The 57,671-nt window shown below is 70.8% G+C and carries 44 protein-coding genes (1 of these 44 running past the window's edge); 11 read left to right on the top strand and 33 right to left on the bottom strand.

Annotation, left to right across the window (positions count from 1 at the left end; all coding sequences use genetic code 11):
* A protein-coding gene (bioA, locus tag ABE488_RS13895; protein WP_346448987.1) for an adenosylmethionine--8-amino-7-oxononanoate transaminase crosses the window boundary here: on the top strand, positions 1–472 show its 3' end. It extends 956 nt beyond the left edge of the window; only the last 472 of its 1,428 coding nucleotides appear in the window; its start codon lies beyond the left edge, outside the window; the stop codon is at positions 470–472.
* Positions 463–1,197, top strand: coding sequence for a 16S rRNA (uracil(1498)-N(3))-methyltransferase (locus ABE488_RS13890; RefSeq protein ID WP_346448985.1), 735 nt, complete (start codon positions 463–465; stop codon positions 1,195–1,197). Before bioA ends, ABE488_RS13890 begins: the two co-directional genes overlap by 10 nt.
* A 37-nt stretch (positions 1,198–1,234) precedes the next feature.
* Here the strand turns inward: ABE488_RS13890 and ABE488_RS13885 are convergent, their stop codons facing one another.
* From ABE488_RS13885 to ABE488_RS13855, 7 genes are read right to left on the bottom strand one after another with little or no spacing between them, the layout of a single operon-like run.
* Positions 1,235–1,702, bottom strand: coding sequence for a chemotaxis protein CheW (locus tag ABE488_RS13885; RefSeq protein WP_346448984.1), 468 nt, complete (start codon positions 1,700–1,702; stop codon positions 1,235–1,237).
* Positions 1,699–3,009 carry a chemotaxis protein CheB gene (locus ABE488_RS13880; protein WP_346448982.1) on the bottom strand — a complete coding sequence of 437 codons (1,311 nt, stop codon included), beginning with the start codon at positions 3,007–3,009 and terminating at the stop codon, positions 1,699–1,701. Before ABE488_RS13880 ends, ABE488_RS13885 begins: the two co-directional genes overlap by 4 nt.
* Positions 3,002–8,407 carry an Hpt domain-containing protein gene (locus tag ABE488_RS13875; RefSeq protein WP_346448980.1) on the bottom strand — a complete coding sequence of 1,802 codons (5,406 nt, stop codon included), beginning with the start codon at positions 8,405–8,407 and terminating at the stop codon, positions 3,002–3,004. Before ABE488_RS13875 ends, ABE488_RS13880 begins: the two co-directional genes overlap by 8 nt.
* Positions 8,408–8,426: 19 nt before the next feature.
* The gene (locus ABE488_RS13870) at positions 8,427–10,448 is read right to left on the bottom strand and encodes a methyl-accepting chemotaxis protein (protein WP_346443024.1); all 2,022 of its coding nucleotides are present in this window, start codon (positions 10,446–10,448) and stop codon (positions 8,427–8,429) included.
* A gap of 36 nt (positions 10,449–10,484) precedes the next feature.
* The gene (locus tag ABE488_RS13865; RefSeq protein ID WP_346443025.1) at positions 10,485–11,048 is read right to left on the bottom strand and encodes a chemotaxis protein CheW; all 564 of its coding nucleotides are present in this window, start codon (positions 11,046–11,048) and stop codon (positions 10,485–10,487) included.
* Positions 11,045–11,410, bottom strand: coding sequence for a response regulator (locus ABE488_RS13860; protein WP_346448978.1), 366 nt, complete (start codon positions 11,408–11,410; stop codon positions 11,045–11,047). The genes ABE488_RS13865 and ABE488_RS13860 overlap by 4 nt, the downstream gene beginning before the upstream one ends.
* Before the next feature lie 10 nt (positions 11,411–11,420).
* A complete protein-coding gene (locus ABE488_RS13855; RefSeq protein ID WP_346443028.1) occupies positions 11,421–11,825 on the bottom strand; it encodes a response regulator in 405 nt (134 codons plus the stop codon).
* Positions 11,826–11,984: 159 nt separating this feature from the next.
* On the opposite strand from ABE488_RS13855, the gene gshB reads away from it, so the two are divergent.
* Positions 11,985–12,926 (top strand): glutathione synthase, encoded by a 942-nt coding sequence (gene gshB, locus ABE488_RS13850; protein WP_346448977.1) that lies wholly within the window; start codon positions 11,985–11,987, stop codon positions 12,924–12,926.
* A gap of 59 nt (positions 12,927–12,985) precedes the next feature.
* The gene (locus ABE488_RS13845) at positions 12,986–13,855 is read left to right on the top strand and encodes an energy transducer TonB (protein WP_346448975.1); all 870 of its coding nucleotides are present in this window, start codon (positions 12,986–12,988) and stop codon (positions 13,853–13,855) included.
* A gap of 105 nt (positions 13,856–13,960) precedes the next feature.
* On the opposite strand, the gene ABE488_RS13840 is transcribed toward ABE488_RS13845, so the two are convergent.
* The 6 genes from ABE488_RS13840 to mrcB all read right to left on the bottom strand — a co-directional run bounded on the left by ABE488_RS13840 (position 13,961) and on the right by mrcB (position 21,272).
* Positions 13,961–14,764, bottom strand: a complete 804-nt coding sequence (locus ABE488_RS13840; RefSeq protein ID WP_346448973.1) for a class I SAM-dependent methyltransferase — start codon at positions 14,762–14,764, stop codon at positions 13,961–13,963.
* Positions 14,761–15,408, bottom strand: a complete 648-nt coding sequence (lepB, locus tag ABE488_RS13835) for a signal peptidase I (protein ID WP_346448971.1) — start codon at positions 15,406–15,408, stop codon at positions 14,761–14,763. The genes ABE488_RS13840 and lepB overlap by 4 nt, the downstream gene beginning before the upstream one ends.
* A 62-nt stretch (positions 15,409–15,470) precedes the next feature.
* A complete protein-coding gene (gene tsaB, locus ABE488_RS13830; protein ID WP_346448970.1) occupies positions 15,471–16,175 on the bottom strand; it encodes a tRNA (adenosine(37)-N6)-threonylcarbamoyltransferase complex dimerization subunit type 1 TsaB in 705 nt (234 codons plus the stop codon).
* On the bottom strand, positions 16,172–18,247 hold the full coding sequence (locus ABE488_RS13825) for an ATP-dependent DNA helicase (RefSeq protein WP_346448968.1): 2,076 nt from the start codon (positions 18,245–18,247) through the stop codon (positions 16,172–16,174). The genes tsaB and ABE488_RS13825 overlap by 4 nt, the downstream gene beginning before the upstream one ends.
* 20 nt (positions 18,248–18,267) lie before the next feature.
* Complete coding sequence (locus tag ABE488_RS13820; protein ID WP_346448966.1) at positions 18,268–18,795, bottom strand: hypothetical protein; 528 nt, start codon at positions 18,793–18,795, stop codon at positions 18,268–18,270.
* Positions 18,792–21,272: a penicillin-binding protein 1B gene (gene mrcB / locus ABE488_RS13815; RefSeq protein WP_346448964.1), complete on the bottom strand. Its 2,481-nt coding sequence runs from the start codon at positions 21,270–21,272 to the stop codon at positions 18,792–18,794. Before mrcB ends, ABE488_RS13820 begins: the two co-directional genes overlap by 4 nt.
* 122 nt (positions 21,273–21,394) lie before the next feature.
* Between mrcB and ABE488_RS13810 the strand changes: the two genes are divergently transcribed.
* Positions 21,395–23,512 (top strand): glycosyltransferase, encoded by a 2,118-nt coding sequence (locus tag ABE488_RS13810; protein ID WP_346448962.1) that lies wholly within the window; start codon positions 21,395–21,397, stop codon positions 23,510–23,512.
* On the opposite strand, the gene ABE488_RS13805 is transcribed toward ABE488_RS13810, so the two are convergent.
* Both ABE488_RS13805 and ABE488_RS13800 read right to left on the bottom strand, forming a co-directional pair.
* The gene (locus tag ABE488_RS13805; protein WP_346448960.1) at positions 23,513–25,066 is read right to left on the bottom strand and encodes a hypothetical protein; all 1,554 of its coding nucleotides are present in this window, start codon (positions 25,064–25,066) and stop codon (positions 23,513–23,515) included.
* Between the two features lie 46 nt (positions 25,067–25,112).
* Positions 25,113–27,269 carry a bifunctional (p)ppGpp synthetase/guanosine-3',5'-bis(diphosphate) 3'-pyrophosphohydrolase gene (locus tag ABE488_RS13800; RefSeq protein WP_346448958.1) on the bottom strand — a complete coding sequence of 719 codons (2,157 nt, stop codon included), beginning with the start codon at positions 27,267–27,269 and terminating at the stop codon, positions 25,113–25,115.
* A 64-nt stretch (positions 27,270–27,333) separates the two neighbouring features.
* On the opposite strand from ABE488_RS13800, the gene ABE488_RS13795 reads away from it, so the two are divergent.
* The 3 genes from ABE488_RS13795 (at position 27,334) to ABE488_RS13785 (ending at position 28,966) form a co-directional block, all read left to right on the top strand.
* Positions 27,334–27,864, top strand: a complete 531-nt coding sequence (locus ABE488_RS13795) for a hypothetical protein (RefSeq protein ID WP_346448957.1) — start codon at positions 27,334–27,336, stop codon at positions 27,862–27,864.
* 286 nt (positions 27,865–28,150) lie between these two features.
* A complete protein-coding gene (locus ABE488_RS13790; protein WP_346448955.1) occupies positions 28,151–28,552 on the top strand; it encodes a transposase in 402 nt (133 codons plus the stop codon).
* Between the two features lie 183 nt (positions 28,553–28,735).
* Positions 28,736–28,966, top strand: a complete 231-nt coding sequence (locus tag ABE488_RS13785) for a hypothetical protein (protein ID WP_346448953.1) — start codon at positions 28,736–28,738, stop codon at positions 28,964–28,966.
* A gap of 34 nt (positions 28,967–29,000) precedes the next feature.
* On the opposite strand, the gene hrpA is transcribed toward ABE488_RS13785, so the two are convergent.
* Positions 29,001–33,128 (bottom strand): ATP-dependent RNA helicase HrpA, encoded by a 4,128-nt coding sequence (hrpA, locus tag ABE488_RS13780; RefSeq protein ID WP_346448951.1) that lies wholly within the window; start codon positions 33,126–33,128, stop codon positions 29,001–29,003.
* A gap of 89 nt (positions 33,129–33,217) precedes the next feature.
* Here hrpA and ABE488_RS13775 point away from each other — a divergent pair, with 89 nt between their 5' ends.
* A complete protein-coding gene (locus ABE488_RS13775; protein ID WP_346443054.1) occupies positions 33,218–33,790 on the top strand; it encodes a Dps family protein in 573 nt (190 codons plus the stop codon).
* Between the two features lie 619 nt (positions 33,791–34,409).
* Here the strand turns inward: ABE488_RS13775 and ABE488_RS13770 are convergent.
* From ABE488_RS13770 to ABE488_RS13715, 12 genes are all read right to left on the bottom strand, one after another.
* A complete protein-coding gene (locus tag ABE488_RS13770; RefSeq protein ID WP_346448949.1) occupies positions 34,410–35,783 on the bottom strand; it encodes a dicarboxylate/amino acid:cation symporter in 1,374 nt (457 codons plus the stop codon).
* A 47-nt stretch (positions 35,784–35,830) separates the two neighbouring features.
* Positions 35,831–37,489, bottom strand: coding sequence for a BatD family protein (locus ABE488_RS13765; RefSeq protein WP_346448948.1), 1,659 nt, complete (start codon positions 37,487–37,489; stop codon positions 35,831–35,833).
* Between the two features lie 8 nt (positions 37,490–37,497).
* Entirely contained in the window at positions 37,498–39,261 is a 1,764-nt protein-coding gene (locus ABE488_RS13760) for a VWA domain-containing protein (protein WP_346448946.1), read from the bottom strand.
* On the bottom strand, positions 39,258–40,277 hold the full coding sequence (locus ABE488_RS13755) for a VWA domain-containing protein (RefSeq protein WP_346443062.1): 1,020 nt from the start codon (positions 40,275–40,277) through the stop codon (positions 39,258–39,260). Before ABE488_RS13755 ends, ABE488_RS13760 begins: the two co-directional genes overlap by 4 nt.
* Entirely contained in the window at positions 40,274–40,732 is a 459-nt protein-coding gene (locus ABE488_RS13750) for a DUF4381 family protein (protein ID WP_346448945.1), read from the bottom strand. The genes ABE488_RS13755 and ABE488_RS13750 overlap by 4 nt, the downstream gene beginning before the upstream one ends.
* Before the next feature lies 1 nt (position 40,733).
* Positions 40,734–41,651, bottom strand: a complete 918-nt coding sequence (locus ABE488_RS13745; protein ID WP_346448943.1) for a DUF58 domain-containing protein — start codon at positions 41,649–41,651, stop codon at positions 40,734–40,736.
* Positions 41,652–41,688: 37 nt separating this feature from the next.
* Entirely contained in the window at positions 41,689–42,681 is a 993-nt protein-coding gene (locus ABE488_RS13740) for a MoxR family ATPase (protein WP_346443068.1), read from the bottom strand.
* 151 nt (positions 42,682–42,832) lie between these two features.
* Positions 42,833–44,647, bottom strand: a complete 1,815-nt coding sequence (pilQ, locus tag ABE488_RS13735; RefSeq protein ID WP_346448941.1) for a type IV pilus secretin PilQ — start codon at positions 44,645–44,647, stop codon at positions 42,833–42,835.
* 94 nt (positions 44,648–44,741) lie between these two features.
* Complete coding sequence (locus ABE488_RS13730; RefSeq protein WP_346443095.1) at positions 44,742–45,263, bottom strand: pilus assembly protein PilP; 522 nt, start codon at positions 45,261–45,263, stop codon at positions 44,742–44,744.
* A gap of 20 nt (positions 45,264–45,283) precedes the next feature.
* Positions 45,284–45,958 carry a type 4a pilus biogenesis protein PilO gene (gene pilO, locus ABE488_RS13725; RefSeq protein ID WP_346443072.1) on the bottom strand — a complete coding sequence of 225 codons (675 nt, stop codon included), beginning with the start codon at positions 45,956–45,958 and terminating at the stop codon, positions 45,284–45,286.
* On the bottom strand, positions 45,955–46,560 hold the full coding sequence (locus ABE488_RS13720; RefSeq protein WP_346448939.1) for a PilN domain-containing protein: 606 nt from the start codon (positions 46,558–46,560) through the stop codon (positions 45,955–45,957). Before ABE488_RS13720 ends, pilO begins: the two co-directional genes overlap by 4 nt.
* A complete protein-coding gene (locus ABE488_RS13715; protein WP_346443076.1) occupies positions 46,560–47,618 on the bottom strand; it encodes a pilus assembly protein PilM in 1,059 nt (352 codons plus the stop codon). The genes ABE488_RS13720 and ABE488_RS13715 overlap by 1 nt, the downstream gene beginning before the upstream one ends.
* A 165-nt stretch (positions 47,619–47,783) precedes the next feature.
* Here ABE488_RS13715 and ABE488_RS13710 point away from each other — a divergent pair, with 165 nt between their 5' ends.
* Both ABE488_RS13710 and ABE488_RS13705 read left to right on the top strand, forming a co-directional pair.
* Entirely contained in the window at positions 47,784–50,345 is a 2,562-nt protein-coding gene (locus tag ABE488_RS13710) for a penicillin-binding protein 1A (protein ID WP_346448937.1), read from the top strand.
* A 108-nt stretch (positions 50,346–50,453) separates the two neighbouring features.
* On the top strand, positions 50,454–51,095 hold the full coding sequence (locus ABE488_RS13705) for a hypothetical protein (RefSeq protein ID WP_346448935.1): 642 nt from the start codon (positions 50,454–50,456) through the stop codon (positions 51,093–51,095).
* A 531-nt stretch (positions 51,096–51,626) separates the two neighbouring features.
* On the opposite strand, the gene ABE488_RS13700 is transcribed toward ABE488_RS13705, so the two are convergent.
* The 5 genes from ABE488_RS13700 to ABE488_RS13680 form a co-directional block, all read right to left on the bottom strand.
* On the bottom strand, positions 51,627–52,919 hold the full coding sequence (locus tag ABE488_RS13700) for a citrate synthase (protein WP_183427563.1): 1,293 nt from the start codon (positions 52,917–52,919) through the stop codon (positions 51,627–51,629).
* Between the two features lie 245 nt (positions 52,920–53,164).
* Complete coding sequence (locus tag ABE488_RS13695; protein WP_183427564.1) at positions 53,165–53,416, bottom strand: type B 50S ribosomal protein L31; 252 nt, start codon at positions 53,414–53,416, stop codon at positions 53,165–53,167.
* A gap of 92 nt (positions 53,417–53,508) precedes the next feature.
* On the bottom strand, positions 53,509–54,447 hold the full coding sequence (locus tag ABE488_RS13690; protein WP_346448933.1) for a nucleoside hydrolase: 939 nt from the start codon (positions 54,445–54,447) through the stop codon (positions 53,509–53,511).
* A gap of 54 nt (positions 54,448–54,501) precedes the next feature.
* Positions 54,502–55,314, bottom strand: a complete 813-nt coding sequence (locus ABE488_RS13685; protein WP_346448932.1) for an OmpA family protein — start codon at positions 55,312–55,314, stop codon at positions 54,502–54,504.
* A 62-nt stretch (positions 55,315–55,376) separates the two neighbouring features.
* On the bottom strand, positions 55,377–57,671 hold a 2,295-nt coding region (locus tag ABE488_RS13680; RefSeq protein WP_346448930.1), incomplete at its 5' end, for a YadA-like family protein.

Below are 57,671 nucleotides of genomic sequence, written 5' to 3'. Positions count from 1 at the left end.
GACGGTGCTCACGACCCAGGCGCTGTACGACGGTTTCCTGGACGCCTCGCGCGAGCGCGCGTTCCTGCACTCGCACAGCTACACCGGCAATCCGCTGGCCTGCGCCGCGGCCCTGGCCTCGCTCGACATCTTCACTGCCGACGACACGCTGGCGCGCAACCGACACACCGCCACGCGCATGGCCGCGCTGGCCGCGCAGGTCGGCGCACACCGGCATGTCGCCGACACCCGCCAGACCGGCATGGTCGTCGCGTTCGAACTCACGCGCGACGGCGACCGCGCGACGCCGTTCGACCCGGCGCTGCGCGTCGGCCTGCGCGCCTACCGCCATGCGGTCGAGCGCGGCGTGCTGCTGCGCCCGCTGGGTGACATCCTGTACTGGATGCCGCCCTATTGCATCGACGAAGACCAGTTGCAACTGCTCGCGCAGGTCACCGCCGAGGCGATCGAGGTGGCGACATCGTGCGCGTGATCCGGGCCTTCGTCGACCTGCCGTTGCGCGAGGGCGAGACGATCGCACTGCCCGAGGACGCCGCCGCGCACCTGGTCCGCGTGCTGCGCCTGCGCGAGGGCGAGCGCTGCGTGTTGTTCAACGGCGACGGGTGCGACCACGAGGCAGAACTGACCCGAGCCGACAAGCGCGGCGCGGCCGCGCGGATCGGCGCCGGCCGCCCCGTCGCGCTCGAATCGCCGCTGCGTATCGTGCTGCTGCAGGGCATCGCCCGCGGCGAGAAAATGGACTGGATCCTGCAGAAGGCCACCGAACTGGGCGTGGCCGCGATCATGCCGGTCTCGAGCGAACGCAGCGAGGTCCGGCTCGACGCCGAGCGCGCCGGCAAGCGGCACGCGCACTGGCGCAGCGTCGTGGTCTCGGCCTGCGAGCAGAGCTGGCGCGCGCACGTGCCCGAGGTCGCTGCGCCGCAATCGCTGGCCGCGGCACTGGCCGCGCTGTCGCCCGGCACGGGCCGCTGGCTGCTCGATCCCGAAGCGACCGCGGGCCTTGCGACGATGCCCGCGCCGACGGGCGAGCTGGTGCTCGCGATCGGCCCGGAGGGCGGCTGGTCGGCCAACGACCGCGCCGCGCTTGTCGCCGCCGGTTTCGGTGGGCTGCGCCTGGGCCCCCGGATCCTGCGCACCGAGACCGCCGGCATGGCCGCGATCGCCGCGCTGCAGGCGCGGTTCGGCGATCTGGGATGACCCCAGGCCGGGGCTGCCGGCCCGGGACCGGCCTGCCCTAGCCCACGACCTCGCGCACTGCGCGCTCGAGCGCATCCAGGTCCGGGATCTGCGCGACCTCCTCGCCCAGGCGCACATGGGCACGGATCGCGAACGGCAACGGCGCGGTGTCGTGCGCGCCATCGGGTTGGCGCAATTGCGCGGCCGAGACCGTGACCAGGCGCGGGAAGCCTTGGGTCGAGAGTGCGAGATACGGCAGGTGCGGATCGCCGCCGAGCGCCTTGAGCACGACCACCTTGTTGCCAAGCCCGGCCGTGTCATCACCCTGGCCCGACAGCGTCGCGAAGGCGACCAGCGGCAACCGCCAGCCGCGCCAGCGCAGCCGCCCAGGCAGCCACGCCGGCGCGCCGGCGATGGGATCGGGCACCGAGTACGACAGCACCTCGGAGATCGTCGCGTTGGGCAGCAGCAGTTGCGTCGTCCCGGTCCGGATCAGCACGCACCGGATCTCGGCCGTCGTGCTCACAGCGACCAGCCCTCGTGCTGGGGCGCGCCGGCGCCGGGCATCCAGCGTTCGATCACCCAGGCGGCGAGCGTCGGCGGGGTCCCGGTCTGATGGCCGCGCGCATTCAACGCCTGGGCAGCGGTGGGGTCGTAGCACCCCGCGCCGTCCTGCCCGACGACCAGCGCGCCCTGCCAGGCGGGCGCCGTGGCCAGCGGCACGAGCGCGGGATCGGCCCCGCTGAGCAGCAGCCACGCACTGTCGGCGGCTGGCATGGCTTGCGTGATCGCGGCGGGATCGCCGCCGGTGGCGAAGCGCACGTGCCCGCCTGTGCGCTGCGGCTGCAGATCCGGCGGCAGCACGTACACCGCGCCCGGCGCGATCGCCATGCCGGGTTCGGCCAGGTGCACCGGCATCGCGGCCACACGCGCCATCTGCCGAACCAGTTGGTCGTAGCGCCCGCTCTCCAGGTGCAGCCGCACCAGGATCGGCCGCGGGAAGTCTTCGGGCAGCGCACCCAACAGTTGCCGCACCGCATCCGGACTGCCGAGCCCGCCGTCCATCAGGACCAGCCCACGCTCCGGACCGTGGCCATAGCTGTCGGCGTCGGCCAGCGCCAGGCCGGCGATCCGTTGCTCGAGATCGGCCAGATCGTGCGCAGGCGGTATCGGCGGTGGCGGTCCGGACTCGTCGGCAAGCCCACGGAACGACGGCAGCAGGTCGATGTCCGCCGATGGCACGCCCAGAACGTCGTGGTCCTGGTCGCGCTCGGCCGCGTCGGCGGCTGCGGCCACCGGGGCGCTGTCCGCAGTGGCAGGGGGCATCGGCGCTGCGTCGGCACGATCGTCACTGCCGTCGAAACCGAAATCGAGCTCGAAGGGCGCATGCGGCGGGTCGTCGTACTCGGCTGCGACCGGATCGAAGGCGTAGGCCGCATTGCCGGACGACGCATTCGACGCATCGCCTGTCTGCGCGGCATCGGCATCGGACCCTCGGTCCTCGCGCAGCCGCAGCTTGGCGCCCAGCTGCCGCACCCAATGCGCGGCGGCGTCGCCACTGCGCTCGAGTACCCGGTCAGCGTCCTCGAACACGACCATGCGTCCGGACCGTGCCAACACCGGCGCCAGGGCCTCGATCGCGTCGGCGATCACCGGCTCCAGCGCGACCACGATCGCGGCCGGGGCGAGCGCGTCCACTTGCTCGGCGTCCGCCCTCAGCGGGTCGATCTGTACGGCCGCGTCCGCGCCGGCCTCCACCACAGCCGCCGCAAGCCGGTCGCAGACCGGGCCGGGCCGGGCCAGCACCACCACACGCAAGGCAGGGTCACGCATCGTCGGGCTCCAGTCCCAGCAAGGCCTGGACATGCCGCAGGAGCTCCGTCTCCTGATACGGCTTGCCGAGGTAGCGATCGACGCCAATCTCCAGCGCACGCTCGCGGTGTTTGTCGCCGCTGCGGGAGGTGATCATCATGATCGGCAACGCGCGCAGCCGAGGGTCGGCCTTCATCCGCATCGCCAGTTCGTAGCCATCCATGCGCGGCATCTCGATATCCAACAGCACCAGATCGGGAATCCGTTCGTCCATGCGCTCGAGCGCGTCGATGCCATCCTTCGCGGTCGCCACCGCCAGGCCCTGCCGCTCCAGCGCGCGGCAGGTGACCTTGCGCATCGTGATCGAATCGTCGACGACCAGCACCAGCGGGACACGACGGGCCTGCACGGGCGACGGCGCCGCAGCGATGGCCGCTTCGGGCTGCGCCGCCTGCCGACGCACCAGTGGCGCGATATCCAGAATCACCACCACGCGACCGTCGCCCATGATCGTCGCGCCGAAGATGCCCGGGATTGACGTGAGCTGGGGCCCGACCGGCTTCACCACGATTTCGCGGTTGCCCAGGATCTCGTCCACCGCGACCGCCGCGCGCAGCTCGCCGGCGCGGATCAGCAGCAAGGGCATCTGCAGGTGGCCTTCGGCACGCGCAGGCGCCTGTCCGACCAGCCGGCCCAGGTCGTGGAGCGCGTAGTCCTCGTCGCCGTACCGGTAGTCACGGCCCGCGCGCAGCGCGTCGCGCGCGATGCGGCCGACGCCGCGCACCGAGGCGATCGGCACCGCGAAGGTGGTCTCCCCGATACGCACGAACGCGGCCTGGGTCACGGCCAGCGTCTGCGGCAACCGCAACACGAACGTGCTGCCCACGCCGTCCCGCGATTGGATGTCGACGCTGCCGCCGAGCTGGCGGACCTCGCTGGCGACCACGTCCAGGCCGACGCCGCGCCCGGCCACGTGGCTGAGCGCGCTGGCGGTCGTGAAGCCGGGCTGCAGGATCAGCGCGTCCAGGTCGCGCTCGGCGATCTGCGCATCCGGCGTCAGCAGGCCGCGCTCGTGCGCGCGGCGGCGGATCGCCGCGCGGTCCAGTCCAGTGCCGTCGTCGGCCACCTCCAGCACGATCTCCGCGCCCTCGCGGCGCAGTGCGATGCGGATCGCGCCCACCTCGGGCTTGCCCGCCTGTTGGCGTGCCTGCGGCGTTTCCAGTCCATGCGCGACGGCGTTGCGCAACAGGTGCTCGAGCGGCGGGCCCATGCGCTCGAGCACATTGCGATCGATCTCGCCGTGGGCGCCGGCCAGGTGCAGGTCCACTTGCTTGCCGGTGTCCTGGGCGGCCTGCCTGACGACGCGCCGCAGGCGCGGCACGATGCCGTCGAAGGGCACCATGCGCGTCCGCATCAGGCCTTCCTGCAGATCCGAGCTCACGCGCGACTGCTGCTGCAGCAGCGATTCGTAATGTCGGGTCTGCTCGTCGAGGGTGTGCTGCAGGCTGTCGAGATCGGCGGCCGTTTCGCCGAGTGCGCGCGAAAGCTGCTGCAGGGTCGAGAAGCGGTCGAGCTCGAGAGGATCGAACGCGATGTCGCCGCTGTCGCCTTCGCGCCGATAGCGGGCGACGATCTGGGCCTCGGTCTCGATGTCGAGCCGTCGCAACTGGTCGCGCAGGCGGTCGTTGGTCTGCCCAAGTTCGAGCATCGCGCCGCGGAAGGTTCCCAACTGCTGCTCGAGGCGCGCGCGGTAGATCGCGACCTCGCCGGCGTAGGTGACCAGGCGGTCGAGCAGCCCGGCCCGGATGCGCACCTGCTCCTGCGAGCCGCGTGTGGCGTCGTCGTCGCCGTCGACCGAGAGCGCCAGCGCAGGCAGCGGCGCTGACAACGGCATCAGCGCAGCGTCGCTGTGCATCCCATCGAGCGGTCCGGACGCATCCGCGGCGCTGCGGGCGGTCACCGTGAACGCGTCGACCAGGGCCGGCGAAGGTCCGATGGCGCGGCGTTCGCCGGCGCGCACAAGCATCGCGTGCAACCGGTCGAAGCCTTGCTCGAGCAGCGCGAGATCGTCCCGATGCATCGGCCGGTGTTGCTCGGCAAGGGTCTCGAGCAGCGTCTCCATCGCATGCCCGAGGTCGCCGATGGGCATGAGCCCGGCCATGCGGGCGCCGCCCTTGAGCGTGTGCAGGTCGCGTTGCAGGCCCGCGATCGCAGGCAAGGCGCCCGGATCGTCGCGCAACAGCGCCAGCAGGCCATCGGCATCGTCGAGCAGGTCGATGCCTTCCTCGACGAAGGTGTCGATCAGCTCGGGATCCAGGCCGATCAGGTCCAGCGGGCCTTCGGGATCGTGATCCGAAGCGCCCTCGCCCTCATCTTTCCGCTCAGCATCGACATCGACATGGGCGCCGGCGCCGGCGTCGGCGTCGGCGTCGGCGTCGGCGTCGACAGCAGTCTGCGTCCACGATGTCGCCGTGTCCGGGGCATCGCCTGCGGGCACCACAGGCGAGCACGCGTGCACATCTGCGAGGTCGTTGCGATCGCGTGCATCCGACGTCGCGACGCCGACGTCGGCCTGCGGAGGCGCGACGTCGATCTGGCTCGTTGCGACAGCCGCCTGTCGCAGCGCCCTCGCAGCGTAGCGATGGCGCTCATCGGCAAGGACCTCGGCATCGATCGCAGCTTGGCGCTGCCGCGCCGACGCCCGTTCGGGCTGGCGTCGCGCGCTGTCGAGATGCTCGATCGCCGGGGGGGCCGCGTCCGCCTGCTCGACATCGGCATCGGCCGCGATGTCCGTATAGAGATCGAGATCGGAGTGCGCGCGCGCCTGCCCTTCGGCAGCGACGTCATCGACGCTCAGCGGCGCGGCATCCGAGGGCGCCGATGCCTGAGGCGCGTCTTCGCCCTCGCCATCGTCGCGCTGAGCCTGCTCGACATCGGCCTGCTCGACATCGGCCTGCTCGAAACGCGCGCCATCGAGCAGTGTGGCCGCCGCGTCGTCCCCCTCGTCCAACATGGGCGCGTCCTCGATCGGCGCATCGAAGTCGGCGATCTCGTAGCCGGCGACCGGCGACGCATCGAGGCGGTCGCGGACGACGCCCAGGCGTGCCGCCAGGGCCGGCAACACGGCGATCCGAGGATCGTCGTCGTGCAGGCGCGTCAGCGTCTCGCGCAGCGCCCCGCGCAACGCGTCGATCGCGTCGACCGCTTCGGGATCGGGCACCGACGGCGTGGCGACCAGCCGCCGGGCATAGTCCTCGGCCGGCGCCAACAACGCGCCGACCGCCGGGACCTCGGCCATCGCGAACGCGCCGTGCATCGTATGCAGCGCGCGCAGCAGCCGCTCGACGTCGAAGGCGTCTCCGGCACGGGCCGCGTCGATCCAGGCATCGACGGTCAGCAGGTGCTCGTTGGCCTCGGCATCGAGAATCTCGAGCAGCAGCGCGTCGATGCGTGCCGGCACGGTGGCGACGGCCTCCACAGCGGGCGGTGCCTCAACGGTGCGCACGGCATCGGCCGCGGCCATCGGCGCTGGCGGCGAGATGCCCGCGTCCCCCGCCGCGATCTCGGCGACTCGGGCGGCAACCGCATCCACGTCGAGCAGCAACGGGGCCTGGTCGCGCAGCGCCGCGTCCAGTGCCGGCAGTGCCTGCGCGGCCACGTCGACCGCTGCCACGACGGCCTGCCCCCCCGGATGCAGGCCGTCGATCACGCGATTGAGCAGCGATTCGACGCGCCAGGCGAACTCGCCCAGCTCGACCGCGCCGACCAACCGGCCGTTGCCCTTGAGCGTGTGGAAAACGCGTCGCACCTGCCGCAGCCGCTCCGGATCGCCGGGCTGGCGCCGCCACTGGGGCAACAATGCCTCGAGATGGGCGATCTCGTCGGCGAGTTCTTCCAGGAAGATCTCCCGGATCTCATCATCGATGTCGTTGCCGACGGCCGCGAAGCCACCCCGCGGCGGCGCCTGCGCCGCACCTGCCGGCACCCACGCACCGTCGCCGGTCTGGGTGTCATCGGTCGAGGGATGGCTGCCGTCGCCATGGGCGGCGAGGCCCTGGTTCTCGTCCGCCTCCCGCGCCCCAGGCGCGGTGCCGGGCAGCGGCCAGTATCCCAGCGTCTGCAGGCGGCTGCGGGCGACCTCGAGGAACCGGTCGCGATCGGGACGTTGCGCGTCCACCCCCTGCAGGAAAGACTCCAGGCTCGCCACCGCATCGGCGAAGGCGTCCAGTGGCCCCGGCGCAGGTGCCTGCGCCCCCGCCAGCAGTTCGCGGTCGACGTACAGGCGCACGCCCTCCAGGCAGGCGGCCGCCTGCGGCTGGTCCAGCATCGCCAGCGCACCGGCCACCTCGACCAGCAGATCCGGCACCGCCAACAGCGTCGTGCGATCCCATTGCCGGTCGACGAAGACGACCAGTGCTTCGCGCGCTTCGCCGAACGCCGCGATCGCCTCGCCGATCGCCACTGTCCGGGCACGCTGCGCCTCGGCGGCGAGCGCGGCGTCGGTCGCCACCGCATCGCCCAGTTGCGCGACCTGCATGTCGAGCGTGGCATCGACGTAGAGCAGCGCCCCGGCGATGTCGAGCAGCGCGGCTTCGTCGGCCGGCATCGCGCCGTCGACGATCGCATCCAGCGCCTCGCGCTGCTGCACGACCACCGCGCAGGCGTCGTCGAGCCCGACCATGCCCAGCGTGTCGGCCACCGTAGCCAGCAGAGCCGACTGCGGCCGCAACGCGGCGGGATCGCGCACGCCGGTGCGCAGATGCAGGTCGAGCGCATCCTTGACCTGCAGCAATTCGTCCTTGACCGCTTCGGTCACGGTACTGAGCAAGGCGCGGTTGCGCCCGGCCAGGCTGCTGCGAGCATGGTCGAGTTCGGCGTCGCTGGGACGCGCGTCGCCCGGGCCGAATGCCTCGCGCAGCGCAGCGAGCGTGTCGGCCGAGACCGGGGCCTCGTCCTCGCCCTCGGCATCGGGCGCGTCGACCGCCCCGACATCGAAGAACAGGCGCTCGTGCAGCGCGGGCATGCCACGCGCGGCGCGCAGATCGTTGAGCAGCGGCAGCAATACGATCGGGATGTCGCGATGCCCTCCCTGCAGCCGTTCGAGATAGTCAGGCAGCAACAACAGGCCGCGCAGCAAGGCCGAGGCCGCCGCGTCGCGATCCCCGACCTCGCCCCGGCGCAAGGCCTCGACCAGCCGCTCCATTTCCTCAACCACGAGCGCAGGCGCCTGCAATTCGACCATCCGCAGCGTGCCGGTCGCCTGGCGCAGCCCGGCGGCGCAGTGGTGCAAACGCGTGCCGTCGTCGGGCGCTTCGACGAAGCGCTCCAGTTCCATCCGTGCCTGGCGCAGCACCTCATCGAGCTCGGGCTTGATCCAGCCCAGCATCGTGTGGTCGATGGCCTCGCGCAGCCCGCTCATGCGTCGGTCCGTGTCCGGCTCAGGTCGGCAGCTTGAAGTCGGCGACCGAACGGCGCAGGTCGGCGGCGAGCTGGGCGAGGTTGCCGATCGAATCGGCGGTCTGGCTGGCGCCGCGCGAGGTCTGCGCGGTGATCGACTGGATCGTGTGCATGGCCTCGGTGATGTTGGTCGCGGCCGAAGACTGCTGCTGCGCCGCCGAGGAGATGCCCTCGATGAGGTCGGCCAGGCTCGTCGACACGCTTTCGATCTCGCCCAGCGCGGTGCCGGCGTCCTCGGCCAGCCGCGCACCGGCGACGACCTCGGAGGTCGTCTGCTCCATCGAGGTGACCGCCTCGTTGGTGTCGGACTGGATCGTCTGCACCAGCGTTTCGATACGCCGCGTGGCGCCGGTGGCGCGTTCGGCCAGTCGCTGCACTTCGTCGGCGACCACCGCAAAGCCGCGTCCCGCCTCGCCGGCCGAGGCGGCCTGGATCGCAGCATTGAGCGCCAGGATGTTGGTCTGCTCGGAAATGTCGCTGATCAGCTCGACGATCGAGCCGATCTCCTGCGAGCTCTCGCCCAGGCGCTTGATGCGCTTGGAGGTCTCCTGGATCTGGTCGCGGATCGAATCCATGCCCGCGATCGTCTCGCGCACCACGCCGGCTCCCTTGGTCGCAATGCGCACCGAGCGCTGGGCGACGTCGGCCGATTCGGACGAATTGCGCGAGACCTGGTCGATGCTGACGGCGATCTCGTTGATGCGATCGGAGGCCGAATTGATCTCGTGGGCCTGATGCTCGGCGGCGTCGGCCAAGTGCATCGCGGTGGCGCGTGTTTCCTGCGCGCTCGAGGCGACTTGCACCGAGGTGTCGTTGATGGTCTGCACCAGGCTGCGCAACTGCTCGATCGCGTTGTTGATCGAATCGGCGATCGCGCCGGTGATGTCTTCGGTGACCGAGGCCTTGACGGTCAGGTCGCCCTCGGCGAGCGCGCCCATCTCGTCGAGCAGGCGCATGATCGCTTCCTGGTTGCGGTTGTTGAGCTCCAGCGAGGTCTCGTAGCGCCGCCGCTGGGCGCGATTGAGCTCGGTCACCAGGCCGGCGATCGCGGCCAGCGCCAACAGGCCGGCGACGATGCTGACCCACACGTTGCCGAGCAGGCTGCGGTCCTGCAGCGAGCCGAAGGCGGTGAAGGCGTTGAACAGCGCCTCACTGTCGCCCAGCAGCCGGTCGGAGCCGGCCACCAGCTCACCGGCCGCGGCCTGCGCCTGGAACAGCGGCTCGCTGCTGGCCAGGATCGCCTCCAGGTCGGTGCGCATCTGCGTCCAGGCCTCGTCGGCGCGTGCCAGCGCCGCAAGCGCGTTGCCGTTGGTCAGCGCCTGCAACTCGCGTGTCGGGTCACCTTCGCGCAGGCCGGTCATGACCTGCTGGAAGTCCTCGACGTTCCGGCGCAAGCCCTGGCCGGCCACCGCGGCGACACTGCCGCCGGCCTGCACCTCGGTCACCCGGCGCGCCATGTCGCCGGCGATCACCACCTGGCGCAGCGCCATGTACACCTGCGACGACGGCGAGCCGCTGCTCGACATCGCCCGCACCAGTTCGTCGAGCAGCGCCTGCAACTGCGGCACGCGCTGGCTGAAACGCTCGGCGTGGCCGGCAAACGCAGTGACCGCCGCTTCGCCTTCGGCCAGCCGCGCCGCACTCTCGCCCAGCGGATCCCAGGTCGCGGCGACCTTGCGGATCGGGCCGGACACGCCCGCAGTGCTGCCGTAGCGCTCCTCGAGCTGGCGGATGTCGCGCTCGATCTGCGCCCGGGTGGCGTTGAACGCCGCGAACGCGACCGCATTGCCGCGCGCCGCTTCCGACCCCTGATTGGCCAGCCGCTGGCTGTCCACGCGCAGGTTCGAGGCCGAGAGGCTGGCACTGCCGAGCTGCGCGGCGCGCCAGGTGCCGTAGCCGGTGTTGAGGACCAGGACCGTGCCGGCGACGATCATCATCACGACCCAGAAGTTCGTGCCGAGAATGCGCCGTTTGCCTGCGCTGGGATCGACCACTGTGCTCATGCGTTGCGTTTCCTGATCGTAGTGCGCGCCGCGGCGTCAGGCCGCGGCATGTCTGAACTCGGGCGTGCGGGCCAGGCGATCGAGGCTGAAGACGCCCCAGACCGTACCGGCTTGCGCGTAGGCGCGCTCGACGAAGTGCGCATAGCGCCCGCTGGCGATACGGTCGGGCGGCACCTGGTCCTGTTCCAGGAAGCTGCGCTGGCCCAACAGGGCGTCGATCGTCACCGCGACGTCGCCCCCGGGCTGGCGGACCAGCAGCATCCGCTGACCGTCCTGCCGCGCACTGGGCTCGCCTTCCAAAAACTGCCGCAGATCGACGATCGGCAGCAGTGCGCCGCGCACGTTGCCCACCCCGAGCATCCAGGGCTGGGCGCCGGGAACGGGCGTGACCGGCGGCATTGCCAGGATCTCGACGACTTCGTCGAAGGCCGAGGCCAACAGCCGGCGACCGACCCGATAGCCCACACCGCGCCACAGGCCAGGCGCGTCCAGTTGTTCGGGCAGCCCGACGACGTGCGCCAGGCTGCGCCGCTCATAGTCGGCCAGCAGTGCGAACGGCCCCGGCGCCGGTGCCGCGAGATCGGGCGCCGAGGCGTTCACCCGCCCAGGACCTGGCGGATCTGCGCGATCAACGCCGCTTCGGTCGGCGGCTTGACCAGATAGCCCTTCGCCCCCTGGCGCAGGCCCCACATGCGGTCGGTCTCCATGCCCTTGGTGCTGAGGATGACCACCGGGATGGCCGCGGTCTGCGGATCGCGCACCAACGCACGGGTGGCCTGGAAGCCGCTCATGCCCGGCAGCACGACGTCCATCAGCACCAAGTCGGGCCGCTCGCTGCGACACAACGCGATGCCGTCCTCGGCATTGGCCGCCGCGAGCACTTCGTAGCCATGCCGCTCCAGCCACTGGGTCAACACCGCGGTGTCGGTGGGCGAGTCCTCGATCAACAGGATGCGGGCCATGCCTTTCCCCTCAGGCGTCGACGTGGTGACGGATCGCATCGAGCAATTCCTCGCGCGTGAACGGCTTGGTGACGTATTCGTCGGCACCGACGATCCGGCCACGCGCCTTGTCGAACAACCCGTCCTTGGACGAGAGCATGATGACCGGGGTCGTGCCGAAGCGGCGGTTGTTCTTGATCAGCGCGCAGGTCTGGTAGCCGTCGAGCCTGGGCATCATCACATCGACGAAGATGACCTGCGGTGCGTGCTCGACGATCTTGGCCAGGGCCTCGAAGCCGTCGACCGCGGTCACCACCTCGGCCCCTTCGCGGCGGAGCAGCGTCTCGGCGGTCCGTCGAATGGTCTTCGAATCGTCGATCACCATCACCCGCAGGCCGTCGAGGCATCCGGTGGATGGTCTGTCGTCACTGCTCATGCGGTCGCTGTCCCCTGCCCGACGCGCCGATTCGGCGCCGCAGCATCGCGAAGTTATATCCCAGCGGGCGGCTGGGCTGTCAAGCGTACACGCACCGGCGCCAGGTGCGCCGCAAAGGCCCTGCTAACATGCCGGCTTTCCCTCTGCGTGGATGCCGGTATGTCGCTGAACGTCGTCGTGGTGATGGATCCGATCGGCTCGATCCGGATCGCCAAGGACACGACGTTCGCGATGCTGCTCGAGGCGCAGCGGCGTGGGCACCGCCTGCAGTACGTGCTGCCCGGCGCACTGGGCATGGCCGGCGGCGACGCGGTGGCGACACTGGCGCCGCTGACCGTGCGCGACGATCCCGCCGACTGGTTCAGCCTCGGCGCCCCGGCGCTGCATCGCTTCGGCGAGGGCGACGTGGTGTTGATGCGCAAGGATCCGCCGGTCGACCCGGAGTTCATCAACGACACCCAGATTCTCAGCGTCGCCCAGCGCCAGGGCGCGCGGATCGTCAACGATCCTCAGGGTCTGCGCGACATGAACGAGAAGCTCGGCGCGCTCGCGTTCCCGCAGTGTTGCCCACCGACGCGAGTGGCCCGCGACGCGGCCGCACTCAAGGCCTTCGTCGCCGAGCACGGCCAGGCGGTCCTCAAGCCGCTCGACGGCATGGGCGGACGCTCGATCTTCCGCGCCGCAACCGGCGACCCGAACCTCAACGTGATCCTCGAGACCCTGACCGACGGCGGCCGGCGGCTGGCGATGGCGCAACGCTACCTGCCGGAGATCGTCGACGGCGACAAGCGCATCCTGCTGATCGACGGCGTGCCGGTGGACTACTGCCTGGCGCGGATCCCGCAGGGCGACGAGTTCCGCGGCAACCTGGCCGCCGGCGGTCGCGGCGAGGGCCGCCCGCTGAGCGAGCGCGACCGCTGGATCGCCGCCCAGGTCGGCCCGACGCTCGCCGAACGCGGCATGCGCTTCGTCGGCCTGGACGTGATCGGCGATTGGCTGACCGAGGTCAACGTCACCAGCCCGACCTGCGTGCGCGAGCTCGATGCGCAGTTCGGGCTGAACATCGCCGGGCAGTTGTTCGACGCGATCGAGCGCGGATGACACAGGCCCGGTCCCGGATCGCCCCGGATGCGCGTCGCTAGCGCCGACGACCGCAGGCCGTGACCGCCGCGTCGCCGCCGCGGATCGGCGACGACGCGCGCCTGGGCGCGACGCTGGCGTTGTCGCTGCTGGTACATGGGCTGCTGGTGCTGGGCATCGGCTTTTCGACCGAAGACGCCGCACCAGTGGTGCCGACGCTGGATGTGATCCTGACCGAGACCACGCGTCCGCTGACCCAGGCCCAGGCCGATTTCCTCGCCCAGGCCAGCCATCAGGGCGGCGGCGAGGACACGCGCAGCCTGCGGCCGCGCGAGCCGCGACCGGGCTTGCAGCCGCACCCCGAGGCCGGCGTCGCGCCGCGCCCGCTGCGTGCGCAATCGCCCGACACCCAGCCGCCGCCGCGCGAGCGCGTGGTCGCCAGCGCACGCGGTCAGACCCGAGTGGAAAGCCCCGATCCCGCGCCCCAGGCCGAGCGCCGCACGCTGCCGCCCGGCCCCGAACGGGTCGAACGCGACCTGGAGATGGCGCGGCTGGCCGCGGAGATCCACCTGCGCTCGGAGCGCTACGCGCGCAGGCCCAAGCGCAAGTTCGTGTCCGCCAGCACCCAGGAGTACGTCTACGCCACGTACCTGCGACAGTGGGTGGACCGGGTGGAGCGCGTGGGCAACCTGAACTACCCAGACGAGGCCCGTCGGCGCGGCCTGGCCGGGCGCCTGGTCATCAGCGTGGCGATCCGACGCGACGGTTCGGTGGAGCGTGCCGATGTCATCCGCAGCAGCGGCGTGCCCCTGCTCGACGATGCCGCGCTGCGGATCGCCCGGCTCGCCGAACCCTACCCACCGTTGCCGCCGACCGACGAGCAGATCGACATCCTGCACGTCACCCGCAGTTGGAACTTCCTGCCCGATGGCGCCCTGGTGGACGACTGACCGCGCTCGCCCAGAGCATGGCGTGCCGAGTAGGCCCGCCGCCACGCATGGCGCTCCCGCCCGACGCTGGATGACGCGGCTGGGCGCAGACGCCTACCGCGCCGGTTATCGCCCACCCGGCACGCGGCCGGCAACGGCATGGGCCCGCGCGCCGACCGTGATCGCGCCGTTCGCGCCGTCGACCGGAAGTTCGGCGCGAACCTCGGCGGCGAACTGCGCGACCTGCGCCGGCTGCCACCGGGCCAGTTGCGGGCCGATGCTGGGGGCCTCCAGCACGGTCTGCCAGTAATCGTCGAAGTCGGCGAAGGTGCGCCGCACCTCGATTGAATGCGTCCGCACCTCGCACAGGCCGACACCGGCCCACAATGCCTGCAGCACCTCCACGCGCGAGGCATCCGGCGACGGCGGCGCAGGCAGCACGACCCCACGGGCGCGAAGCCGCGCCTGCAGCGCGTGATAAGGAAAACCGCCGCCGGGCAGATCCCAGGCATAGGCCGAGACCAGCGCGCCGGGACGCCCGACCCGCACCATTTCGGCCACACCGCGTTCCGGGTCGGGTACGAAGAAGATCACCAGCGGCATGACCAGCGCATCGACACTGGCCGGCGGAAACGGCAACGCCATCGCATCGCCGGCCAGCAGATGCGCCGCATCGCCGGCCAGTCGCGCCCGCGCATGCGCCACCTGCGGCACGGACGGGTCGAGCCCGTACACCTGCGCCGGCGCGCAGCGCGCGATCAGCGTCTGGGTGAATGCCCCGTTGCCGCAGCCCACGTCGAGCCAGTCCAACCCCGGCGCCGGCGCGAGCCAGTCGAGGAACCGGTCGCCGACGAGCCGACTCCAGATGCCCATGTAGCGTTCGTAGCGTGCGCCATCGTCGAAGCGGATCTGCGCATCGGCCGCGGTCACAGCGGCGTCCAGCCCGCGCCCTCGCCCCGTCGCCAGAACACGCCGCGGGCCTGCCCGTAGATCGCGCTGCTGGGCACCACGCCGAACCAGCGGCCGTCGAGACTCGCGCCGCGATGGTCGCCGAGCACCAGCACATGCCCTGCCGGCACCCGCAGCCCATGGATGTCCGGCCCCCCGCCGTCCGCCAGGTCGAGCACCGCCTGGCGGGCGCCGAAATCCTCGGGCGCGCCGGCCACCGGCGCGAGCGCGACCCCGTTGATCGATAGATGGCCATCGACAAGGTCGACCCGGTCGCCGCCGGTGGCGACGACCCGTTTGATGAGCCGGATGCCATCGGCCGGCGAGCGGAACACGACCACGTCCCCCCGCGCCGGTCGGTCGCCCGGCCATAGGATCCACTCGGTGAACGGCACCCGCAGGCCGTAGGCGCGCATGTCGACGACCACGCGGTCGCCCGGCTGCAGCGTCGGCGTCATCGAGCCACTGGGCACGTGATAGTGGTTGGCCAGCGACGAGCGTGCGATCAGCAACAGGCCGAGCAGGACGACCAGCGGCAGCCCCTCACGGCGCAGCCAGCCGCGCAGACGCCGGCCGGGGGGCAGGGTGGACGATGGGCGCGCATCTGCAGGCGACGGCGAGGACATGGTCGGCTTCCGCATGAGGGTGGACCCAGGATAGGACAGTCGCAGACGCTCTGAGGGTCCGCTCAACGCTCAGCGCGGCGCACCTGCTGCTGGGCCAGCGTCAGCGCGACATCGTTGCGCAGATAGGCCGGCTCGACCCGCTCCGGCGCGACCGCCTCGCCCCGGGCGAACGCCGCGGCCGCCAGGGCGGCCAGATCGGCCGCCTGCGGCAACGCAGTCGCGTCGATCCGCGCCTTGGACGCGCCCAGGCGCGTCGCCAATACGCCATCGGCGACGCCGAAGCCGGTGCCCACGCCGTACCAGGCTTCACCCGCGTCCGGCAATGCGATCGTGTCGGGCGCACCGACCCGCTCGTCGGACAGCGCCTCCGGTCCGGCTGCACGCATCGCGAATGCCGCGCGATAGACCTCGCCCATGCGCGCATCGATCGCCGCGAGCACGTGCGCGCCCTCGCCTGCACCGGCGCGCAATGCGAGCACGGCCAGCGTCGAGACGGCGACGACCGGGCGATCGAGCGCCAGCGCCACGCCCTGCACCAGCGCGATGCCCAGGCGCACGCCGGTAAAGGCGCCCGGGCCCCGGCTGACCGCGACCGCATCGAGCTGCCTGCGTGCAATTCCGGCCTCATCCAGCAGTGCATCGGCCCACGGCAACGCGAGCTCGGCATGGCGCCGGGGCGCGACTTCGCTGCGATGGAGCACGCGACCGTCGTCCCAGATGGCGACGGAGCAGGCTTCGGTGGCGGTTTCGAACGCGAGCAGTTTCATGAAGGCCGGGATTCAGGAAGCGGGAGGGCGGCGTCGGTCGCGCCGGCAGGGATTGTCGCAGGTGGCGCGGCGAAGAACGCCTCGACATCCGCGATCTCGCGCGTGCGCGGCAGCGGCGGCAGCGAGTCCAGGAACAGCGCACCGTAACCGCGTCCGAGCAAACGCGGATCGCACAGCACCAGCACGCCGCGATCGGCCTCGGTACGGATCAGCCGGCCGACGCCCTGCTTGAGGGCGATGACCGCCTGCGGCAGTTGCTCGTCGCGGAACGGATTGCCGCCGGCGCGGCGGATCGCATCGAGCCGCGCCTCGAACACCGGGTCGTCCGGGGCGGCGAACGGCAGCTTGTCGATGACGACCACGCTCAGCGCGTCGCCGGCGACATCCACGCCCTCACGGAAACTCGCAGCGCCCAACAGCACGCCGTTGCCGGACTCGCGAAAGCGCTGCAGCAGCACGTGTCGCGGCGCCTCGCCCTGCGCGAACAACGGCCAGGGGCAGCGCGACGACGCACGCAACAGCACTGCGGTCTCGCGCAGCGCGCGATGCGAGGCGAACAGCACGAACGCGCGCCCGCCCGATGCGTGCAGCACCGGCAGCAGGGCGTCGACCACGGCGGCCGTGTAGGCGGGCGCGGCCGGCGTGGGCAGTCGGGGGGGCAGATAGCACAACGCCTGGCGCGCCCAATCGAACGGGCTCGGCGCGAGCAGCGTCTGTGGGGCGTCGAGCCCCAGCCGCTTGGCGATATGCGCAAAGCTGCCGTCCACCGCCAGCGTCGCCGACGTGAACACCCAGGCTGCCTGAGAGACCTCGCGATGCGCGCGCAGCGGAGCCGACACGTCCAACGGCGTGCGCTGCAGGCGGAAGCCCCGCGGCGTCAGCTCGTACCACAGCACGCTGTCATCGCCGGGGCGTTCGGCCAGCGTGGCTTCGTCGGCGTCCTCGACGTGCACATCATCGAACATGGCAGCGGACGCAGCGCCGTCGTTCCAGCGCCGCAGTCGGGTCAGGCACAGCAGCGCGCGGGCGTGGCAAGCATCGAGCCCGGGCGAGGCCTCGCGCAAGGGCGTCAGGACGTCGCGCAGATGCACCAGGGCTTCATCGAGCGCATGCAGCGCTTCCTCGACCGCCGGCTGGTACAGCGCCCGATAGCGGGTGCCGCGGGCCGGCAGGCCGTCCATCGCCATCCGCAGCCCCCGCGCCGCGCCGTCGAGCGCCTGCGCCGGCAGTTGCAGCACCGGCAGCGCGCCTGGCACGTCGCGGCACTCGGCAACGGCGTCGCGCGCCAGTTCGACCAGCGGCCGCGCACTCAGGCCCTCGCCGAAGAACTGCGCGGCCAATTCCGGCAACTGGTGCGCCTCGTCGACGATGAAGGCCTGGGCGCCGGGGAGAATTTCGCCGAACCCCTCCTGCTTGAGCGCCAGGTCGGCGAGCAGCAGGTGGTGGTTGACGACGACCACGTCCGCGGCCTGCGCCCGCTGGCGCGCCTGGACCACGAAGCATTCGCTCCAGAACGGGCAGTCGTTGCCCAGGCAGTTGTCGACGGTGGAGGTGACCAGCGGCAACAGCGGCGTGTCCTCGGGCAAGCCGTCGAGTTCGGCGACATCGCCCAGCCGGGTCCGCCCGGCCCAGGCGACGATGCGCTGGAGTTGGTGGATCTGATCGCGCGTCGCCAGCCGCGGCGCGCCGCGCGCCTGCTCCAGCCGATACAGACACAGATAGTTCGCGCGCCCCTTGAGCAACGCGCTGCGCAGACCGCTGCCGAGCGCGTCGCGCACCCGCGGCAGGTCGCGGTGGTAGAGCTGGTCCTGCAGCGCCCGCGTTCCGGTCGAAACGATGGTCTTCAAGCCCGACAGCAGGGCCGGCACCAGGTAGGCGAAGGTCTTGCCGGTGCCGGTGCCGGCTTCGGCCAGCAGCGTGGTGCGCTGCTCGATCGCGTCGCCGACCGCCATCGCCAGCGCCTGCTGTGCCGGACGCGGACGGAAGGCCGGAATGTGCGCCGCCAGTAGGCCGCCTTCGACCAGCGCCTCGCGGCTGCGTGCAGCCAGGCCGTTGGCGTCAGGTGCCGGCACTCCGACGTCGCAGTCCGGACTCAGTAGCGCTGCGGGCCGGCGACGCGGCAGCCGTCGGCCTGTGTCCGTGCGGCGGTCGCGCCGGCGGTATCGCCCGCGGCGAGCCGGACCTGTTCGAGCGTGATCCAGTGCCGGCGACACAGTGGGCCGACTTGGCTGCCGATCGCATGCGCACGCTCGGCCATCTCCGCCGCGCGCGGGAACTCGCGCTGCAGGATCGCCAGTTCGGCGCGCTCCTGCAGCAGCGCAGGGTCGTCGTGCACGATCTCCAGCGCCTGATCGAGCGCGGCCGCCGCGCCGGCCACGTCGCCCTGGCCTTCGAGTACGACTGCGCGTTCGCGCAGATCCTCGACCATCGGATCGCGCAGGGGCTGCACCGCCAGCTCACCGTCGCCGTCGCCGCTGGCAGCGCGGATCGCCGCGACCATCGCCTGCGGCGCAAGGGTGCTGGCCGGGGCGGCCGCCGGGGCGGATGTGGGCGGTGTGGTGCACGCAGCCAGCGCGAGCACGGCGGCGCAGCAGGCGCCGCGCAACAGGAAGGCGGTCATTGGGGGGATTCCTCGGCAGGCGGCTGGGCCGCGGGCTGCGGCGGCGATGGCGGTTGCGGCGGCGCGGGCGGTGATTCGTCGCGATCGCGGCGGCCGAAGCCAAACCACTCGCGCCAGCCGCGCCGCTCGGTCTCGATCGGCGCGCCATTGGCGTCGACCGGGTTGCCGTTCTGGTCGATGTACGTGGGCTGGCCGTCCTGGTCGTAGCCGCGGCACGACTGGTACGGCGGCGCGTACCCGGCGACGAATGCGAACCGGCGTGCGCCCGGGCAGTCGGCATCGGTCGCGGTGGACTGCGCCACCCACTGCCATTCCAGGCCCTCGCTGCCCACGTCGAGCGGTGCACTGGGCAGCCGCGAGAACAGCCCGGACCACACCCGCATCGCACCGGTCGCGCCGACCAGCCCGGTCTGCGCGTTCTGGTCGTTGCCAACCCACACCACGCCCAAGTGGTCGCCGGTCCAGCCTGCAAACCAACTGTCGCGTCCATCGTTGCTGGTGCCGGTCTTGCCGGCGGCGTTGAGCCGGCCCAGGCCGTCGTTGACCAGCCGGCGCGCGGTGCCCGAGGTCACCGCGTGCTGCAGCGCGATCGTGACCACCCGCGCCGACAGCGCATCGCTCTGCTGCGCGGGACTGGGCTGGGTGTCGTAGCGGTTGACCACGCGCCCCTGCTCGTCGATGACGCCGCGCACGGTGCGCAGCGTCTGCACTTCGCCGCCCGATGCCAGGAACTGATAGAGCTGGGCCATTGCATAGGGGCTCTGGTCCATCGCGCCGAGGATCAGCGCCGGATTGGCCTCGGCGCGGATGCCGGTCAGCATGTGCACCACGTCGGCCAGCGCGCGCGGTCCGACATCCATGCCCACGCGCACCGTGGACTGGTTGTACGAGCTGGCCAGCGCGTCGATCAGCCGCACCGTGCCGTGGCTGCGGCCATCGGCGTTTCCGGGCGACCAGCGCTTGCCGTTCTCGAGCGTGACCGTGACCGGCGAGTCGTCGACCCAACTGGCCAGCGAATAGCGGGTGGGGTTGCTGAGCGCAATCAGGTAGACGAAGGGCTTGAGCAGCGATCCGACCGGCCGGTGCGCCTCGAACGCGCGATTGAAGCCATGCTCGCTCGGCACGCGACTGCCGACCGCGGCGATGACCTCGCCGGTATGCACGTCGGTGATCACCAGGCCGGCCTGCAGTTCCGGGCGCCCGCGCGTCCCCAGGTCCTTGAGCGTGCGCACGGTCGCGCCTTCGGCATAGGCCTGGGCCGACGGCACCATCGCGCTCATGACCGACAGCCCGGCGCCCTGCAACGCGCCGGCCGGATAATCGTTGGCGAGTTGGCGCCGGATCAGGTCGACATAGGCGGGAAAGCGATTGGCGGCGATGTTGCCGGGCGTATCGGTCACGCCCAGCGGGCGTGTCAGCGCGCGATCGTAGGCGGCCTGGTCGATGAGCCCGCTTTCGCGCATCTTGCCCAGCACGAAATCGCGCCGGGCCTGCGCGCGCTCGGGCTGGCGCCGCGGGTCGTAGTAGGACGGCCCGCGGATGATGCCGACCAGCAGCGCGACCTGCTCGGGCTCCAGGTCGTCGATCCGGCGGCCGAACCAGAACTCGGCACCGGCGGCGACGCCGTGGATCGCTTGCGCGCCACGCTGGCCGAGGTACACCTGGTTGAGATAGGCCTCCAGGATCGCGCCCTTGTCGTAGCGCGCCTCGATCAGCAGCGCGTAGAGGACCTCGTTGAACTTGCGGGTGTAGGTCTGCTCGCGACCGATGCCCAAAAGACCGCTGCGCGCAAGCTGCTGGGTCAACGTACTCGCCCCCTGCCGCGCCTCGCCGGCGCGCAGGTTCACCAGCGCCGCACGCGCCATGCCGCTCAGATCGATGCCGTGGTGGTGCGCGAAGTCCTTGTCCTCGACCGCCTGCAGCGTGTCGGTCAGCAGCTGCGGCACCTCCTGCACGCGGACCAAGCGTCGCTCTTCCTGCTGCTGTCCGTACAGGGTGGCGATGCGCGCCGGGTCCAGCCGCGCAGCTTCGATCGCACCGCCCGCGCCATCGCGCAGCCGCGAGATACGGCCGCCCGACAGCGACACCTGCACGCGCGCAGGCGCGACGACGCCGTCGACATCGCGATAGCCACGGCTGGAGATCGTCCAGCGCGCGCCCTCGGTGGCGTAGGTGCCGGGCTTGACGCCGTCGCCTTCGCGATAGCCGGCCGCGGCCAGTTCGGTCTTGAGCGTGGCGGCGTTCATCGCCACCCCCTGGGCCAGATGCAGCGGGCGGGCGTAGACGCGGGTGGGCATCTGCCAACGCAGGGCGCCGAAGCGCTCGCCGACCTGGTGATTGAGATACAGCGTGTAGGGAATCAGAAAACCGAGTCCCAGGCCCATCAGCGCCAGCATCCAGCTCAGGAGGCGGCGGTGCCAGGTCGACGGCACTGCCTCGTCGAGATCGTCGTCGTCTTCGTAATCGATCCGGGCCATGGATGTCCTGCACCCGCGGCAGCGGGTCGATGTGGGTGACACAATAGCGTCGGGCAGTCTATCCCAGCGCCTCCGGGCGGGATCGGGCCGCCTCCCCGACCAGTCAGCTGGAGTTCCGACGCATGTCGTTTTCCCTGGCCGATGCGCGCTTCCGGGTCGTCCGGGCGCTCGGCCTGTTCCGCCGCGGACTCGCGAGCCTGCGCATGCGCGGGCTTCGCGCCACCTGGCAGCGGGTCGGCGCGCAGTTCGGTGTGTTCGCGCCACGCGCGCGCCAGACACTGCGCCCCCCCGACCTGCGCCCGTTCGCCCCCTTCGAAATCCCGCTCCACGACGCGCCCGCGGTGTCGATCGTGGTGCCGGTCTACGGCCATCTGCCGCAGACCCTGGCCTGCCTGCGCGCGATCGCTGCGCACCCGCCGCAGGCCTCGATCGAGGTCATCGTCGTCGACGACGCCAGCCCCGACGACAGCGCGGCGACACTGGCCCGCATCGGCGGCCTGCGCCTGCATGTGATGTCGGCCAACGCAGGGTTCATCGGCGCCTGCAACGCGGGCGCGGCGCTGGCGCGCGGGGGCCATCTGCTGTTCCTCAACAACGACACGGTTCCCCAGCCCGGCTGGCTCGACGCGATGCTCGCGACCTTCGCGCGCGAACCCGATGCTGGCATCGTCGGCGCGCAACTGGTCTATCCCGACGGCCGCCTGCAGGAAGCAGGCACGATGCTCGTGCGCGACGGTCGCGGCGAGAACCGCGGCCGATTCGCCGACCCGATGCATCCACAGTTGCGCTACCGCGCCGACGTCGACTACGTCTCGGGGGCGGCGCTGATGCTGCCGCGCGCCTTGTTCGAACGCCTGGACGGCTTCGACACCCGTTACGCACCGGCCTACTACGAGGACGCGGATCTGGCGCTGCGCGTGCGCGAAGCCGGGCTGCGCGTGGCGATGCAGCCCGAGGCCTGCGTCGTGCACCTGGAGGGTGCGAGCGCGGGCACCGATCTGTCGCAGGGCATGAAGGCAGCACAGGCGCGCAACCAGCCAGTATTCGCCGCACGCTGGGCACACGTGCTGGCGCAGCGACCCGCCGATCCGGTGGCGGCCGGCCAACTGCCGCGCGCTGGCGTGCCCCAGGTGCTGATCATCGACAGCGTGACCCCGATGCCCGATCGCGACTCGGCCTCGCTGCGGCTGGTCAACCTGATGCGGCTGTTGCGCGAGGCGGGCATGCACGTGGTGTTCCTGCCGGCCGACCGTCGTCACCTGGGCGCGGCCACGCAGGCCCTGCAGGCGATCGGTGTCGAGGTCTGGTATGCGCCCTACGCCAAGAGCGCGGCGCACTGGATGCGCACGCACGGCGGACGGTTCGCGCGGGTCATGCTGTGCCGCCACTACATCGCGCACGAGTTTCTGCCACTGGTGCGCCGACATGCACCGCAGGCGCAAGTGATCTTCGACACCATCGACCTGCACTACCTGCGCGAACTGCGTGGTGCGGAAATGTCGGGCGATCCTGCGCTGCGCCGCGCCGCCGAGCGCACCCGCGACCAGGAACTCGACGTCGTGGGGCGCAGCGACACGACCCTGGTCGTGAGCCCGAGCGAGGTCGCCCTGCTGGCCCGCGACGCCCCCCAGGCCCGAGTGGCGCTGCTGTCGAATCTGCACGAGGTCGCCGGTCCTGGGCGACCGTTCGCGCAGCGGCAGGACCTGGTCTTTGTCGGCGGCTTTCGCCATCCGCCGAACGTCGATGCGGTGAAGTGGTTCGTCGGCACAATCTTTCCGGCGATCCGCGCGCGCCTGCCGCAGGTCCGCTTCCACTGCATCGGCGGCCATGTCGACGAGGCCATCGCCGCCCTGGCCCGGGTCGACGGGGTCGTCATCCATGGCCACGTGCCGGACATCGCGCCCTACATGGACGGCTGCCGCATCGCGGTCGCGCCGCTGCGCTTCGGTGCCGGCGTCAAGGGCAAGGTCAACCTGAGCATGGCCCATGGCCAGCCGGTGGTCGCGACAACCTGCGCGGCCGAGGGCATGCAACTGCACGACGGCCATGACGTGCTGCTGGCCGACCAGGCCGACGCGTTCGCCGACGCGGTCGTGCGCCTGTACGACGACGACGCCCTGTGGTGCCGGCTCGCGGAAAACGGCCTGGACAATGTCCGGCGCCACTTCTCCCTCGACGCCGCGCGCCGGACCGTCCATAGCGTGTTCGTGGACGGTGTCGAGGGCCGCCCGCAGCCCTGATCAATCGCCGTTGAGCGATGCAGTGCGCAGCCGCTGGGCGAACTCGGCGTGCCCCGGCACCCCTGGGTCGATCCTGCGCGCCGCCGACAGCGCGGCCTGCGCACCGGCGAGATTGCCCGCCCCCAGCCGCTCGTCGCCGATCGCCAGCCAACGCTGGGCCAGGCGCCGCCGCGCGTCGCGGGCCGCCGGCTCGCCTTCGCCCAGTGCCACCCGGGCGTCGAGGCAGGCATGCGCGCGCGCGAGGTTGTTGGCGCGCAGGCCGGCGTCGAAGCATTGCCGGGCACCGGGCAACAACCTGGCCGAGGCACGGGCGACCGCCGGATCGTCGGGCGCCAGCAAACGGGCGGCGCGGACATGGTCATAGGCGCTGTCGCCCGGAGGGGCCATCAGATCGCCGCGCGCCTGCGCGGCAGCCGCCTGCTGCAGTAGAGTCGCCACCCGGCGTCGGCGTTCCTGGGGCGGCAACTGCACACCGCGGTCGGCATGCACCGCGCGCGACCGCGCGATCCGCGATTCGGCCGCACGTACTGCCTCGCTGTCGGGCGCCAGCGCCCGCGCCTCGCGCAGCTGCGCATCGGCATCGGCGAAGTTGAAGTCGCGGGCATAGCGCTCGGCGCGCTGTGCATACGCGGCCCCCGCATCGAGCAGCCCACGCTGCGCGGCGGCGTCCTCGGCATCGAAGGCCAGCAGGCTCTGCCACTGGGCGACGGCGCGCTCGATGCGCCCGTCGGCGAGGTGCGCCGCCGCGCGCCGCCGCAGTGCATCGAGTTCCTCGGTCAGGCGGGCCTGGGTGTCGGGCAGGTCGACGTGGCCGGGATCGTAATTGCGCGCAGTGGCGACCAGCGCGGCCGCTCCGCGCAGATCGCCGTCGCGCAGTCGCGCACGTGCCCGCTCGAGCAGGGCGGCCAGCGACTCGTCGCGCCCGCGCAGCGCATCGCCATTGCTCGGCTCGATCGCGAGCACCCGCCCATACAGCGGCAGCGCCGCATCGGGACCGGCATCGAGCCGGCCCAGGGCCTGCGCCGCCTGCGCCTGGCGCAACAGCACCTCCGGCGCTGCCCCACCGGCCTCGAGCGCGCGCAGCCGCGCGTCCACCGCCGCGATCGCATCGCGCGGTGCGGACAACTCCCGGGCCAGCTTGAGCGCGGCCCGGGCAGCGTCGAAGCGCCGGGCCTCGACCGCGGCTCGAGCCTGGACGAGTGCCGCATCGGCAACCTGCGACAGCCCGGCGCGCGGACGCACGTCGTCAGGGTCGAGCGCCTGCGCGGCCTCGAACAGTTGCCGCGCGCCGCTACCGTCGCCGGCGTCCAGGCGCCCCTCCGCGACCGCCTGCGCGGCATCGTCGAGCAAGGCCTGCACCCGTGTCTCGGGCCACAGTCGGTCGACGACGAGCACACGGACGCCCAACACCAGCAGCGCCAGGCCGATGCACGCCGCCAGCGAGAACCCTGGCCAGCGGCGCCACCAGGGCGCGTCGGCCGCCAGCGACCGCCACGGGCGTGCAGCCAGGCGCCGGGCGGGCGCAGGTCCGTTGGAGAGATCGTCGCCGTTCACGCCGCGCAGTATGCGAGATCGCGCTGAACACCGATGTCGCGATCGTTCACGCCCGCCGCGCCAACTCCACGCCGGGCACGCTGTCGAGCTTGCCGAGCAGTCGCGCCAGTTGGCCGTAATCCGAGACCCGCAGGCGCAACCGCAACTGCACACGCGACAGCCGGTGGTGCTCGCTCTGGATCGCCAGCACGTGCACGTCCTCCTGCGCGATCAGGTTGCTCAGATCCTTGAGCAGATGCCGGCGATCGACGGCCTCGACGACGACATCCGACTCGTGACCGCCACTCTGTTCGCCCCACTCGACCGGCAGCACCCGCTGCGGCTGACCCGACGACAACCGCAGAAACGACGGGCAGTCGCGACGATGCACGCTCACGCCGCGCGCCCGGGTGAGATAGCCGGCGATCGGTTCACCCGGGACCGGACGGCAACAGCGCGCGACCTGGACCAGCAGGTTGTCCACGCCGACGACACGGAAGCTCGAATCGGCCGCCTTGGGCGCGCGACGCGGCCGGCGCAGCGGCAGCGTCGGCGCCTCGTCCTGCGCCGGCGCGTGACGTTCGCGCTCGATCTCCAGCAGCGCGCGGCCGATCTGGTTCGGCCCCACATCACCGAGCGCGACCAGCACGTGGAGGTCGTCGACGCTGCTCGCGTTGAAACGCGACAGCACCGGCGCCAGGTCGGCCTGCAGCAGGCCCAACCGGCGCAGATCGCGCTCCAGCAGCTCGCGGCCGGCCTGCACGTTGCGTTCGCGATCGAGCTTGTGGAACCAGTTGCGCACTTTCTCGCGCGAGCGCGGACTGGCGAGGAAGCCATTGGCCGCGACCAGCCAGTCGCGCCGCGGCGACGGCAGTTTGGCGGTGAGGATCTCGACCCGTTCGCCGGTCCGCAGCACGGTGTCGAGCGGCACGATGCGGCCGTCGACCTTCGCGCCGCGGCAGCGGTGCCCGACCATCGTGTGCACGTGATAGGCGAAATCGAGCGGCGTCGCCCCCTGCGGCAGATCGATGATCTCGCCCTTTGGCGTCAACACGAAGACCCGGTCCTCGACCAGTTCGGTATCGAACGCATCGGCCAGGCCTTCGGCCCGCCCGGCGTCGGTATGCGATTCGAGCAACCGCCGCATCCATTCGATCCGCCGCTCGAGCGCGGCGCTGCCGGCCGGCGCGCGCTGCGAGCCGCCGGTCTCCTTGTAGCGCCAGTGCGCGGCCACGCCCAGTTCGGACGCCTCGTGCATTTCGCGCGTGCGGATCTGCACCTCGAGCGTCTTGCCTTCAGGCCCGACGACCGCGGTGTGCAGCGAGCGGTAATCGTTGTTCTTGGGCCGGGCGATGTAGTCGTCGAACTCGCTGGGAATCGGCGTCCACAGCGCGTGCACCACGCCCAGCGCCGCATAGCAGGCCGGCACGTCGTCGACCAGCACGCGCACCGCGCGCAGGTCGTAGAGCTCGCCGATCGGCACCTGCTTTTTCTGCATCTTCCGCCAGATGCTGTAGATATGTTTGGGCCGCCCGGCAACGTCGGCGCGCACGTCCTGCGCGGCGAGCGCGTCGCCCAGTTGCGTGCGCACCTGCTCGATGTAACGTTCACGCCCCGCGCGCTTGTCGTCGAGCAAGCCGGCGATCCGGCGATAGGTCTCGGGCTGCAGATAGCGGAACGCCAGATCCTCGAGCTCCCACTTCAGTTGCCAGATGCCCAGCCGGTTGGCGAGCGGGGCGTGGATATCGCTGGTGAGCAGCGCCAGCGCACGTCGGGTCGGCTCGTCGGCGCGCACCGCCGCGCGCATCTGGGCCAGTTGCCTGGCCAGCAACACCAGCACCACGCGCAGATCGCGCACCAGCGCCAGCAACAGCCGGCGCAGACCCTCGGGGTTGCCGCTACCGACGTGTTCGGCATGCAGCGACCAGACCTGGTGCGCGGCGCGCAGACCGTCGAGCAGCGGCACCAGCGCGGGCACGCGCGCGCGCAGCGGCTCGCGCCAGACCGGCACCGCATCGGCGATCGCCGCGGCGACCACGTCGCCATCGGCGCCCAGCAGCGCCAGCGACGCCAGCGTGTCCTGCAGCACCGTCTCATCGAGCTCGGCCACGCCGTCGGCCGCGGCGGCCGCCTCCTGCAAGGCCGCGCGCAGGGCCGGCCCGAGCGCAGCCGTGGAAGGCAGCGCCAGCAGACGATCCGGCAGGGGGCCGGCGGGCTCGGACATGGCGTGTTCGGGACGGTCGCAGGACCGTCTACACTAGCCCGCGACCCCGCCCGAGGAACAGAGCATGCGTGCATTTCACTGCGTCCTGATCGCCGCCGCGCTGGCGACCGCCCTGCCCGCGTTCGCGCAGCAGCCCCGGATCGAGGACCGGATGAGCGCCGCAGAATTCCGCGCCGCCGGGCTGGGCAAGCTCGACGACGGCGAGCTCGATCGGCTCAATGCGTGGCTGGCCCGCCAGGCCGGTGCACCGGCCGCATCCACGACCGTGGGGGCGGGTGCCGACGTCGAAGCGCGGATCGCGCAGGCCCGCGAGGAAGGCCGCCGCGAGGCCGCCTCCGCCGCCACCGGGCTGCCCGCATCTGCGCCGGCACGCGAGCCGATCGAGAGCACGATCGTCGGAGCCTTCCAGGGCTTCGGCAGCGGCCGGCAGTACACCCTCGCCAATGGCCAGGTCTGGCGCCAGATCGACGGCGCGACGCTCTCGGGGGCCCGTGGCACCGATGTCGGCGTGCGCATCCGCCCCGGCATGCTCGGCGCCTGGTGGCTGAAGGTCGACGGCTACAACACCCAGGCCAAGGTCGAGCGCGTGCGCTGAGCACACACCGCTCGGCAGCGCCGAGCGCAGCGCGCGGCGCCTGACCGAGTCCGACTGTACGACGTCGCCTGCCTAGCACCGCGGCCTCGAGCGCGGCGCGGTCAAGAGCCGCATGTCCGTGCCCGGATGCAATTGTCGGGAACATTTCCGTCCGCGCCCTGCGGCATCTTCGGAGGGCGCTGCGCGGCAAGTCCCGATGCGCATGCCGCGGCGTGCGATGCACGCTGTTGGCATGGCCAGTCCACGCCCTCAGCCCCTCCCGCGTTCCGCGCAAGGCGCGCACTACATGATCACTGCGGTCACCTACGGCCGCGTCCCCTGGCTGCGCGATCCGCTCTACGCACGAATCGCGCGCCATGAGATCGAGGCCTGCGAACGACAGGGCTGGCTGCGCTCCGAAGCCTGGGTCCTGATGCCCGACCAGGTGCATTGGCTGTTCGAACTGCGCGTGCCGATGCTCGGGCAGGTCGTGCAGACGTTCAAGTCGCAGACCGCCCGTGCGATCCGCGGGCGCGCCCGCGGCGCCGGTTCGATCTGGCAGGCCGGCTACACGGATCGACGGCTGCGTCCGGACGCCGACCTGGCCGACCACGTGCGCAACCTGATCGAGCATACACACTGCAACGACTTGGTCGAGAGCATGTACGCGCACTCATGGACACGTAAAGCGGATGTCGTCGCTGGCTAAAGCCCGAGATGCACACAATCGCTCGGCGTATTCGTGATAACGGTCCCGAAACGCCGGAAGCACGCAAGGTCACAGCAGACACGTTCTGCTAGATTGGATCGGCACGGCGGATCGTCGCCGACCGTCGGCAATAGAGCTACGGCTCATACGAACTCTAGGCGTCGTCATACAGGGAAACACATGATGAAGAAGCTGATGCGTGGGTGCGCCATCGCGGCATTCGCCACGATGATGACGGTTGCCGGTGGCGCCAATGCCGCCCCTCCCGACGTTGCGTGCACGGCGGCAAACGAGGGAGAGCAGCTAGCGACCCCCTCTCCCGGCGGCTACACCGAGTGGGAATGCTCGTCGGGAAATTGGGCTATGGTCGTGCGCTACATCTGCACGCCCGGCGGAGGCTGCATCCCGCTCTGAGCCAAGCAATGGGGCGATTGCATCGCCCCATTGCTTAATCCTTGTGTAGCGCCTTGATGCGTCCGGCCAGCTTCTTCGCCGATACGCCGCCCTTGGCGCCAAGTTCCTGCGCGAACAGCGAGACACGCAACTCTTCGATATCCCAGCGCAGCGCCTGCCATTGCGCGTCGCCGCCGCGGCCACGAGCGCCGGCGTCGAGCAGCGCGTCGACGAACGGCTTGACGTCGAGCATGCGCTGCTGATCGCGCTGCGGGTCGCGCAACGCACGTTCGGCGCGCAGCGACAGCGCGCGCAGCCAGCGCGGATACTCGGCCAGCGCGGCCGCAGGCACGTCGCGCAGGAAGCCCGGCGGCACCAGCGCCGCGAGTTGCGCCTGCATGTCGTCGAGGTTCGCCCGCGCCCATCCCATCAGTTTCGAATCCAGTCGCCCGCGGATCTCGGCGACCAGGTCGAGGATCGTCTCGGCGCGCTGCAGCCGTGCCATCGCCTCGCCGAACAGGGCCTTGCCGACCGTGTCGCGATGCGCGGCGAAAGCGTCGGCGCCGCGGATCGTCTCCAGACCGTCGTCGAGCAACGCGGCGAGCGCGCCCTCGACCAGATCCTCGCGCAGCCGGTCGCCTGGCCGGTCGGCCGCACGCGGCGCCAACGACTCGATGGCCGCGTACAACAGCGCGGTCTTCGGGGCCACCGGCAATTGCTTGCGTGCCTGGCGCACGCGCTCGACGAGTGCGATCCGCAACAGGCGGCGCACGCCCTGTGGGTGCAGGCGCCGCGCCTGCGCGGGGTCGGCGTGGACGGCCAGCGACACGCTCTCGCCATCGTCCTGCAGCGCCGGATACGCCGGCAGCCCGCCGGCGCCTGCGATCGACACCGGCACCGGCGTGTCCGGGAATGCCGTCAAGCCGCGCTGCTGCAGCCCATCGGCGGCATGGGCGGCGAATGCACGCGCGGCCCGTTCGCCGAAACGCGCGCGCAACGCGTCGAGGTCGCGCGATTCGGCCAGCACGGTGCGCGCCTTGCGATCACGGCCGACATCGACCAGGCGCAGATTCGCCCGCAGATGCGGCTCGAGCGCGGTCTCATCGAAGTCCGTGGCCGCGATCTCCACGCCGCCGAGCTTCTTCAAAAAACGCGCCAGCGTGCCGGCGAAGCTATCCGCATCGCCGTCGCGCCAGGCCTGGGCGAACGCGCGCGCGAAATCGGGCGCCGGTACGAAGTTACGGCGTAACGCCTTGGGCAGGCTGCGGATCAGCGCCGCCGCCTTGTCCTCGACGAAGCCCGGCGCCAGCCACGACAGCCGCGCCGGGTCGATCGCATTGAGCAGGTGCAGCGGCACCGACACCGTCATGCCATCGTCGGGCGCGCCCGGTTCGAACCGGTACGCCACCGCGAGCCGCGCATCGCCCAGTGCGATGAATGCCGGAAACAAGTCAGCATCGACACCGTCTGCGACCAACAGGTCGTCGCGGCTCCATTCGAGCGCACGTTTGGCCGCCTCCGGCGCCTTTCGATACCAGGCATCCAGCGCCTGGGCCGAAAGCAGGTCGGAGGGAATGCGCTGCGCGTACCACTGCGCCATCCAGTCCTCATCGACGACCAGCCCGCTGCGCCGCAGTTTGGCTTCCTCCTCGCGCGCCTGCGCCAGCGTGCGCAGGTTGCGTTCGAGAAATCCCGCGCGCAGGTCGATCTCGCCGGTCGCCAGGCCATCGCGCAGGAACAGCGCGCGCGCCTGATCGGGATACAGCCGTCCGTAATCCACCGGCTTCTTGGGCGCGAGCACCAGGCCGAACAAGGCAATCTGCTCGCTGCCGATCACCCGGCCTTGCGCGCGCGACCAGCGCGGGTCGTGATGACGTCGCGAGAGCAGGTGATCGAGCTCGGCGATCACCCAGTCCGGCTCGATCCCGGCATTGGTCAGTGCCCAGACCTTCTCGGTATCGAGCAGCGTCGCCGACAGCACCCACGGCGGCGGCTTCTTCGCCAGCGGCGAGCCGGGAAACAACTGGAACCGGCGTCCGCGCGGCCCCTCGTACTGCCCCGAATGGCGCCCGCCACCGGCCGGGTCGGCGCGATGGCCGATCTGGGTGGGCAGCCCGGCGAGCAGCGCGCGATGCAAGGCGACGTGCGCACGCATGGCAGCCTGCCCACGTGCCCGCGCGTTCTCGGTCTCGTCCTCGGCCGGCACGTGCGAGACACCCGAAGCATCCACCGACCAACCCAGGTCTTGGCACTGCAACTTGAGCTGCCGATGCAGTTCGCGCCACTCGCGCATGCGCAAGAAGCCCAGGAAATGCCGTTCGCACCATTTGCGCAGCTGCGACTGGGTCAGGTCTTCATGCGCCTGCCGGTAAGCGTCCCACAGCCGGACGATGCCGACGAACTCCGAGCGCGCGTCGGCGAAGATCGCATGCGCGGCGTCGGCCGCTGCCCGCTGATCGGCCGGTCGCTCGCGTGGGTCCTGGATGCCCAGGAAGGACGCGATCGCGAGCATCTCGTGCAGGCAACCATGCTGGTGCGCGGCGACCAGCATGCGCGCCAGCTTGGCGTCGACCGGCAGCCGCGCCATCGTGCGGCCGTGCGCAGTCAACCGGCGACCGTCGTCGATCGCCCCCAGCTCGGTCAGCTGCTGCCAGCCGTCGGCGACCGCGCGCGGATCGGGTGGCTCGACGAACGGAAAATCGGCGATCGGATCGGCGGCCGGGCGCGGCGCGTCGCCACTGCGCCGGCCGCGCCGGGCACGCGGCGCGCCGTCCCCGCCCAGGCCCAGCGACAACATGCGCAGGATCACGCCAGCGAGCGCCGCGCGCCGGATTTCCGGATCGGTGAAGCGCGGCCGCGACGCAAAATCCGCCTCCGAAAACAGGCGGTAACACACGCCCGGCGCGATGCGTCCGCAGCGGCCCTTGCGCTGGTCGGCACTGGCCTGGCTGATCGGCTCGATGTGCAGGCGGTCTAGCTTCTGCCGCGGACTGTAGCGCTTGACGCGCGCCAGCCCCGGATCGACCACATAATGGATCCGCGGCACCGTCAGCGAGGTCTCGGCCACGTTGGTCGCCAGCACGATGCGGCGCAGCGGACCGGGATTGAACACCCGGTCCTGGTCGCGCGCCGACAAGCGCGCATACAACGGCAGGATCTCGGTGTGGCGATACTTGCGGCGCTCGAGCGCCTGGTGCGTATCTCGGATCTCGCGCTCGCCGGGCAAAAAGATCAGCGTGTCGCCGGTTCCCCGCTCGCCCATGATCTCGTCACAGGCGGCAAGAATGCCGTCGAGCACCGAAACACCGGGGTCAGCGTCGATCTTCCCCTGCCCGCGCGGCGCCCCGTTCGCACCGGCTGCGACATTCGACGCTGCCCCCGGTTCTTCGCCGAGGGGGCGATAGCGGACTTCGACCGGGTAGCCTCGGCCTTCGACGTCCACGACCGGTGCGTCATCGAAATGGGCGGAAAAGCGCGCGGTGTCGATGGTCGCCGAGGTGACGATCAGCTTCAGGTCCGGTCGCCGGGCCAGCAGTTGCTGGAGGTAGCCGAGCAAAAAATCGATGTTGAGGCTGCGTTCGTGCGCCTCGTCGACGATCAGGGTGTCGTAGGCCGACAACCAGCGGTCGGACGCGATCTCCGCCAGCAGGATGCCGTCGGTCATGAACTTGATCGCGGTGTCGGGGCCGACGTTGTCATTGAACCGGACCTGGTAGCCCACCGCGCCACCGATCGGCACCTGCAGCTCCTCGGCCACGCGCCTGGCGACCGTGCGCGCGGCGATGCGCCGGGGCTGGGTACAGCCGATCATGCCCGCCGCGCCGCGCCCGGCCGCCAGGCACAGCTTGGGCAACTGGGTGGTCTTGCCCGAGCCGGTCTCGCCGGCGACCACGACGACCTGGTGCGCCCGGATCAGCGCGACGATCTCCTCGGCCTTGCCGGCGATCGGCAGGACCGGATCGACCGTCGCCCGCGGCAGCTTGCGCCCGCGCGCCTCGCGCCGCGCGACCGAGGCCTGCAGCCGGCTGGCGAACGCATCGCGCGCGGCCGGGTCGCCAGGCGTGCGCCGCCAGCGCGACCACAGCCCCAGCAGCGGACCGCGATCGCGCGAACAGGCGGCATCGACCGATGCGCGCGCCCGGCTCAACGCCGCATTCACCTCGTTGTCGCTGGAATACTCCATCACGCTTGCGAATCCGCCCCCAGGTCTCATATTCAATCGCGAAGGCCGCGTATTGTGGCCGCAATCCCATCCCACAGGAGTCGTCGACCATGGCCAAGGCCAAATCCCAACCTGCCTCCAAGTCCAGCCAGAAGCGTTCGTCGGTGGCGCCCGCCGTCGCCTCGCCCGATGCGCGCTCGACCGCGCCGGCCATCGATATCGGGATCAGCGACGCGGATCGCAAGCAGGTCGCCCAGCACCTGTCGGTGTTCCTGGCCGACGCCTACACGCTGTACCTGAAGACCCACAACTTCCATTGGAACGTCACCGGCCCGATGTTCAACGCGCTGCACGTGATGTTCGAGGGCCAGTACACCGAGCAGTGGAACGCGCTGGACGAGATCGCCGAGCGCATCCGCGCGCTGGGCTACAACGCGCCGGGCTCCTATGCCGAATTCATCGAGCTCAGCTCGATCAAGGAAGAACCGGGCCTGGAGAAGTCGCCCGACTGGCGCGAGATGGTGCGCCAGCTGGTCCTGGGCAACGAAGCGGTCTGCCGGAGCGCGCGCAAGGCCCTCGAAGTCGCCGACGATGCCGACGACGATCCGACCGAGGACCTGCTGACCCAGCGCCTGCAGACCCACGAGAAGAACGCCTGGATGCTGCGCTCGCTGCTCCAGTAAGCGCGCTTCTCGCTCAGGTCCCGCAAGAACGCCCGGCAGCGCCGGGCGTTTTTGTGCGATTGAGACGAGAGCGCAGCGTCCGAAGGGCATCGGCCTGCCGGCCGAAAAGCCGCTTCCCCCTCGGTCAAGGCCGCTGCGCGTCCGGCCACGCGAAGCACGCGTGGCGTTCGCATGGAGGCGCGACAGTGCCGCGCAGGCCATCCATGCTCACCCTGCCTTGACTCGGGCGCGCGCCGTCCATGGCGCGCTCGGCGCGGCCACCGTCCGCCCGTCCGCTGCAGCGACGTTTCAGACTGCGCCTTCGTGGAGAACGAGTATCTTCCGTTCGAAAGAAGACGTGATCTTTCACCCTCAGCGCGTAGTGTCGACCGGGGGTTGCGGCAGAGCGGACAATGGATGGTCCGCGGCGGCGAGTCAGTCATGGGTGCGGGTGGGCTGCTCGCGCGGCATGCCGCGCAGCCCGCACAAACGCCGGGCGTGCTTCGCCGGGCCGGACCGCGGCGCGGACTGACCGAGCCGAGGAGTAACCCCCGGACGGCACTACGCTGCTTCCGGAGCCAGAGTAATCGCCGAAGGCCGGCTCGCGCTCGATCAAACGAGCAAGGCGTTGGGTCCCACCTCAAACACTATCGGGCGGCTCCGGGCCATCGACTTCACCGCGCGACACCAGCGCCGCGATGCCCAGATCGCCGGTCACGTTGACCGTCGTACGGCACATGTCCAGGAAGTGGTTGACGCCCAGCACCAGGCCGATGCCCTCGGCCGGCACGCCGACCATCGTGCAGATCAGCGCCACCACCGGCAACGAGCCCGACGGCACGCCGGCGGTGCCGATCCCGCCCAGGATGCAGACCAGCATCACCAGCACCTGCTGCCCGATCGACAGGTCGACCCCGAAGAACTGGGCCAGGAAGATCACCGTCACGCCCTCGAACAGCGCCGTGCCGTTCTGGTTGGCGGTCGCGCCGATCGTCAGCACGAAGCGCGACACCTTGCGCGGCAGCTTGAGATTCTCGTCGGCCACGCGCAGCGCCGTGGGCAGCGTGGCGTTGCTCGATGCGGTCGAGAACGACATCAGCATCGCTTCCTGCGCCCCCCGGAAAAACGCCAGCGGCGACCAACCGCCGAACAAGCGCAACGCCAGCGAATAGGTCACCAGCATGTGCAGCGCCAGCGCGCCGGCCACCACAGCAACATAGGCGCCCAGGCGGACCAGCAGGTCCCAGCCGAACAGCACCGCCAGATTGAACATGAAGCAGAACACCGCGATCGGCGCCAGGCGGATCACCAGTCCGATCAGCGTCATCGAGACCTCGAACAACCCCTCGATGCCGCGCTTGAGCGCGGCCGCGGCCTCGGACTTCGTCAGCACCAGGCCGATGCCGAACATCAGCGCGAAGAACATCAGCGCCAGGATGTTGGCATTGTCCGATGCGGCGCCGACCACGTTCTGCGGCACGATCGACAGCAGCATCTCCATGCCCTTGGCGCCGCTGCGGCTGTCGCTGACGATCGCCTCGGTGCGCTGCGCGCTCTCGGCCAGCAGTTGCTGCGCCAGCGCCGGGTCGACGCCAGCCCCCGGGCGGAACAGGTTGACCATCACCAGGCCCAGCAGCACCGCCAAGCCCGACAGCACGATCGTCCACGCCAGCGTGCGCCAGCCGATCCGCCCCAGCGAGGCGACATCGCCCATTTCCGCCACGCCGACCACCAGCGCCGAGAACAGCAACGGCACGATCAGCATGAAGATCAGGCTCAGGAACAGCGTACCGAGCGGCTCGGTGACCCAGGCCACGAACGTCGCGACCAGCGGCCGGCACTGCCAGCCCGGCTCGGCGACGGTGCAGGCGGCCGAGGCCGGATCGGCCGGCGCCCAGGCCGACAGGCCGGTGTAGTGGGCGATCAGGCCAAGCAGCAATCCGGCGGCAAACCCGATCGCGATCTTCCAGTGCAGCGGCAGACGGGGACGGGCGGATGCGCGCGGACGGGACATGGCGTGATCGCTGCAGGAAAGCAGCGGAGGCTAGCAGGAAGCGGGCCTCAACGCCGCGGATAGAGCGGCGGCAGGCCGGCCTCATCATCGGGTGCCACCGGGCCGGCCGCGACCGCGCCGGTGCGGAAGGCCTGGCGCAGCGCGGCGCGCGCCGCCACCAGGTCGCCATCGCCCCAACGCGCCCGCTGCCACTGCGCGAGCGCATCGCGCTGGCCGGCATCACCGAGCGCACGCCGCAACGCGTCGAGATCCGCCGCCGGCGGATCGATCAGCGCGCGCAGTGCCGCTTCGACCTCGGCCGGATCCCCGGTCTGCAACACGGTCGCCAACGACGGCCCAACGATCCGCGACCTCGGCACCGCAGCCGCGCCGGGTACCGCGGCGACCAGCCCCCACGCGCCGACACGCGCGCGGCGCAGCCCGTGCCAGGCCACGACACTGGTCGCCAACCACAGCAACGCGAACAGGCCGGCCAGCCACGGCCAGAGTCGACTGCCGTCCGCGTCCGCCCCAGAGACGGCCGGCAGACCCGGCGCGGGCGGCACCGCCTGCGCGTCGGCGGTGTCGCCATCGCCGGGGTCCACCTCCAGGCGCAGATCCGGGGCCGCGCTGGTCCGGGCGGCGCCTGCGCGGACATCCCACCACCCCACGCGGGGCCCGGCCACGCGCAAGGGGCCGGCCGCCCGCGGCACGATCGAAAAGCGGCGGGTCATGCGCACCCGCGGACGTCCCTCGTCGAAACGCTCGTCGTACTGCGGGGGTTGGGCGAACACCTGCGCGCCGTCGGGCGCCGGCAAGGTGATGTCGGGCAACTGCGTGCCGACCGCGCCATCGAAGGTCGCCTCCAGCGTCAACGTGGTCGCAGCCCCGGCCCGGCCGCGCTCGGGCTGCTCAAGCCAGCGCAGTTCCAGGTTCCGCAGCGGCAGCCACGGCTGCGACGCCGTACCGGGCATCGCGCGCACCGACAGCGCGCTCGCCGGGCCATTGGCCGACAGTTGGCGCGGCCCGCGATCGAACAGATCGTCGAAGAAGCCGCCGCCCGCGCCGCGCCCTTCGAAACGCGCGCCCGGAATCGTCAGCGGCCCGCTGCGCTCGGGCACGAGCAGAAAGCGCCGTTCGACCACGTTGTAGCGGCGGCCCTCGAACTCGCGGCTGTAGGTGATGTCGTTGCCGATCCGCTGCAGCGACGCGCCCTCGGGCTCGGGCTGTTCGAGCTGGCCCGAGACCAGCGGCACCGCATAGTGCAGGCGCAGGGTGTAGCCGACCGCCTGCTGCACGTAGGGCGTGTCGGTCTCGAGTTCGGCCTCGACGAACGCGGCCGCCCCGTCGCGGGCCGAGCGCACCGGCGCCGGACCGACCGTCAGCGACAAGGCATCGGTGCGCGCCCCCCCGACCTGCAGCGGCGGGACCGTCAATCGGCCTTCGCGCCGCGGGCGCAGCGCCACGCCGAACAGCGCACGCTCGATCTGGCGTCCGTTGCGGATCTCGACCTGGCGTCGGCTGGTGTGCCCGCTGAGCTCGAAGTCGCGCGCCAGCCCGCTCCAATCGGGCACGGCGACGGCTTCGTCGGTCTCGACATTGAGCGTGGTGGTCTCGCCCAGCGCGATCCGGTCGCGGTCCAGCCAGGCACGCGTCTGTGCCTGCAGGCTCCCGGCCATGCAAGCGAGCAGCACCGCCAACGCCGCGGCCTGACGCCATGTCCGCATTCCGGTCCTCATCGCAGTGCCTCCGCGCCGTGGCGCCGCTCGTGTTCGATCCGGAACTGCGCCCGCAACAGCCCGCCCGGGTCGTCGGGCACGCGCCGCAGCCAGGCCTGGTTGGCCTGCTCGCGCTCACGCTGTGCTTCATCGTCCTGCCGGTCGGCAGGCATGGCGTCGCCGGGTGACCGGCGACCCTCGCCCGCGTCTTCGAGTGCCTGCTGCATGCGCTCTCGCATGGCCTGGTCGGTGCGCTGCTGCGCGGCCTCGTCAGGAGGCGGTGTCGCGTCGGGGGGCGAGGGCGGCGTATCGGGGCGTGGCGCGCCGTCGGATGACGGTGCGGGCTGCGGTGCGCCGCGATCGCCTGCCCGGCCGTCGCCCGGATCCGGGCGCCCCGACTGGCGCTGCTGGTCGCGTGGCGGCGACCGCGGATCGTCGCGCGCGCCGGGCGGCGGCTGACGGCGACGCGCCGCCTCGACCGCGGCGCGATTGGCCTGCGCATCGGCCATGTCCGGCTGCAACCGCAGCGCCTCGTCATAGGCGGCGATGGCTTCGTCGAGCCGCCCCAGGCGCGCCAGTGCATTGCCGCGGTTGTAGGCGGCGCCTGGGCCGGGCAGCCCGGCCCAGGCGCGCAGTGCGTCCTCGTGCCGCCCGTCGCGATAAGCCGCCGCGCCCTGCGCGAGTTGCGCGTGGGCGATCTGGTCGGCGCGCCGCCAGGGCGTACCGACCGGCGCCTGCGCCGTCTGCGCCGTCTGCGCGGCATGCGCCGGCAGGATCGGCCAGACCAGCGCCCCCGCCAGCACCGCGACTGCGGCGCCGCGCCGGAACGCCAGCAGTACCAGCGCCAGCAACGGCAGCAACAGCCAGTAGCCCTGGTCGGCGATGCGCCGGGCCTGCGTGTCGTCGTCGGCTGCGGCGCCGGCCCCGTCTGCGCGGGCCTCGCGCAGGCCGAGCGCGTCGAGATCGCCGTCGTCGGCGGTCACGCGATGCCAGCGCCCACCGCCGGCGGTCGCCAACGCCTGCAATGCGTCGGCATCCAAACGGGCATGGACCAGCGCACCATCGCGATCGCGATAGGCCGCGCCGTCCGCGCTGCCCAGGCCCAGCACCGAGACCCGGTACCCCATTCGCACCGCGGCCGCAGCCTCGCGCACCGCGGCCCGGTCGGCGCTGTCGGTCAGCAGCACGATATCGCCGCGCTGCGCATCGCCCTGGCGCAACAATCGCGTCGCCTGCTCGATCGCGCGATCCGCGCGCTGGCCGTCCACCGGCATGATGTCGGGCGCGAGCGCATCGAGATACAGCGCGACATTCGCGGCATCGTCGGTCAGCGGCGCCACCATGTAGGCATCGTCCGCATAGACCAGCAGCGCCACCGGCCCCTGGCGCAGGGCGAGCAGCCGCGCGAGCTTGGCGCGTGCCTGCAACAGGCGCGACGGCGGCAGGTCGGTCGCCGTCGTCGCCGACGACAGGTCCAGCGCGACGACGAGCGGCGTCGCGGCGACGGACGCCAACGGCACGTCGACCTGGCGCCAGCCCGGGCCCGCCAGCGCCAGCACCGCGAGCAGGCCCGCGCACAGCCAGGCAGCCAGCGCCAGCAGCCCGCGCCGGCCGGGGCGGCGCTCGAGCAGATGCGGCAGCAGATGCGGATCGACCGTCTGCCGCCAGGTATCCTCGCCGCGCCGACGCGCCCACCAGACACCGGCCAGCAGCGGCAGCACCAGCAAAGCCCACAGCCAGGCCGGCCGGGCGAAGACCACGTCGGGCCAATCGCCGCTCATCGCGCGCCCCGCATCGGCAACCGCCAGGCGCGCGGCACCAGCGCCAGCAGCAGGAGCACGCAACCGGCCGCAAGCGGCCACGGATAGCGTTCCACCCGCGCACGCAGTGCCGGACCGGGCGTCTCGACCGGTTCGAGCCGGTCGATCTCGGCATAGATGCCGGCCAGCGATTCGGTGTCGCGGGCCCGGAACGCACGGCCACCGGTCGTCTCGGCGATCGCCTGCAGCGCCGCTTCGTCGATCGCCGGCTCGCCGCCGCCGGGCAGACGGAAGCCGAGCATCTGCAAGCCGTCCTCGTCGCTGCCGAAGGCAATGGTATGCACGCGCAAGCCAGCGTCGCGCGCCAGTTCGGCCGCCTTCTGCGGGCTCAGCGCACCGGCGTTGCTGACGCCGTCGGTCAGCAGTACCAACACGCGGTCGCCCTCGCCGTCCTGCAGTCGTCGCACCGCCAGCGCGATCGCATCGCCGATCGCGGTCTCGCGCCCGGCCAGCCCGACCACGGTCCGGTCCAACTGCTGGCGCACGCTGTCGCGATCGAACGTCATCGGCGTCACTGCATAGGCGCGCTGCCCGAACACGATCAGCCCGATCCGGTCGCCCGCCCGGCGCTCGAGGAAGTCGGCGATCACCGCCTTGGCCGCCGTGAGTCGGTCGACCGCGCGCCGTCCGATCACCATGTCCTCTTCGCTCATGCTGCCCGACAGGTCGACCGCCAACATCAGGTCGCGCGCCGTCCGCGGCGGGTGCTCCGGCGGGCCGACGCCCTGTGGACGCGCCGCCGCAATGCACAGCAAGGCCCAGGCCGCCCACAACAGCCACGACGCCCGCGCGCCACCCCGGCCGGCGGTCGGTGCGGCGATCGCGTCGAGCCCGACATACGGCACCCGCAGTGCATCGCCTTCGCTGCGGACCGGCGGCCACCAGCGCCGCAGCGCCCAGGGCAACGGCAAGGCCAGCAGCATCCACGGCCAGGCGAACGCCGACAGCAGTCCATCCGCAGCCGCAGGCAGGCTCATCGCCCCGCCGCCATCAACGCCAGGAAGCGCAGGCGGGCCGCGGCGTGCAGTGCATCGAGCACGTCGCCATCGACCGTCCGCCGGAAACCGCCGTCGTGCAGCAAGCGCCCCGCGCCGTCGGCAAACACCGGCGGGCCTTCGCCCTCGTCCAGGAACGCCAGCCAGGCATCGCCCTGCAACCGGTCGGCATCGGGACGCACGCGCCTCGCCGCCCGGCGCAGCAGCGCCGACATCGCGGCGATCTTCGCAGGCGCGTCGATCGCCGCCTCGACCTGGGCATCGAACAGCCGCACCCAGGCGCGGCGCCGGCGCGCGCGCCGCCAACGCAGGCCGGCCACCACGGCGAGTACCGCCACGACCGCCGCGGCGAGCCACCACCAGCCGGGCGCCGGCGGCCACCAGCCCGGGGCGGCGGTCAGGTGGATGTCGCGCAACACCAGATCGGGCACCGCCATGTCAGGCCGCCTTCGGCCGGCCGAACACCGGCAACCACACATCGCTGGGCATCTCGCTCGACAGCAGCACGCAGCGCACGCGCGCCGCACGCAGCGTGGCCTGGGCCCGGGCGATCGGCTCGGCGAACGCCGCCTGCCAGCGCGCGTGCTGCGCCCCGTCGCGCAGATCGAGTTCCACTCGCCCCGACGCGGTGGCAAGGCGCAGCCGCGCATGTGGCGGCGCCTGTTCCAGTGGATCGGTCAACAACACCACCAGCACCTGGTTGTGCGCGGCCAGCGCCGGCCAGCGCTGCGCCGGTACGGTCGCGATACTGGCGGCATCGGCCAGCACCAGCAGGCGCGCGCCAGGCCGCAGCAGCCGCCCGGCATGATCGAGCGCGACCGCCAGACCGGCATCGCCCGCAGGCGGCGCGGCGTACCAGCGCGCGAGCGCATGCAGCACACGCAGCGCACCGCGACTGCCCGATGCCGGCGGCACCGGCGCCTCGTCATGCGTGCCGCGCAGGGCGGCGATGCGATCGCCGTCGGCCACGGCCGCCCAGGCGGCGACCGCCGCCGCGCGCGCGGCCTGGACCGACTTGAACCGCACCCGGCTGCCCACGTATAGCGTCGGCGCGGTATCGGCCACGAGCAAGGTCAGCCGTTCGCGCTCGGTCTGGAAGGCCTTGGTATGCGGCCGGCCGGTGCGCGCGGTCACGCGCCAATCGATGTGGCGCGCATCGTCGCCGGCTACGTACTCGCGCGACTCGGCGTATTCCATGCCCTGGCCACGCAGCGGCGATGGCGCCTGCTGGCGCAGGCCCGTATGCGCGCGCAGGGCCGCCCCCTGCCGCGTGGCACTCGCGCGCAGGGCAATGAGCTCGGCCAGCGCCGGGCGCACGCCGGCCGCCGTGTCCACGGCCCCGTCCGCGTCCCGCATTGCCGAATGCCCGATCACGACCTTCCGATCCCGGCCGTCAGGGCAACGGGACGCGGTCGAGCAAGGCCTGGACCAGGCGCTCGCCGTCCCAGCCCTCGGCGGTCGCCTCGTAGCTGGGCAGGATGCGATGCCGCAGCACGTCCGGGGCCACGGCGCGGACATCATCGGGCGTGACGAAGTCGCGGCCGGCGAGCCAGGCCACGGCCCGCGCGCAGCGTTCGAGCGCAATCGAGCCGCGGGGGCTGGCGCCCCAGGCGATGCGGGCGGCAAGGGCGGCGTCATAGGGCGCGGCATCGCGCGAAGCCAGGACCAGCTCGACCAGATACCGCTCCACCGGCGGCGCCACATGCAGCGCGAGCACCGCCCGGCGCGCCGCAAACAGCGCCGCGAGCGGCATCCGATCGACCGCCTCGGGCCGTGCATCGAGCCGGGCCAGCGCCCGGTCGCGCGCCAACTGCAGGATGCGCGCCTCGGCCCCGGCATCGGGATAGCCCACGCGCACATGCATCAGGAACCGGTCGAGTTGCGCCTCAGGCAATGGGAACGTGCCCTCCTGCTCGATCGGATTCTGCGTGGCCATGACCAGGAAGGGATCGGGCAGCGGGTAAGTCCGGCCACCGACCGTCACCTGGCGCTCGCCCATCGCTTCGAGCAGCGCGGACTGGACTTTCGCCGGCGCGCGGTTGATCTCGTCGGCGAGCAGCAGCGGATGGAAGATCGGGCCGGCCTGGAACTCGAACCGGCCCTCCTGTGGACGCCAGATCTCGGTCCCAGTCAGGTCGGCGGGCAGCAGGTCGGGCGTGAACTGCAATCGCGCGAAATCAGCATCGAGCCGCGCCGCGAGCGCCCGGATCGCACTGGTCTTGGCCAGGCCCGGCGCGCCCTCCACCAACAGGTGACCATCGGCCAGCAAGGCCACCAGCAACCGGTCGACCAGCGCGGGCTGACCGACGATCTCCTCGCTCAGGGCCTCGCGCAGCGCGACGAACCGCGCCTGCAGTTGCCCCGGTTGTTCGACCGCATGCTCCATCAGGTTCCCTGTGTCCGGCGCCCGTTGCGCCGCCAGACAGTGTGACCCGAACCGGGGGGCGGGGTTCAAGCCGCGGGTCCGCGCGCGTCAGCCGCCGGACATGAAAACGGGACCCTTTCGGGCCCCGTGGCGACATGCGCGGCGGCGGCGATCAGCCGATCGGGCGCTGCGCGACGCGCATGACCTTCGGGGTGACGAAGATCAGCAGTTCGGCCTTGTCCTTGGTGCGGCCGCGGCTCTTGAACAGGTTGCCCAGGATCGGCAGGTCGCCGAGGAACGGCACCTTCGACAAGGACGCGCGATCGGTGAACTCGTAGACGCCGCCGATCGCGACCGTCTGGCCGTCGTCGATCAGTACCGCGGTGGTCACGTTGCGCTTGCTGATCAGCGGCACCTTGCCGACGTCCTGGTACTCGACATAATCAACGATTTCATCCTTCTTGATGTCCATCGCCAGGAACACGCGGCCGTCGTTGGTGATGGTGGGGGTGACCTTCAGCTCCAGCAGCACGTCCTTGAACTGCACGGTCGGGACATTGTTGCTCTGGCCGCCGGTCACGGTGATGTAGCCGACTTCCTGTCCCTGGCTGATCGTGGCTTCGCGCTGGTTGCTGGTGACGACGCGGGGATTGGAGATCACCTCGCCACGCTGCTCGGTCTGCAACGCCTGCAACTCGACCGCCCAGTTGATGGTGTTGCCCAGGATCGTGAAGGCCAGCGACGGGGCGCTGCCGGTCACCGGCAGGTTCACATTCAGGCCGCCAGGGACACCGACAGAGCCATCTTGGCCAATAGGTAACTTGCCGCCAACATCGACGCGATCGTCGACGCGCCTGGCCGTGGATACGCCAAAGCGCGCCCCGAGATCGCGTGCGAACGACTCGTTGGCGATCACGATGCGCGCCTCGATCACGACCTGGTCGACCGGCTTGTCGAGCAGATTCACCAGGCGCCGGATCTCGTTGACGCGCGAGGGGATGTCGATCACCAGCAGCGTGTTGGTGCGGCGGTCGAAGCTCAGGCTGCCGCGCATCGACAGGAAGCCGCGTTGCTGCGACGTGCCGGCCGCGGTGTTGTTGACGTTGGCGCCCGTGCCGTTCTTGCTTTCCTCGGTCAGCAGCTTGGCGATGTCCTCGGCATTGCCGTAGCTGATCGGGATGTACTCGGTGGTCATCTCCGCGCGCTCTTCGATCGCCAGGCGTGCATCTTCCTTGGCCTGCTCGAACGCGGCGATCTCGGCCTGGGGGGCGACCCAGACCACATTGCCGCTGCGGCGCTTGTCGAGCGACTTGGCCTGCAGCACGATGTCCAGCGCCTGGTCCCACGGCACGTTCTGCAGACGCAGGGTGACGTTGCCGGCCACGCTGTCGCTGGCGACGATGTTGAGGTCGGATTCGTCGGCGATCAGCTGCAGCACCGTACGCACCGGCACGTCCTGGAAGTTGAACGTCACCGGCCGGCCGCTGTAGGCCCGCGCATCGGACACGGTGGTCGCCGCTTGTCCCATCGCGGCGGCGGCGGTGGAGGCCCCGACCGCACGATCGCTCGAGGCGGCGCGTGGCACGATCTCGACGATGTAGTCGCGACCGCTCTGGTAGGCCATCGGCTCGAACTCGCCGCGCGCGCTGAGCACGACCTGCGCGCCGTTGCCGCCCTGGCGCGCGTCGATGCGCTGCACCGGGGTGGCGAAGTCGACGACGTTGAGCGGGCGCTGCAATTGCGCCGGCAACGTGGCGCTGCCCAGGTTGATGACGACATTGCCGTCCTGCGTGCGCAGGTCGGGCGCGGCGCCCTCGCCGTCGAAGCGCAGGATCAGCTTGCCCGAGCCGCCGTCTCCACGCTTGAAATCGAGATCGGTTACCGACACGCCGGTGTGCGCCGCCCCCGCCGATGCCTGCAGCGCAGGCAGCAGCGACGCCGGTGTGGCCGGCTGCGCGGCCTGCACGCCGCCGAACGCCGCCAACATGCCAAGGGCGAGGCCGAACGCGCCGGCGTGAAGTGCCGACGTCCTTGCGGCCCGCGGGCTTCCCGCTTTGCTCACGGTCATCTTGCTTTCCTCATCATTTTTCGTTCAGCGCGAGCGAAGCCGGGCGTTCCAGCCAGCCGCCGGCACCGTCGGGCACCAGCTCGACGAGCTCGATACGATTCTCGGTGACCGATGTGACACGGCCATCGTTCTGCCCCAGGTAGTTCCCCGGCGCGATGCGGTAGGTCACCTTATCGGGCGCCAGCACCAGCCCGAGCATCCGGGCACCGGTATTCATGGTGCCGACCATCGCCATGCTGTCGAGGGGGAACTGCTCAGTGATCTCTTTGCGACGGTTCGAATCGGGCCGCAGCCCGCTGCCGTTGTCGACGTCGGTGAACGCGTTGCTGAAGGGGTCGCGGATGCCCTGGGCGGAGTATTCGAAGGTCTCGAACTGCTGCATGACGGGCAGCGGCTCGAGCGGCGGCGCCGGCCGCTGCTTGACCTCGTCGACCCAGACCTCGAGATTGGGCGCGCCGCCCGGCTCGCTGGTGATATCGCGCCCGCAGCCGACCGCGAGCACGGCCAGCGCGGTCGCCAGCGCGCATCGGGCCATCGATGTGGCGATCGCGGCCATCAGGGCGTCTCCCCGGTCGCGGCGGCGGCCGCCTGCTCCTGCGCCGCGGTCTCCTCTTCGTCGAGGTAGCGGTAGGTCTTCACCGTGCCCGAGAGTTCGAGCACCGAGTTGGGGCCGATCGCAGCCAGCCCGCCGCTGTCCTCGCCGCGGGGTTTGAGCGAGATGTCGTGCATCGTCATGATGACCACGCGCGGCAGCGACGCGACTCCGCTGACGAACGCGCCGAACTGGTGGTAGGTGCCGACCATGCGCAGCGCGATCGGCTGCTCGGCGTAGAACTCGCGCGGCACCTCGGTGCCGGGCCGGAACAGGTCGTTCTGGATGCCGGTGGCGATCGCGGTCTGCGAGATGTCGGTGATCAGGTCCGGCATCTCGGTCTTGCTCGGCAACTGGCGCAGCATTTGCTGCAACTGCTGCTCCATCTGCGCGAGCTGCTGCTTGAGCGGTTCGAGGTTGGCGGCCTTGCCCTGCTTGGTCTCGAAGTCGCTGCGCAGCGTGGCTTCCTGGTCTTCCAGCGTGCGCAGTTCGTTGCCCTTGTCGCGGGTGATACCCCACCACAGCAGCGCGAAGATCAGCAGACCCACGACCACGCAGGTGCCGATGCGGTACTCGCGCGGCCAGGCACCGACGTTGTTGAGGTCGAGCTCGCGCAGCGACACCTTCTTGCGGCTCACGGGGCGACCTCCTGGGCGGGTGCGGCGGGTGCAGGCGCCGCTGCGCCGGCCTCCTTGGCGGCCGGCGTCGAGAGCTGGACGTTGAGCGTGAACGCGTACGGCAGCCCCGGCACGCCGTCGCGGGCCTCGATAACCGCCAGTTGCGGGTTGGTCATCCAGCCCGAGCCTTCGAGTGCACGCATGTACGTGCTCACGCGCGCGTTCGACTGCGAGCGTCCTTCGAGCGTCAGCATCTGCCCTTCCTGCTTGAGCGAGGTCAGCAGCACGCCGTCGGGGATGGTCCGTACCAGCTGGTCGAACAGGTGCACCATCTGCGAGCGGTTGCCCTGCAGCTCCTCGATCACCGCCTTGCGTGCCAGCAGGCGTGCGCGCTGACGATCGAGGCTGTCGATCTCGACGATCTCACGATCGAGCTCAGCGATCTGCTGCTGCAAAAACGCATTGCGCGCGCGCTGCCCGTCGAGCTGCGCGTTGTAGTACATGTTCACCAGCAGCCACAGCACGATACCGGCCACGGCCGCCAACGCGGCCATGATCCCGAATTCCTTCTGTCGCTGCCGGCGCCGTTCGGCGCGCCAGGGCAGCAGGTTGATCCGCGCCATCAGTCGAAGCTCCGCAGTGCGAGACCGCAGGCGATCATCAGCGCCGGTGCGTCCTGGGCCAGCGCCTGCGCCTGGACACGCGGGCCGAGCGTCATCTGCGCCAGCGGGTTGGCCAGCACGCTCGGCACGCCGAGTTGTTCTTCCACCATCGCCGCCGCGCCCGGGATCGACGCGCAGCCGCCGGCCAGCACGATCCGGTCGACCCGATTGAAGTCGCTGCCGGCGTAGAAGAACTGCAGCAGGCGGCTGATCTGCTGGACCATCGCCTCCTTGAAGGGTTCGAGCACCTCGACCTCGTAGCTTTCCGGCAGCCCGCCCTGGCGCTTGGCCAGGCCGGCCTCCTCGTAGCTCAGCCCGTAGCGGCGCATGACCTCGTCGGTGAGCTGCTTGCCGCCGAACACCTGCTCGCGCGAATACAGGCTGCGACCGTTGCGCAGCACGTTGAGGGTGGTCATCGTCGCACCGACATCGACCAACGCCACGACACCATCCGCGGCGATGTCGAGCGTATCGGCAACCAGTGCGAACGCGCTTTCGATCGCGAAGGCCTCGACATCGATGACCCGGGCGATGAGCCCGCCCAGCTCCAGCGCCGAGGCGCGCAGTTCGACGTTCTCCGAGCGGGAGGCCGCCAGCAGCACCTGCACGGTATCGGGATTGCCGGGCGAGGGACCGAGCACCGCGAAATCGAGGTTCACTTCCTCGATCGGATAGGGAATGTAGTTGACCGCCTCGAGCTCGATCTGCGACTCGAGCTCGTCCTCGTCGAGATCGGCGGGCATCGGGATGGTCTTGGTGATCACCGCCGAGCCGGCGACGGCCGCGGCCGCGTGCTTGGCACGGGTACCGGAGCGGGCGACGGCCCGCCGGATCGCGTCACCGACCGCCTCGGCCTCGACGATCGCTTTTTCGACCACGGCGTTGGGCGGCAACGGCTCGACCGCATAGTGTTCGACGCGATACCGGTTGCCCTGCCTGGACAGCTGGAGCAACTTGACCGCGGTCGAACTGATGTCGATGCCGACCAGCGGCACGTGGCTTTTTGCGATGAGCCCCACAGATTGCTCCCCTTCGCCACGGACGCATCCGCACGCCGCGTGTCCCGGCGCATTAGATAACGGACTTTCCCCGCAATGGCAAGGTCGGGCACGCTGCACAGGGGGCGTCGGAGGCCCTCGCAGCCGCTCAGCGACCGGCCGGCGATGGCGCCCTATACTGCGCGGATGAGACCCGATTCCGCGTCGCCCCCCCGCCCCCGCGCCTCCCGTTTCCGCCGTTTGCTGCGCTGGGTCCTGATCCTGGGCCTGGTGCTGGCCGTCCTGGCCACCGTGGCCGCGGGCATCCTGTACACGGCCGTGGCCTCCAAGCTGCCGGACGTGGAGACCTTGCGCGACATCGAGATGCAGGAGCCGATGTACGTCTATGCCCGGGACGGCAAGCTGATCGCGCTGTTCGGCGAGACGCGGCGCTACCCGGTCAAGATCGACCAGGTGCCCGAGCGCCTGAAGCAGGCGTTCCTGGCCACCGAGGATGCGCGCTTCTACCAGCACGGCGGCATCGACTACCGCGGCGTGGCCCGCGCGCTGTGGCTGCTGGCGACCACCGACGACCGCCGCGTCCCCGGCGGCTCGACGATCACCCAGCAGGTCGCCCGGCAGTTCTTCCTGAGCTCGGAGTACAGCTTCACCCGCAAGTTCGCCGAGATGCTGCTGGCGCGCAAGATGGAGCAGAACCTCACCAAGGACGAGATCTTCGAGCTGTACCTGAACAAGAGTTTCTTCGGCAACCGCGCCTACGGCGTGGCCGCGGCGGCCGAGTTCTACTACGGCAAGCCGCTCGCTGAGCTCGACCTCGACGAGATGGCCTCGCTGGCGGCGATCCCCAAATTCCCGTCCAGCGGCAACCCGATCAGCAATCCCGAGCGCGCGCGCGAGCGTCGCGACGTCTATGTGCTGGCGCGCATGCAGGAGCTGGGCTACATCACGCCGGCCGAGTCGGCGGCCGCGCGTGCGGTCGAGATGCACGCCAGCCCCCATGAGCGGCCGATCGAGGCGTACGCGCCCTATGTCGCGGAAATGGTGCGCCTGGAGATGGTCGCCCGCTACGGCGGCGACGTGCTCACCCGCGGCTACCACGTCACCACGACGATCGACCCGACGATGCAGGCCGCCGCCGAACTGGCGGTGCGCAACGGGTTGATGACCTACGACCACCGTCACGGCTGGGTCAAGCCGAGCGAGACCTTCGAGCTGGCGGCCGATGAAGACGCGGCGACCGCCGCGCGCCGGCTGCGCGGCATCGCCCCGCAGGGCGGCCTGCTGCCGGCCCTGGTGCTGCGCAGCGGCGACGGCACCGCGGAGGTGGTCCTGGCCGATGGCAGCACCGTCACCCTGGACGCGGCCAGCAGCCGCTGGACGGGGCGCGCGCCGTCCGCCCTGCTCGCGCGCGGCGACCTCACCCGGGTGCGCCGGATCGAGACCCCGGCCAAGGTGGCCGCCAATGCCGATCCCGACGCCCCCACGCCGCCGCCCACGGTGAGTTGGCAACTCGACCAGTTGCCGCGCGGCCAGGCCACACTGGTCTCGCTGGAGCCGGACAACGGCGCGGTCCGCGCGCTGATCGGCGGCTTCAGCTTCGCCGGCAGCAATTTCAACCGGGCCACACAGTCGCTCCGCCAGCCCGGGTCGAGCTTCAAGCCGTTCATCTTCGCTGCGGCATTCGAGAAGGGCTTCAACCCGGCGTCGATCGTGCCCGACGCGCCGGTGTTGTTCAGAATGCGCCGAGGGCAGGACTGGCGGCCACAGAATTCCGATGGCCAGTTCCGCGGGCCGATGCGCCTGCGCGAAGCGCTGGTGCAGTCGCGCAACCTGGTCGCTGTGCGTCTGCTCGACATGATCGGCGTGGATTACGCCCGTCGCTACATCAGCCACTTCGGCTTCGACGAGTCGCAGCTGCCGCCCAACCTGTCGATCGCGCTCGGCACGCCATCGCTGAGCCCGCTCAATGTCACTCGCGGCTATGCGGTGTTCGCCAACGGCGGCTTCCGGATCAACCCGTGGTTCATCGACGAAGTCCGCGACCGCGAAGGCACGCTGGTGTTCAAGGAGAACCCGGCCCGGGCCTGCCGCGGCTGCGGCAACGACGGCCGCCCCGGCCAGTCGGCCGCACCCTCGCATGTCGTCGACGGCTTCGACCTGGGACCTGCGTCGGCGCAGCGCAGCGTCACCGAAGCGCCGGAGCCGGCGGAAGCGCCCCCCGAACCCGAGGCGCGTGCGGACGGACAGGCACCGGTCATGGCCGAGCGCGCGATCGACGAGCGCGTGGCCTACCAGATGATCTCGATGATGCGCGACGTCGTCCGCCGCGGCACCGGCACCGCCGCGCGCGCGCTCGGACGCGAGGACGTCGGTGGCAAGACCGGTTCGACCAACGAGCATCGCGACGCTTGGTTCTCCGGCTTCGGCGGCAACCTGGTGACCTCGGTCTGGGTCGGGCGCGACGACAACCGCTCGCTCGGCTACCGCGAGTACGGCGGACGCTCCGCGCTGCCGATCTGGATCGACTTCATGCGGGTCGCTCTGGACGGCGTGCCCGAAGCGCGCAACGACCCGCCCGAAGGCATGGTGCGCGTCTCGGTGACCCCCAGCGGACGGTTGATGCCGGTGGGCGCCGAGGGTGGCGGCATCGTGGAGTACGTGAAGGCCGAGGACCTAGAGCGGATGGCGTCCGAGGTCGATCTGCAGATCGACGACGTGCCGGCCGAGGAAGCGTTCGACATTTTCTGATCGAACCGGCCCACCCCTGAATCCATCGCGCCGGCCCCTGGCGCGATGGCTTGACCGCCCAGGAGGGAGGCGTAGAGTCGGTACGTCGATCGACACGGGGGAACATGCATGCATCGCGCACGCCAGCATGCCGGGGCCCGCACCCGAGAACGTCGCCACCGTCTGGCGCACGAGGCTGCCCGACTCATGGCCGAGGGCGGCATCCACGAGATCCATCAGGCCCGGCTGAAGGCCGCTGGGCGACTGGGCATCCACGACGATGCCTCGCTGCCGCAGGATCAGGAAATCGAGCAGGCACTGGGCGAGTACCGCCGCCTGTTCGCGTCCGCTGCGCACGCCGACGCGCTGCAGCGCAGCCGCGAGGCCGCGCTGGAAGCGCTCACGTTCTTCGCGCCGTTCCAGCCCCGTCTGCACGGCGGCGTACTCGATGGCACCGCCGATGCCCAGGCGCCGGTGCAACTGCATCTGCACAGCGACGACGCCGATGCGGTGCAGCGCTTCCTCCTCGACCAGCGCATTCCGGCGCAGGCGCGGAGTCGGCGCGTCCGGCTCGACCGCGCGCGCCGGGAGGATTGCCCGACCTGGACCTTCCACGGTGGCGAGGTGGCGTTCGAGCTGACGGTGCTGCCGGCCAACGCGCTGCGCCAGGCGCCGCTGCGCGCCGACGACGATCGGCCGATCCGCCGGATGTCCGGGGCGCAACTGCGCCAATTGCTCGCTGCCGGGTCGGCCGGACACGACGACGACTAGCGCGCCGCGCTGCAAGGCGCCCGATTACAGCCGATGCGACCTGCTTTTCCTGCATGCGGGAAACAAGCAAAAAGAGGTTCTGCTCGCAAATGCAGGAATGGGCGTTTCACTTCGGATGGGCTGCAGCCTGCCAGCCGGAAGCCGCTCTCCCCTCGGTCAAGGCCGCTTCGCGGTCCGGCCACGCGAAGCACGCGTGGCGTTCGCATGGACGCGCGGCAGTGCCGTGCAAGCCGCCCATGCTCACCCTGCCCTGACTCGGGCGCGCACCCTCCATGGCGCGCTTGACGCGACCACCGGCCGCCAGTCCGCTGCTGCGGACATACGCAACCCGACTCCGGATGGAGGCGAGGTCGCCCGCCGAAGAAGTCGCGCGCTTTCGGTTTCAGTGTGTTGTGCTGGCTGGGGATTGCGACAGCGGCCATGCGTGGGCGACGGTCGCGCCAGCACTGCGGCGCGACGCTGGCACCGACGAAGCACCAAAGAAGAAGCCGCGGAGACCGCGGCTTCTTTGAGCGCAGGCGCGGCGGCGCGTCAGCCCTTGCGGTAGTCGCGCACGTCGTAGCCGGTATAGATCTGGCGCGGACGACCGATCTTGGCCTCCGGATCGACCTGCTGCTCGAGCCAATGCGCCACCCAACCGGCGGTGCGGCCGATGGCGAACATCACCGTGAACATCTCGGTCGGGATCTTCAGCGCCTTGTAGATGATGCCGCTGTAGAAATCGACGTTCGGATAGAGCTTGCGCTCGACGAAGTACTCGTCCTTGAGCGCCGCCTCTTCCAGCTTCATCGCCACTTCCAGCAACGGATCGTCGATCCCCAGCTCGCCGAGCACCTTGTGGGTCATCTCGCGGATGATCTTCGCGCGCGGATCGAAGTTCTTGTAGACGCGGTGACCGAAGCCCATCAGGCGGAACGGATCGTTCTTGTCCTTGGCGCGCAGCACCGCCTTCTCGACGTTCTTCGCATCGCCGATCTCGGCCAGCTGCTTGAGCACCGCCTCGTTGGCGCCGCCGTGCGCCGGGCCCCAGAGCGCGGTGATGCCCGCCGCGACCGAGGCGTACGGATTGGCGCCGGTGGAGCCGACCAGACGCACGGTCGAGGTCGACGCGTTCTGCTCGTGGTCGGCGTGCAGGATGAACAGCAGATCCATCGCCTTGGCGACCACGGGGTTGAGCTCGAGCGGCTCGCTGGGCACCTCGAACATCATGTGCAGGAAGCGGTCGACGTAGCCCAGGCTGTTGCGCGGGTACCGGATCGGCCAGCCGATCGAATAGCGGTAGGCAGCGGCGGCCAACGTCGGCATCTTGGCCAGCAGGCGGATCGCGGCGAGGCGGCGCTGCTCGGGATCCTGCAGATCCAGCGTGTCGTGGTAGAACGCCGACATCGACGCCACCGACGCGGCCAGCATCGCCATCGGGTGCGCATCGTGGCGGAAGCCCTGCAGGAAACACTTGAGCGACTCGTGCATCATCGTGTGATGCGTGACCTCGTGCTCGAAACGCCCGAACTCGTCCTTGGACGGCAGTTCGCCGTTCATCAGCAGATAGGCCACTTCCAGGAAGCTGGAATGTTCGGCGAGCTGCTCGATCGGGTAGCCGCGGTACAGCAGTACGCCCTGGTCGCCGTCGATGTAGGTGATCGCGGACTTGCAGCTGGCGGTGGCGGTGAAACCGGAATCGTAGGTGAAGCAGCCCGTTTCCTTCGGCAGCTTCGAGATGTCGATGCAGGGGTTGCCGAGCGTGCCATGCAGGACGGGCAGCGTCACCGACTTGCCGGCGGCATCGAGCGTGACCTGTTCGAGCTTGGAATTGGTATCGGACACTGAAAAAGACTCCTCGTTTCCCGGAGCGGCGGATGCTCCGGTGGGGCGGGCGCGGCGCTTGCCGCAACGCGTCAATTATCGCATAGCCCCCCGCGACACGCGGTCGCTGGGTTGCGGGAACGTCGAACACGACGACGCCCACCGCACCTGGAGATGCGATGGGCGTCGCGCACAAACGGCGACGGCCGCCAGCTGGCGGCCGCCTGCGCACACCGGACGCGTCGCGCGGGCGACGCGCGGCCCGGTTACTGCTTCGCGTAGCGCTTGCGGAACTTGTCGACGCGACCGCTGGTGTCGATGATCTTGTTCTGGCCGGTGTAGAACGGATGCGTGGCCGAGGACACGTCGATCTTGACCAGCGGGTATTCGTTGCCGTCGTCCCACTGGATCGATTCCTTCGCGGTGGCCGCGAGGGTCGAGCGGGTGAGGAACTTGAAATCCGAAGTCACGTCCTGAAACACGACTTCGCGGTAATCCGGATGGATGTCGGCCTTCATGGCGGCACCAGTTTGCGCAGGGAAAGAGCGGCATTATAGCCGCTGCCCGGACCGCCCGGCAAGGGCGCCCGTCGGCGGGCGCCAGGACGGGCTCAAGCCGCCTGCAGCGCCTCGCGGACCAGGGCGTGGAAGCGCACGCGGTCGTAACGCATCAGGATCGTGGCATTGTCCGGCCGTCCGAGTTGGCGCTGCCAGTCGACGATCGTCGCCCCGCGGGCCGGCCCATGGTCGAGCACCACGTCCACCGGTCGGGCGACGGTCTCCAGCACGCCGTCGGGCGCGAGCACCCAGGCCATCGCCAGCGCATCCGCACTGTGCCACTCGTCGCCGCGGCGGTCGGCCGACCACTCGCGCGTCTTGCGCGAGATGGCTTCGTAGAAGTCCGCACGCGTGCCGCCCGCCTGCATCCACGCCAGTACCTCGTCGTGCGGCAGGCCATGGGCCACTGTGGCCTCCCAGTCCGAGAGCTCGAACGCCGGGAACGCGTCGAACACGATCTTCGCCGCCTCGGGATCGAAGTAGACGTTGAACTCCGCGCTCGGCGTGATGTTGCCGTGCCCGGTGACTGCACCGGCCATCGTCACAAAGCGCGCCACCCGCGAGGGCAGCGTCGGATCGAGCTTGAGTGCAAGCGCGATGTTGGTCAGCGGCCCCAGCGCCACCAGCACCAGGCTGCCTGCGTGCACATGCGAGAGCCGGAGGATCGCCAGTGCGGCATGTTCGTCCTCCAGGCCGTGCGATGCCGGCGCGTAGCCGATGTCGCCGAAGCCGTCGTTGCCGTGTACGTAGGCCGCGTCCGGCGCAGGGTGCAGCAGCGGCGAGGCGCTGCCGGCATAGACCGGCACGTCGGAGCGCCCGACCAGCTCGCACAGCTTCAATGCGTTGGCCGTGGTGTGGTGCAGGCCGACGTTGCCGGCCGCGATCGTCAATCCGACCACCTCATGCGCGCGATCGTTGAACGCGAGCAGCAGGGCCAGGGCGTCATCGACCCCGGGGTCGGTGTCGATCAGCAGGGGAATACGGGCATCCATGCCGCATTATCCCCATCGCAGCCGCGCACGGCCAGCCGCGACGAACGGCGCCACTCAGGGGACCGCGGCAGTGGCCCGGCGCTGCACCAGCACCTCGACGCGGCGATTGGGCGCCAGGCACGCGATCTCGTCCGCGCCGCGCAGGCCCTCGCAGGCAACCAGCGGCTCGCGACTCCCGCGGCCGTCGACCGAGATCCGCGCCGCTGCGCCGCCGCGCTGTGCGAGATGGTCGCGCACCGCCTCTGCCCGCCGGCGCGAGAGCGCATCGTTGGCAGCGGGGCGGCCGATCCTGTCGGCATGGCCGACGATCTCGATCGCCTCGCTGCCATCGAGCGCACCGGCGCGCTCGATCAGCGCATCGAGCGTGCGCCGGCCCAACGGCGTCAACTCGGCGCTGGCGAAGACGAACGTGGTATCGGCCGACAGTAGGGCGACCCGCTCGCCTGTGGTGGACACACCGCCCCCGATCTGGGCATCGCGCGGCCGGGTCCGCTCGGCGCAGGCGGCGGGCATCCAATGCAGGTCGCGCGCCACACCGGCCTTGTCGAAACGCAACTTGAGCTGGCAACGCGCCGTCTGGCCATCCGCCTCGCGGAAATTCAACACGTAGTCCCACTCGCGCACGCCGAACACGCCCTCGGAGAAATGCGGGGGGCCGAGCAACGCGTAGAGCTGGTCCTTGCTCAGCCCGGGCGCCAGCGGCTGCAACGCACCGACCGTGGGGTAGATGCCGCCAAGCGGCTTCGCCGAGGCGGGATCGGGGAATCGTGGCGCCTCGTCGACGCCGCCAGTCGAGGCGCAGGCAGCGAGTCCGGCGACGAGAACCACTGCGCAGAGGCGGACGGAAAAACTCGGGATCGAATGCATGCTGGGTCTCCTTGAACCGCATTCCAGGCAAACGGCCCCGTCCGTGGACGGGGCCGCTGCAATCACCACTGCAGGCCGGCGCCCATCGTGAAGCCGACGTCGTTGACGGTGTTGGTCGTACCGCTGAACTTGTAGACCCAGCGACCATTCTCCGAGACCGTCGTGATGCCGACCGCGAGACCGGCCTCGCGCTCGTACCCGCTCACGGCGGCCGCGACCATGCTCTTGCCGGGCATGTAGGCCTGCGGCAGGCCCGCCACCGCCATGGCGGCCGCCACACCGGCGCGGTACCCGCGATCGATCTCCCAGATGTCGGACTGCATCTGCCCCACACGCATGTCGGTGTAGGCGTTCGCCTCCCCGATTGCACGACCGATCCCGGCGTTGAGCTGATTGACGTTGACCGCGTCGGTGCCGGCGGTACCGGCCCGCACGTTGCGCACCAGCACTTCGCCGCCGCCCCGGTTGAGCGTGATCTGGGTCGGATTGGCGCTGCCGTCGGGATTGGTGTCGTAGCGCACGGTTCCCTGCTCGGACGCGCGCAACTGCGACACGTTGACCGCATCGGTGTCCTGGGTGCCGGCCGCGACGTTCACCACTTGGCGCTCGCTGCCTGCGCTGCCGACCGAGACTGTCCCAGCGCGATCGGCGACCGAGCCCTGGCCCAACGCGACCGCACCTTGCGCAGTGTCGGTGACAGTCGCGCCCTGGCCGATCGCGGTACCGCCGCTTGCCGCGACCGTGCTGCCCTCGCCTACCGCGACGGCCTCGCTCGCCGCCGCCTGCACGGTGGCGTTGGCGCCGACCGCCGTGCTGTTGTCGGCATGGACCTTGGCATTGCCGCCGATCGCGGTGTCGTGATCACCGGCCGCGTGGCTGTCGCCACCAATGGCGGTGCCGTAACGCCCGCCGTGGCTCGCGTTGCTGCCGATCGAGACGCCGCGCTGGCCATCGGCCATAGCCGCATCATCGCTGCCGTCGCGCACACCGTCGACGGCCACCAGCGGATCACCGCCACCGCTGCCAGGCGGCAGGTTGTCGATGCGCGCGTTGACCTGGGTCAGCCCGGTGTCGAGCGCGGCCAGCGCGTCGCCCACCGAGTTGTAGAACGTGCCCTGGATCATGTAGTCCGGTGGCACCAGCCCGCCGAACGGATCGACCGAGGCACCGCCTCCGAAGATCGCCGCCATGCTCGACATGCTCGCGAACATCTGCCCGCCGTTGATGGCCTGCAGGCTGCCGGCCGCGATCTGCCCGGCCGCGAGGTTGTCGATCACGGTACCGCCACTTCCGCCCAATGTGATCTGCGCCATGTCGGCAGTGTCGTAGCGCACGGCGAATGCATCCAGATCGCCGATTTGCCCCTCCACCGCGCGCAGCTGACGGACATTCGCGGCATCGGTGTCGTCGACGCCATCGGCCACCCCGCTGAGCCGACGCGCATCGCCATCGACATTCGCAAAGCTCACCTCGTCGCCGCCCGTCTGCCCGCCGACCGTCATCACCAGCGTGCCCGGATCCTGCCGCACCAGACCCTCGGTGCCGTCGAGCAGATTGTTGATCGTCGTGGTGTTGCTTGCCGTGCGCCCGTCGAGGTTGTCCAGCGCCGAGCCCACATCGCCGAAGTCGGTCGTCGTGCCGGTGTCGCTGCCGTCGTCGAGCGTGTACACCGGGCCGGTCACCGCGCCGGTCGTCGGGTCGATCCCCGCGCCGCCGCCCAGCGCTGCGACCACCGGCGACAGCTGGCCGACATTGACCGCCTCATCGGCCGCCACGCCTGCCGCGACGTTGCCGATCGCCGTGCCGCCGGTCCCGGCCAGCGTCACCCGGCTGTAGTCCGGATTGCCGTCGGCATCGGTGTCGTAGCGCACCGCAGTCGCCCCCAGGTCGCCGACATCGACGACCAGATCGTCGAATGCACCATCCACCGCGTCGAATGCATCGCCGACATTGGTGTAGTTGCCGCCACGGATCACGTAGGTCGGTGCGGAGATCGTGCCGTCGGCATTGACGCCCGCGCCACCCCCCAGATGGTCGGCCACGGAGCCGGCCACCCCGAACAGCTGCGCCCCGTTGATCGCCTCGGTGCTCGTCGCGCTGACCTCGCCTGCCGCGACGTTGCCGATCGCCGTGCCACCGGTTCCGGCCAGCGTCACCCGGCTGTAGTCCGGATTGCCGTCGGCATCGGTGTCGTAGCGCACCGCCAGCGCACCGAGATCGCCGACCTCGCCCGCGACTTCGCTCAGCTGGCTCATATTGACCGCGTCGGTCGCATCGACACCCGCGGCCACCCCGCTGAGCCGACGCGCATCGCCATCGACATTCGCAAAGCTCACCTCGTCGCCGCCCGTCTGCCC

Origin of the sequence: Luteimonas sp. TWI662 (assembly GCF_039673825.1) — a bacterium.
Taxonomy (GTDB): Bacteria; Pseudomonadota; Gammaproteobacteria; order Xanthomonadales; family Xanthomonadaceae; genus Luteimonas.
This window is presented reverse-complemented; position numbering and strand designations above follow the sequence as displayed.

Coding starts and splice junctions, on each gene's coding strand:
- ABE488_RS13690 (WP_346448933.1), bottom strand. CDS start 54,447: ATGGATGCCCGTATTCCCCTGCTGATCGACACCGACCCCGGGGTCGAT.
- ABE488_RS13750 (WP_346448945.1), bottom strand. CDS start 40,732: ATGGCGGTGCCCGATCTGGTGTTGCGCGACATCCACCTGACCGCCGCC.
- ABE488_RS13705 (WP_346448935.1), top strand. CDS start 50,454: ATGCATCGCGCACGCCAGCATGCCGGGGCCCGCACCCGAGAACGTCGC.
- ABE488_RS13765 (WP_346448948.1), bottom strand. CDS start 37,489: ATGCGGACATGGCGTCAGGCCGCGGCGTTGGCGGTGCTGCTCGCTTGC.
- ABE488_RS13710 (WP_346448937.1), top strand. CDS start 47,784: ATGAGACCCGATTCCGCGTCGCCCCCCCGCCCCCGCGCCTCCCGTTTC.
- ABE488_RS13760 (WP_346448946.1), bottom strand. CDS start 39,261: ATGAGCGGCGATTGGCCCGACGTGGTCTTCGCCCGGCCGGCCTGGCTG.
- ABE488_RS13880 (WP_346448982.1), bottom strand. CDS start 3,009: ATGCGTGACCCTGCCTTGCGTGTGGTGGTGCTGGCCCGGCCCGGCCCG.
- ABE488_RS13800 (WP_346448958.1), bottom strand. CDS start 27,269: ATGTCCGAGCCCGCCGGCCCCCTGCCGGATCGTCTGCTGGCGCTGCCT.
- ABE488_RS13870 (WP_346443024.1), bottom strand. CDS start 10,448: ATGAGCACAGTGGTCGATCCCAGCGCAGGCAAACGGCGCATTCTCGGC.
- ABE488_RS13860 (WP_346448978.1), bottom strand. CDS start 11,410: ATGGCCCGCATCCTGTTGATCGAGGACTCGCCCACCGACACCGCGGTG.
- ABE488_RS13855 (WP_346443028.1), bottom strand. CDS start 11,825: ATGAGCAGTGACGACAGACCATCCACCGGATGCCTCGACGGCCTGCGG.
- ABE488_RS13810 (WP_346448962.1), top strand. CDS start 21,395: ATGTCGTTTTCCCTGGCCGATGCGCGCTTCCGGGTCGTCCGGGCGCTC.
- tsaB (WP_346448970.1), bottom strand. CDS start 16,175: ATGAAACTGCTCGCGTTCGAAACCGCCACCGAAGCCTGCTCCGTCGCC.
- mrcB (WP_346448964.1), bottom strand. CDS start 21,272: ATGGCCCGGATCGATTACGAAGACGACGACGATCTCGACGAGGCAGTG.
- gshB (WP_346448977.1), top strand. CDS start 11,985: ATGTCGCTGAACGTCGTCGTGGTGATGGATCCGATCGGCTCGATCCGG.
- ABE488_RS13695 (WP_183427564.1), bottom strand. CDS start 53,416: ATGAAGGCCGACATCCATCCGGATTACCGCGAAGTCGTGTTTCAGGAC.
- ABE488_RS13730 (WP_346443095.1), bottom strand. CDS start 45,263: ATGGCCCGATGCGCGCTGGCGACCGCGCTGGCCGTGCTCGCGGTCGGC.
- ABE488_RS13790 (WP_346448955.1), top strand. CDS start 28,151: ATGATCACTGCGGTCACCTACGGCCGCGTCCCCTGGCTGCGCGATCCG.
- ABE488_RS13740 (WP_346443068.1), bottom strand. CDS start 42,681: ATGGAGCATGCGGTCGAACAACCGGGGCAACTGCAGGCGCGGTTCGTC.
- ABE488_RS13820 (WP_346448966.1), bottom strand. CDS start 18,795: ATGACCGCCTTCCTGTTGCGCGGCGCCTGCTGCGCCGCCGTGCTCGCG.
- ABE488_RS13770 (WP_346448949.1), bottom strand. CDS start 35,783: ATGTCCCGTCCGCGCGCATCCGCCCGTCCCCGTCTGCCGCTGCACTGG.
- ABE488_RS13745 (WP_346448943.1), bottom strand. CDS start 41,651: ATGCGGGACGCGGACGGGGCCGTGGACACGGCGGCCGGCGTGCGCCCG.
- ABE488_RS13795 (WP_346448957.1), top strand. CDS start 27,334: ATGCGTGCATTTCACTGCGTCCTGATCGCCGCCGCGCTGGCGACCGCC.
- ABE488_RS13755 (WP_346443062.1), bottom strand. CDS start 40,277: ATGAGCCTGCCTGCGGCTGCGGATGGACTGCTGTCGGCGTTCGCCTGG.
- ABE488_RS13875 (WP_346448980.1), bottom strand. CDS start 8,407: ATGAGCGGGCTGCGCGAGGCCATCGACCACACGATGCTGGGCTGGATC.
- hrpA (WP_346448951.1), bottom strand. CDS start 33,128: ATGGAGTATTCCAGCGACAACGAGGTGAATGCGGCGTTGAGCCGGGCG.
- ABE488_RS13720 (WP_346448939.1), bottom strand. CDS start 46,560: ATGGCGCGGATCAACCTGCTGCCCTGGCGCGCCGAACGGCGCCGGCAG.
- ABE488_RS13785 (WP_346448953.1), top strand. CDS start 28,736: ATGAAGAAGCTGATGCGTGGGTGCGCCATCGCGGCATTCGCCACGATG.
- lepB (WP_346448971.1), bottom strand. CDS start 15,408: ATGTCCTCGCCGTCGCCTGCAGATGCGCGCCCATCGTCCACCCTGCCC.
- ABE488_RS13685 (WP_346448932.1), bottom strand. CDS start 55,314: ATGCATTCGATCCCGAGTTTTTCCGTCCGCCTCTGCGCAGTGGTTCTC.
- pilQ (WP_346448941.1), bottom strand. CDS start 44,647: ATGTTGGCGGCGTTCGGCGGCGTGCAGGCCGCGCAGCCGGCCACACCG.
- ABE488_RS13775 (WP_346443054.1), top strand. CDS start 33,218: ATGGCCAAGGCCAAATCCCAACCTGCCTCCAAGTCCAGCCAGAAGCGT.